We start from the raw sequence: 55829 nt of genomic DNA on the forward strand, positions 1-55829 counted from the left end.
TAGTCGCCAACCTGTTCGCAATAGGAAATGGCCTCCTTGTAGAAAGGATGCGCTCGCTGCTCGACCTTCAGGTCGCACTCCAGACATTCCCGCAGGTTTTCGCCGATATAGATCTTGGCGATGTCCTGGACATTGGGCAGACCCTCGAGAAACAGGATGCGCTCGATCAGGATGTCGGAATGCTTCATCTCGTCGATGGATTCTTCGTATTCCTGCTTGGCGATCTTGGCGAAACCCCAGTCCTTGAACATCCGCGCATGCAGGAAGTACTGGTTGACCGCTGCCAGCTCGAGCTTGAGGGCTCCGTTCAAAAACTCGATGACCTTGGCATCACCCTTCATGGCGTCTCTCCCGTGCGCAGCATGCCCGGGCAAACTACGCAATGCCGGACACTAGCCAAAACACTATTTTTGCGAGTGAAAGTGGGAATTAATCGCGCCTATTCGGCAGCGGTCGCCAGATCACCGGGCCGCAAACGGTTGGCCGCGATCATGTCGGCAACATCAGGCAGGCAACGGCCGCATTTCGGTTTCGCGTCACACCGCTTGAAAACACAGGCCGCCCCTTTGACAGAGGGGTCGGCCGCAGCGGCCTGAAGCTCGCGGTCACGCAGCGCGTTGCAGATACAGACGAACATGGCCGGTCACTGTTTCCCGATTGACTGGAATCAGTATTCCCGCGAATGCGAATGACTGTCAACTGCATAATAGGGGCCGGACGACTCCGATCGCCCGGCACACAAATTTTTTCAGCAGGTCAGTTTCCGCGCATGATCGATCCCAGCGGACCCAGCACGGACCCCTCGCCCTGGCCGGAGCCGGCGACCGGCACATTGGCCAGGATCCTCCCGGCCAGGCGGGAGAACGGCATGGACTGGATCCAGACTTTCCCGGGGCCGCGGAGACGGGCAAAGAAAACACCTTCGCCGCCAAAGATCATCGACTTGATATTGCCGGCCCGCTCGATCTCGAAATCAACTCCCGGGGTGTAGGCAACCACGCAACCGGTATCGACATGCAGTTCCTCACCGGGCGCCAGCTCACGTTCGATCAGGGTGCCGCCGGCATGAACGAAGACCCAGCCATCGCCCTCCAGGCGCTGCATGATGAAACCCTCGCCGCCGAACAGGCCTGTCATGATGCGCTTTTGCAGCGCGATGCCGACCGAAACACCTTTGGCGGCCGCCAGGAAGCTGTCCTTTTGACAGATCAACTCACCGCCGAGGTCCGGCAGGTGAACGGGAATGATGGTGCCCGGATAGGGGGCCGCGAACGCCACCTTGGCCTTGCCCTGGCCGCCATGGGTGAAGACCGTCATGAACAGGCTTTCACCGGTCAGAAGCCGCTTGCCGGCGCCGGCCAATGCGCCCCACACACCCTGGTTCTTCTGGGATCCGTCGCCGAACACCGCGTCCATGGTGATGCTGGGAGCCTTGAACATCATGGCACCGGCTTCGGACACCACGCTCTCGCCCGGATCGAGTTCGATCTCGACAAACTGGATGTCTTCGCCACCGATCTCGTAATCGATCTCGTCTGTATGAGCCATTGCGCTCTCCCTTTCGCCAGATGGTGCGGCGAGGGTAGCTGCGGTTCGGGCCGGAACAAGCCAAAAGTGTTCCAGATGCGCAAACGGCGTCCGCGATCAATCAGATGGTCTGGATATCAACGTCTTCCGCCGCTTCACGCAGCATGTGGGCGAGTTGGGTCGGCATCTCGCCCTTGTGATTCCGAAAACTGGAATTCTTGTCCATGCGGGCAATGGTATCCGGGAGGTGGTCCGCATCCACGGTCATCGAGCCCGACAGGATCATCAGCGGCGTTTCACCGGCACAGGACTGGGCGGTTTCCAGGGTTTCCGTCGGATGGACGGAATCAGGCAGGCGCAGATCCAGCAGGATCAGGTCGTACTGGGCACGGGCCAGGCAGCGCTTGGCATCTTTCAGCGTGCGGGCGACCTCGAAAGAGATGTCCAGATCACCGGCTTCGCACACCGCGTGCTGGACGAGCATGGCGTCCGCGAAATCGTCTTCGACGTGCAAAACCCGCAGTGCTTGATTGCTCATGGAACTCTCCCTGACTCATATTCTATGCAGGTTGCGTTATCGAACCGTTTACGAAAACTCGAAAATTGCCTCAAAAATCCGCGAAGGCAGGCTGATCCGCCCGCAGCGCCGCGGCGATCACGGTATTCTTGAGCAGCATGGCGATGGTCATCGGGCCAATCCCGCCCGGCACCGGCGTGATCCAGCCCGCATGACCGACGATCTCATCAAATGCGGCATCGCCCACAAGCCGGCTCTTGCCAGCGCCGCGCTCGGGCGCGGCGATGCGATTGATACCGACATCAAGGACGCAGGCCCCTGGCTTCACCCAGTCGCCGCGCACCATTTCGGGGCGCCCGACCGCCGGCACAAGGATATCCGCCGTACGACACAAGGCCGGCAGGTCCGCCGTCCGGGAATGCGCGATCGTGACCGTCGCATTCTTCTCGAGGAAAAGCAGCGCGGCCGGCTTGCCGACAAGGATCGAGCGTCCGACCACCACCACCGACTTGCCGGACAGGTCGCCGAGGGCTCGCTCGGCCAACAGGACACAGCCCGCAGGTGTACACGGACGCAGGCCCGGCTTGCCCAGCACCAGCCGGCCGGCGCTCACCTCGGTCAGCCCGTCGACATCCTTGTCCGGGTCAATGCGCCCGATCACGCGGTTGGTGTCGATATGCCCCGGCAAGGGCATCTGCACCAGGATGCCGTCAACGCCGTCATCGGCGTTCAGGCGTTCGACGATGGCGATAACCTCGTCCTCGGTGACATCGGCCGGTTTGCGGATTTCAATGGAGGTGAGGCCCGCCGCTTCCGTGCGTCGGACCTTGTTGCGGACATAGACGTCGCTGGCCGGGTCATCGCCGACCAAGACCACCGCGAGGCAGGGCGGTCGACCCAGTGATTTCGCAAGCTCGGCCCCTGCTTCACCGGCCAGGGCATCGATCTCGGCCGCAATGGCCTTGCCGTCAATCAGGTGTGCGCTCATCCGCGAAGGCCTCCAGCTGGGCGATAATCCGGTCCCGCTCCGCCCCTGCGGCCACGACCCGGACAGTCTTCATACGTGATGTCGCGCCGCGTATCACATCGACGTCGCGCTTGGGAATACCCAATTGCCGGGCCAGCAGCGCAATCAGCGCCGCATTGGCCTTGCCCTTTTCCGGCACCGCCCGGACGCGGGCCGCAAGATGGCGTCGCCCATCGGCGTCGACCTGCGAGCCCGCCAGACAATCGCGCGATGCGCCCGGGTTCAGCCGGACCTGAATGGTCACGGATTCAGGCGAGGCGCAGATCACGGCGGATCAAAAGATCCGCATCAACTCCATCAGCACATAGCCCTGGATAAATCCGATCAGCAAAAGCAGCACGATGGGCGAAAAATCCATGCCACCCAGCGGCGGCAGGACCCGCCGGATCGGACCGAGCAGCGGCTCGGTGATTGCGCTCGTCATGCGCCATACCAGGGACACGAACTGATTGGAGGTATTCACGACATTGAAGCTGATCAACCAGCTCAGGATGACGCCCGCCAGGACGACAAACCACAGCAGATTCAACAACGGATGAATGATGTAGATGATCAGGCCGTCGATCGGGGACATGGGTGTCCTTCCTCATGTTCTAGCGTTCCCTCCGCTTCTAGCCTGCAACGCGTATTACGGTCCAGACGCGGATGCTTGACAGCGCAGTTCCGTAAAAGTACCGATCGCCTCCTTGGTTCGGGGCCGTAGCTCAGTTGGGAGAGCGCGTCGTTCGCAATGACGAGGTCAGCGGTTCGATCCCGCTCGGCTCCACCATTCGCTTATCTCGCGGCAATCCGCTGGGCGGATGCCTCCGATGGGGCGGCCTGACCGGCCGACGCGCGGTCGCGCTTGCGAACCCTGCGGGCTCGAATTCAGCACCCTCGGTTCCACCATTCGCTTGATCTCGCGGCAATCCGCTTCGCGGATGCCTCCGATGGGGCGGCCTGACCGGCCGACGCGCGGTCGCGCTTGCGAACCCTGCGGGCTCGAATTCAGCACCCTCGGCTCCACCATTCGCTTGATCTCGCGGCAATCCGCTTCGCGGATGCCTCCGATGGGGCGGCCTGACCGGCCGACGCGCGGTCGCGCTTGCGATCCCTGCGGGCTCGACTCCGCCGCGAGCATCCGGCAACGCAGAAGCCCCAGCGCTGCCTCCCCGGATCGGGCGGTTTCCAGCCGCACAGCGCTGGAGTACCGGCGAAAGGCCACTTCAACCAGGCCGCTATCAACTTCGCAATCTTCAACCAGCAGGACAGTCTTCATCAAGGGGCCTGGAAGCGGCCGGGCCAACCGGCCGCCTGACCCGATCCTGTGCGTGGCGACGGGCCGCACGTAGACCGGCTGCAAAACTGCCATCGGTGACAACCGACCGCCCGTGTTCCAGCTCGCACTGTGCTGGTTTTTTGGCTTGCCTCCCTGCTCCCGGCATTTACACCTACTTTTTGTAGTGAATTTCCAGCCAGACGGGGGCGGCTTTGGATTGGGGCAAGGCGTTGCGCGATTACCGCGCCCGGACGGGGTTGAACCAACAGGGGCTGGCAAAGCAACTCGGCATCAGCCAACCGCAGATATCCCGCATCGAAGCCGGGACAGCCCGACCCCGCACGGATATCGCAAGCGCGGTTCGCGCCTTGATTCACAAGCCCGGCAATCGCAGCCTGTTTGACGGCCTGCTGACCACCATCCAGTTCAGCCCCCATGTCGCCTGCCTGGTTCAACCGGAGGGCGACGACATTCGCTATGTCGCCCTGTCACGAGGCTTTCGCGAACACCCGCAATTCCGCACGATCGAGGTCGGGCAGGTCGTGCGCAAGGCGGCGAGCCGCAATGGAGAAGCGTTGGTGCTGGCGACGATCGGAAGCGGTGTTTTCGACGGCGAAGTCACCCGGATCGACGCCATCTGGGAAGCCGAGATCGACAATCAGCTGAACCATTGGCACGGCGTAATGACACCGATCCGCTCGAATGGCGGTGGCTGGTATCTGCACTGCGCGATGCAGCCGCTGTCTGCCGGCGAATTTGCCGGGATGTCGTCAAACAGACCCGGACCGCTGGTGGTTCACAAGCTGAATTGACGACCCCACATACCGCGCGAACGCTTCCTTTACCGCAATCGGATATGACCGTCGGCATGAGACCTGTCGCCATCTTCCTCTGCACCGCCCTTGGCACCCTGCTCGCCGCCATGGGTCCGGTTGCGACGGCATCCGCCGGCGGGACGGCCAGCCCGCCCGCCCAGGAATCATCCGAGGACAGCCGTCACCGGACGATCACCTCGTCGGAAACCTATATGCCGCTGCCGCCGATGACCGCCACGGTCCAGGCCAATCACCGTGCCCAGGGCCTGTTGCAGATCGAGGCCGGGCTCGAGATCTCTGACAACCGGCTGCGTCGCCGGGTCGAGATGTACATGCCCCGGCTGCGCAATGCCTACCTGTCGGCCCTGACCATCTATACGGGCATGCAGTATCGCTATGGTGATGTGCCGGACGCCGACCGGATCGCCCAGATCCTGCAGGAGGCAACCGACATCACGCTCGGTCAGGAGGGCGCCGAAGTGCTGATCGGGATGATCATCATCCACGGCGACTGACGCCGGTCACCGACCCGCAATCGTGTCCATGAATCTGGCCAGCTCGACGTCCAGCCCGGTGACACCATCCGCGTCATGGGTCGCCAGCGTCACATCCACCTTGTTCCAGACATTGAACCATTCCGGATGATGATTCATCGCCTCGGCCTTCACGGCAACGCGACTCATGAAGCCCCAGGCTTCGTTGAAGTCGGCAAACTCGAAAACCTTGCGGATCGCATCACGGTCCTGCACCGCCTGCCATCCTGACAGGCGCTGAACCGCGGCTTCTGCACCAATCTTTTCCATGGTCAGCGAACTCCCGTTTCGATTTATTCCGCAGGCACCGTTCCGGTTTCACCCAGGCGCATTGGCTCGATGCCGAGCGACTTGAACAGGTCGAAATCCTCATTCTTTTCCGGATTCGGCGTGGTCAGAAGCTCCTCGCCAACAAAAATCGAGTTGGCACCGGCCAGGAAGCACAGCGCCTGCAGCTCACGGCTCATGCCCTCGCGACCGGCCGACAGACGGACCATCGAGCGCGGCATCAGGATGCGGGCGGTCGCGATGGTGCGGACAAAGTCGATGCCATCCAGCGGCTTGCTGTCGCCCAGCGGCGTGTTGGGAACGGCGACCAGATGGTTGATCGGCACGCTTTCCGGGTGGGGGTCCATCGACGCCAGCTCTGTCAAAAGGCCGATCCGCGCGGCTTCGTCCTCGCCCATGCCGACAATGCCACCCGTGCAAACATGAATGCCGGCCTCCCGGACACGTGACAGCGTATCGATGCGGTCCTGATAGGTCCGGGTCGAGATGACACGGCCATAGTCTTCCGGCGCGGTATCCAGATTGTGGTTGTAATAATCGAGGCCGGCTTCGCGCAGCTTGGTGGCCTGGCTGTCGGTCAGCATGCCGAGTGTGACACAGGTCTCCATGCCCATCGATTTGACGCCGGTGATCATGTCGCAGATCACATCTTCATCGCGGGTCTTCAGCTCGCGCCAGGCCGCACCCATGCAAAACCGTGTCGCGCCACCGTCTTTGGCCTTTTTCGCCGCATCAAGGACATCATCGAGCGGCATCAGCTTGGAGGCTTTCAGCCCGGTATCGAAATGGGCCGACTGATTGCAGTAGCCGCAGTCTTCGGCACAGCCGCCCGTCTTGATCGACAGGAGCTGCGAGGTCTGCACCTGATTGGCCGGGTGGCATTGCCTGTGCACGGACTGCGCCGCAAAGATGAGATCGCTGAACGGCGCACGGTAGATTTCTCCGGCCGTTTCGCGTGTCCAGTCTGTGCGGACCTGCGTCAGCTGGTCGATATCGTTGAGATGGCTCATGGAAGATCAGTCCCGAAAAATGACACCGGAAACTAGGAAGACCGGCGCTCCGCGTCCAGACATGACACTGCGCTGGGCTGCCAGGATTCTGCTGGTGGTCTCCATTGTGCTCATCACCGACCTCGCCCTGCAACCGGGAACCGCTCTGCCGCCGCGCCTGTTCGGCTCGGACAAGCTTGAGCATTTCGGGGCGTTCTGTGTGCTGGCCATTCTCGCCCGCATCGCCTGGCCCGGCTCGCCGCGCTGGATCGCCCTGCTGCTTTTGGTCGGTTATGGTGGCGGGATCGAATGGCTGCAGGCAGCCGGCGACGCCGGTCGGACCGCGTCCATCGGCGATATGGTCGCTGATGCGCTCGGAACAGTGACGGGCCTGGCACTGAGTGCATGGGTCGGATCACGCCGATCGCTTCAGGTCTGAAAAAAAGGCCCCGCCGAAGCGGGGCCTCTCTTCATTGCCCGGACATCAGTCCTTGGCGGGCGCGTCGTCCGCTGGCTGCGCCGGGCCTTTCGTGCCCCACTCGTCGCCATTGAAGTTCGGCGGCAGCTCTCCGGTCTTGTCGAACCGCTTGGTCATCGAGATGACAGCTCCGGACAACAGGATCAGTGAGATAACGTTCGGGATCAGCATCGCCGAATTGGCGATATCACCGAAACGCCACAATCCCTCGACGTTCAGGATCAGGGTGCCGACAAAGGCCACACCCACCCAGGCAAACCGGAACGGCTTGGCAATCCAGTCGCCAGCCAGATAGGTGATGCACTGCTCGGCATAGTAGGACCAGCCGATGATGGTGGTGAAGGCAAACAGGGCCTGTGCCGCCAGGATGACCCAGGCACCGGCAAACATGCCCTCGGCATAGGCCGCTGTGGTAACGGCTGAAGCCTCCAGTGAGGTCGACTGCCAGGCATAGGCGACGGTGGCGCCATCACCGGACGGGAAACTGCCCTCGACCACCAGGATCACCAATGCGGTCATGGTGCAGATCACCATGGTGTCGATGAAGACACCCAGCATGGCGATTTCACCCTGCTTGACCGGATTCTTGGTTTGCGCAGCCGCATGAGCGATCGGCGCAGAACCCTGACCGGCCTCGTTCGAGAACAGGCCGCGTGCAACACCCGCACGAATGGCCGCCAGGACACCATAGCCGGCGGCCCCGCCGACGGCCTGTTCCAGGCCGAACGCGTGGCTGAAGATCGTCCCGAATGCACCCGGGATGTGATCAAGATGCGTCGCCAGCACGAAGACGGCGGCCCCGACATAGGCCAGCGCCATGAACGGGATGATCTTGCCGGCAATCGAGCCGATCGACTTGATGCCGCCAATGATGACGATGAAGACAAGCGCCGAAAGAACCAGGCCGACGGCCCAGGTCGGGATCGTCACGCCCATCGAGGCGCCGGCTTCCACGGCACTTTGGGTAACCGAATTGGCCTGGATCATGCCGCCGGTGGCGATGGCCGACAACACGGTACCGGCGCAAAACAGGACAGCCAGCCAGCCCCAGCCCTTACCCAGACCATTGCGGATATAGTACATCGGGCCGCCATGATAATGGCCGTCCGGGTGTTTTTCGCGATAGCGCACCGCCAGACTGGATTCGGCATAGGCCGCGGCCATGCCGAAGACGGCCGTGACCCACATCCAGAAGATCGCGCCGGGACCACCCAGCGTCAGCGCCGTTGCGACACCGGCGAGATTACCGGTTCCGACCTGTCCGGACAGTGCCGTCGACAGCGCCTGCCAAGGCGTGATCTCACCTTCACCGGTGGATTTGCGGCCGGCCCAGAGCTCGCCAAACGCCGGGAATAGGCGGCGCAGCGGGCGAAAGCCCAGGCGGATCATGAAATAGAGGCCTGTGCCCAGAAGCATATAGGTAATGGGACCCGACACCGGGATAATCCGTGTCCCGTTCCATTGCCCGCCCCAGAGAAAGTCGCTGATCGTGAAGATCAGGTCGAATATGGCGTCCATGCCACTCCCCATTTGTTTGCTGCGCGCACATTAGGAAGTTGTTCCCGGGTGTGGAAAGGCTTTTCTGCGTCTCCTTTGCAGCCAATCCTCCTGTTGGAGTAAAGTTCGCGTCATTTCCGCCGATGCCCACCGGTTTACAGGTCAGCGCGACACGATGGGCTGCATCAGGACTTGGTTCGCAAGCTGGGCTGGTGGGCGGGCACACCGATTGGACGACGGCCCGTGGACGCGTGGATGGCTACAAATAGGTGCCGGCGAGCGTGACCACCTGGCCGCCGGTGCCGATCTTGAAACGGGCGATCCCGGCGCCGCTGGTCGTATTCACACCGCCCAGATCCAATTGCCGGACACCCCGCGCCCGCAACTGCTCGATACCCTGCCACAGCAGCAGGTTATGGGCGCCGCGCGGCGCATGCTCATGATCGAGCCAACCCATCTGATAGCTGGCGGCAGAGCCGTGAATGACGAACATCATCGCCGCCCGCTTCTGCTTGCCCTCGTCCAACCGCAAGACAAGCAGCGTATCGCGGTCACCCTTGGCCGTGACGTATTCGGGCACGAGGGCCGCCGGGGTCGAGCGGTATCCACGGGCGGCGCGCTGCCCTTCCTCGGTCTCCAGAAGCCATCGGTATTGCGCCGGCTTGGTGCCGCTGACCGTCACCTTCAGACCGGCTTTTTCCGCCGCGGTCAGATTGTTGCGCCATTTGGAGTCCAGCCCGGCGCGCAAGGCCTCGAGCGGCTGGTCAAGATCCAGCAGAACGGTCGAATAACCCGTCATGACCCGCTTCATGCGGCTCATGCCCGCCGGATCGGTTTCATCCGGCGAGAACAGGACGACCCTCGGTCTGGCCAGGCCCAGCCCGGCCTTGAGTGCACGGCAGGCGTCGGCCTTTGCCTCGGGTTCAACATCCTCCAACCAGACCGGTCCGCGGGTGCACAGCGCCATGCTGACCAGTCCGGCAATCTTGCGACTGGTGAACTGCGCCAGGCCGACCAGCACGCCGTCTGCGACCAATCCGGCCCGCAGGGCGGTTCCACCCAGGGCCTTCACGGCGTCGCCATAACTCCAGTCCTGTTGCAGGGCGGCCGGGTGGGCCATCAGGGCCAGGTCCCAGGTCGGCCGGCCAATGTCGAGATCAATCTGCATGGCAGGAAGCGTTAGGGAAATCCGGTTAATGAGAGTTAAGCATAACCAAAAGGACGCAGTCATGTTTGCCAAACGCCCGCAGTCCGTGATGGGTCATCGCATCGCCGAGCCGCGCCCGACCCTGATGGCCGTGTGGCTGGCCTTTCTTTATGTCGGGGTGCCGCTGCTGGTCCTGACAGGACTGCTGGATCTGGGCATGCAGGTCTTTTTCGGCGTGTGCACGGGACTTTGGTGCCTGAACTGACGCCCGGACACCCACAAAACAGACGACAATCGCGTCATGGCGTGCTTGTCTGCGGTCTGGCTATCGGGGGATTCCAGCATGAGACTGATGATTGTGGCCATCGCGGCCCTGGCTGTTACGGCCTGCTTTCCAAGTGACCGGACCACAGATGCGAGTGAGGCATCCACTGCAGTTGCCCAAGCGCTCTATGATGCGTTCGCAGTCGGCGATGTTCCGGCATTCACCGCCCTGCTGGATCCGGAAATCGTCTGGAACGAGGCCGAGAATTTCCCCTATGACGGCGGCAATCCCTATATCGGGCCGGACGCAGTGTTGGGTGGCGTGATCGGACCGATTGTTTCCGGCTGGGACGGATTCACTGTCACGCCGGAACACATGATCGCCCAAGGCAACCGGGTCGCGGTGATGGGCCGCTATACCGGCACGTTCAACGCGACCGGAACCCCCATGGATGCGCAATTCGTCCATGTCTGGACCATCGAGAACGGTCGCGCCGTCGCCTTCCAGCAATACGCCGACACCTGGCAGGCCCGAAACGCCATGGGCCTCGACTGATCGATGGTTTGACCGCCGGCTGACCAGCAAGGGTCAGCCGGTCGTCAACCGTGTCGGAGACATTCGCGAAGCGAACTGCCGCGAGATCCAGGAAATGGCGCACCTTGGCGGATCAGGTTCAAACCCCACAGCCCTGAGCGCGTTCCATGTGAGCATCGACCCCGGCACCGAAATTGGCATCAGGCTCGGGTCGAGCGGAACGGGAACAAAGGGAAAGATGGCGCACCTTGGCGGATCAGGTTCAAACCCCACAGCCTTGAGCGCGTTCCATGTGAGCATCGACCCCGGCACCGAAATTGGCATCAGGCTCGGGTCGAGCGGAACGGGAACAAAGAGAAAGATGGCGCACCTTGGCGGTTCAGGTTCAAACCCGCAGCCCTGAGCGCGTTCCATGTGAGCGTCGACCCCGGCACCGAAATTGGCATCAGGCTCGGGTCGAGCGGAACGGGAACAAAGAGAAAGATGTTGGACGTCACAAGTCGTTGGACGTTGCGCAAGTACATTCAATATCTTAGCCGAAGCGTGCGTCCAATTTGGCTAGACCAAACGTCAAATCAGTTTGGACAAAACGTCTCATTCAGCAGAACAAGTTGGATCTTCCTCTCATCGGGCAAAAAAGCGCCGCCCCAGTTGGGGGCGGCCCTTAGACGATTTGGCTGTATCGATTAGAGGTAGCGGTGAAGTTCGTGCGCACGACCCACAATTCGGTCGACGAGATGAGAGGTTTCAGACTCCGGCGAAACACCGAATCCAACACCATCAACGAGTACGAAGCCGCCACCAGGTTCCCGCCGCACTTCGGCTCCAGGCCAGATCTTCTCAGGCTCAACAGCAGCAGCGAGGATCTTCCGCAAACGGCCGCCCTCATTGACAGACCTGAACAATGCCACAAGGTCATAGCGATCAAGTGTCGGCTTGCGGGTAACTTTGAATGACCAATTCCGCGATGTCGCCTCCACTACAATCGCAGGATCAGTAATCACGCGAGCTGTTCCAGGCACCGATGCCGATGCGAACTTCTCGGTAAGTTCATCGCGCAGTACCTCAAGGGCTTGGAAGCCGGTGCGACTCTCTAGCCTAATGCCCACAAGACTGTGAACCTGTTCCCGAGAGACGAAACAAACTACACGTTTCCCATACTCGTTGATCGGCTCCACGCCTTTTTTTCTGAGCAACTTGAGCGCGCTCCGCGCAGAGCATCTCAACAACGGGGCATAATCAGCCGCCCTGGCGTAGGCGTCCTCGAATGCATCGAGAGACGCCTCGCAAATCCGTGATCGGCCAGATTCATCCTCGACAATCTTCAGGTAAGAAAGCTCAACCAGCTGGGCCAAACCGTCAGTTTCCGTTCCGAGACGTGCCTTTGCTTTCGCGAACGTGATTGCGTTCTTGATCTGGGCACCGGGCCGAAGGCGTGTCTTTTGGAAATAGGCGACCCTCGCACCATGGAAGAACGGCGCATCTTGATCATAATCGATCAGGCCAATGGTATTATTCCGAATGAGCTGTGAATAGGCTGCGGGGAGCGAGATGCCGACTTTAGCGGCAAACGACGCGAGAGGCATTCCCTTGGGGTCGAAGCCCTCGCGCCGCCCCTGGTGCGCCCGGGCGATAAAGGCTTTGATCGCGTCTTCCTGGAAATAGCGCTGCCCATCACACCGGAAGTCCATTTTGAGGGTCCCCCTGCTGACCAGCTCGTCGACCTCATCAATTGTGCAGCCCAGCTCCGCCGCGACGTGCTCCAAAGATAAAGCGGTGGCAATATAGCGCCTGACAGCATCGATGTTGTCACTACTGAGGCGATAAGCCCGTGTGTGAGCGCATCGCTGAGTCGGAACCGCCGCCGCCTCCAAAATCTTGCGCAGATATTTGCTTTCGAGCTTCAAGTCAGTAGCGACTGATTCCAAAGTCCAGGCCCCGTCCGCGCCGTCATGTTGAGACAGCCTGCCGGAGGGAGTAGCAAGACCACTACGAACCCGAACTTCGCCAAAGCAATCGCTGACCAGCGTACGCAAGCCTTCCGTTGGAATGGTGCGAGTGAGCTGCGGGGCGTAGTGGCAGCGCGAGTGATAGCGAGTCTGATCGGAATCAGGCTGCAGCCACTTAGCCTCCGCGAGAAATTTCACGATTGCGTCTCGGCCCGCAAGCAGTGACGGAAAACTGAACTGCGCCAAATTTCGGAGCTCACATGGTGTGTGCGAAGGCGATTCTATCCCTCGGTGGAGCTTGGTCAGGACGACCGCAGCCCGGAGAACGGAATGCAAGGACTGTCCAGCAAAGTGAGAAGGCTCTGCCGTCTCCACCCCCGTTACCTTGTTGAAGACGTGACGATCCAACGCGGTGGCGGGGTAGGGTATGGCGTGGTCTTGGCCAATCATTACACCCCGCTGGGTCCAGCCGGCCTCCGGGTACCGCCAATCAATCGGGTCGCCGTCGAGTCCCTCGATCAGCCTCACGTCATGGATGGGGCATGCGGCCACCGGCACGATGTCGAACCAAATCCGGATATAGCGCTCTTCCTCCAGGCAGAGCGGGCAGACCCGGCGTCGACCCTTCGAGAACGTCCGACTGGGGAGCAGATGACCGCAGATTTCATAGCCTTGAGTCGTGCGCCTGGGCGTGTTCCAGGCGAGTTCGTCGCTACCGTAGATGGGGAGTTGGTTCACAACCTCCAACTGCTCGTCGAAATCCCAGTCTAGTCCGTTCAGGCCTAGCGAGAGCAGAAAGGCCTCGGTACTGAACGCGTAGTTGGCGGTCGCTGCCCGCTGCAAAAATCCGTAAACGGGCTCGTGCGGATAGACCTCACCCGGCCAGTTCGACATGGGAAGCCTAGCGATATCCACTACGTCTTGATGGGCACTGACCATCTTATTTCCTTCCATTGCCGCGGTCATGAGAGCGACGGGTCGTTGCGGAATGGATTGAAAACCTCATTGGGGCGCTTGCGATCGTCGTATGCCTCCGCGAAATGGCAGAGTTCCAGCCTATCCGAACCGGCTTCGAGCGCGATTTCGCCCGCGGCGATCATGTAGACCTTGAGGATGCCGATACATCCTTTTGTCGCTTTGAAGAGTCGGCTCGAAAAATCCATTGAGGCAAAATCAGAGAGCTCGAACGGCATTTCCTCGTCGAACTTGTGACAAAGGACCCGAAAATGCTGGCAGTCTACGGGGTCCGTCCAGTCGTAGGGACGCAGCCGCTTGTAAGGCAGGCCGCCGCGCCCGATGAGCTGAGAATCCTCTGCGATGATCGAATAAGTCTCCGGCAGTCCGATGCAAAGGATGTTGAACTGATTGAGGTTGAGCATCTTGCGCAGCAGTTTGCGCGAAAAACTAAGCACCTTCCTGTTCTTCTCAGGGAAGAGCTCCTGAGCCTCATCAAAGATGACAAACTGAACTTCCGACCGTTGGAGTTCCCGCAGGATCGCCAGGATTAAGTTGGAGTTAGTCATCCGCAGCGAGACCTGCATGCCAAGTCCGCTGGCGATGCTGTCCAGCACTGCGCGAGCTCCGCCTTCGATGGGAGAATCGACCAGCAAAACGCTGCGCTTAATCCCATCTGCTCCGATCTCCGGCTTGTATTCCGCCAGAACTTCAGATGCGCCGTAAGTCTTACCGGTCCGGCTTTCGCCGATCAGCGCACAGATATTGCCCCGACCCGGCACTCCACCTTCGACGGGTTTGAAGAATCGCCTAATGGCCTTCGTTGCTTGCTGATGGTTGGCATGGTCAACGAAGATGTTTGTCATCTGCCTCTGGCGATCCGCCGGCAGCCGTTCCTTGAAGTCACGCATCACTTCTACTCCCTGAATTGACTTGCGCGGCGAGCATGAGGATCTCGTCCATGTCGTCGCTCCCGGCAGCCGAGTTGATTTCGATCTTGGAAATTTGGGTTTCGCCGGTAGAAGGCGATTCCAAACCGGTGGTCGGATCCGAGGTCACAAGCACAGGCTCTTCGTGGACTGCGGTCAGGGGTATGAGATCTGCTTCGCCTCCACACTGATCCTCGAATACGAGCTCGCTTACGCCCGGATGGGCACGGTTGCCGTAGAGATAGCGGGTGAGCTTGCGTTCGAGTTGCTTGCGGCGGCCCGACCGGAGGGCACCCATCCCTGCATTTATCAGGGCCGCCCTAGCCTTCCAGAGCGCTTCCGGGTCGCTGCGGTGTTCCTCCCGCATCAGCTCGTGCTCGCGGCAAAGCCGGTGCTGGAAAACAGAGAGCCCCTTGGTGTACTTCCGCCACTTGTCGACGACCGGAAGCTGGATGACCTCTTTGGCGTGATGGTTGTAGAGGTACACCTTAGAGACATCGTAGGGATCGCGGCGGACGTGGTACTTGGCTGAACAAGCCTTGGACGACTGACCTCTGTGATCGGGATGGGCGAGAATGCGATCCAGGTCAGGCGACCAGTACCTGATATGATCCCATTCAACGCCGTACTTCTGGACCGTACGCTCGGCGGTCTGCCCAGCGAGCGCGATGAAGAGCTCCTCGCTGGGAAGGCTCGGGCTGTCGAGAAGGTCCAGCTTGTCTCGCCACGCGTCGATCGGTGCCCTTGGAACCCCCGGCGCCCTGCCGAGTCCCCGGTTCGGCCGCCGATTGTAGTCCGTGACGATCCATTTGGTCGCGAGATCACGGAACTCTGACAGCGTCAAAACAGGCGCCTCCGGCTCCTCGTAATCGCGGTGCTGAACCGCGTTAGAGTGGGTCGTGCCGGGGAAGCGGTGGCTAAAGCGCGCCACTTCGCGCATGAAGCGTTCGACAAGGCCCTTGTGCCAGGGTTCACGCGGGGGAAGGCGAATGAGATTGAAGCCCAGGTCCGCAGCAGCGGCCAAGAGGTGACCGTTGGCAAACTCTCTTCCGTTGTCGATGTAGAGATTCTCAATCCGGCCCATACAAGGCCAGTCTTCGTCATTGAGGCCATCGATATGGTCAATGCGCTTCTGAAAGATTGCATTGCGCAGACCGTCTAGAACGGAAGCGTAGCCCGGGACGTCGAACGAGATCGAAAACCCGACAACCATGCGGGTGGCGCGGTCCAGAAACGCGATAAGGTAAGGACGTCCGAGAATGACGCGGTTGTCGTCGACGAGAATGAGATCCACAGGCGTAAAATCGACCTCAACCTCGCCGTAAGGGCGATCAGGCAACCCACGCGTCTGGTAGCTCTGGCAATTCTTACGCGCATAGTATGTGCCGATACGTCCCGCCTGTTTCACGAAAGGCGACACCTTCCTGCGAATCTCGCGCTCAAGCGTCGACAGGCTCGGCGGCGTCAGAAGTCCTTTCTCGTCGAGGTGTTTGAGCGGAGCGGACTCGCTATATTTCTTGCCTTCCGCCGAGCGGTTGACGTCAGAGATGTAGCTCAGTGCCTCGAGGTGAGCATCTTTTATCGAACCGCCCTGAAGGTACCGGTCGACAGCGCGATCAAGCGCGACCTTTTTCGCTTCGGGGAGCCTTGAGCCCCTTTTTCCCTTCAGGTCATGACGCGGAGCGTAAGCGGCGAGGCCGATTTCTTGGAAATGGGCGTCGTGCAAGCGCTTCCAGTTGAGCACCGAGGTAGGCGAGGGCGAGGTTTCCTCACCGCGTTCAAGGGCTTTCTCGGCGATCCGATCCTTGAGCCACTTCCGGCTTGTTCGAAATCCGGTCGGATGCTGCATCACATATTTCACGTAGTCATGTTTGAGCGCCGCGGCGGCTCGCGCGTGTGGGTCTTCCAGGTGCGGTGCCATCGGAGAAAGGGGTGGGCACATAGATGATCGGGATCGGTATTTAAGTTTCCCAGAGCCATAGAGGTCGACCAACCGAAGATCGGTTTCGATCAGCAATTCTTGTGTCTCGAGGTGAATAAGTATCCACTTGTCGCGTTGGCGCTTTTGGACAAAGTGCTCCTCACCGTTAATCCAAACACTATCGCCGACAACAAGTCTCAGCCGGGGATAGAGATTGCCATGTGGAACCTCGACTGATTTGAGGTGAGAACTGGTCATTCAGCGGCCTCATTGAACCGCACTTCAGTGTTGCGCCCATACTTTGCGCCTGAAGCGAGTACGACCTCGCCGGCAAGGCCCAAGCGCATTACCGAGCCAAAGGCCTCGGCCATCTGACAACGCGCTTCGATTGATGCTTCTTCGCAGAGTTGGCCGATGCTTGAGACGCCGCCGTGTGCTTCAAGCGTACGTCGCACCGTGTATTCACTCGACGGATCCTGCGGTGCATGCCGGTGGCGGTACATCGTCCGCGCGTTTGACAGCCTGGGCTCTGCGTAAAGGTCGCGCTCCGTCCAGACGAGCAATTCGACGCCGTGATCAAAACGATATGCTTGGCGAATAGCGGCTACTCGCGACACCCATTGGTCCGCTTCAGCGAAGTAGCTTGCCTTCGTGTCAATAGCAAAAAGGCATTCGTCTTTATTCAAAGCGATGAAATCAGGTGTGTATTCACGCCTAACTCGCCCGCTATCATTGCTTTCCATCCAATAGAGGAGCGGATTCGGCTGGCAGACATAGTATTGAATGCGAGGATCTACCGAAAGAAGGAGGTGGCCTAAGCTTTCGAGGTGGCTTTCAAACGGCGCGTATGAATTCAGGCATTTGGGAGTTTTGGCGAAAATCCCGTCGCGTGCGACCCAAACCTTTCCGGGCTTCCAAGTCCTCGTGGGCTCCGCGCCTTGATAGAGTCCGAGCTGGCGAAATTTTGAAGCGCGGCTTCCCCGCGGCGCGAATGTGGCTTTATCGGTCATGACCATAATTTGCGATGACGAGTAAAAATTGTCAATGTCAATTTAAGGAAGTTGACAAATTTTTTTAGTCTATGGTTAATGCTCGCGGCTGGGCAAGGACAAGAGCTGCAATGAAGTTCGAAATTGAAGAGACATTACACGGACCTAAGCGAGTTGCGGAAATGACGAGCTTGGCAATGGACGGTCAACGGAACTGGCGACACCGAGGGCACCTAGGTCCGAGCGATGGCACGCGTGGAAAAATGAGGACAAGGTCCGTCGCGGCTCTCGCGGTCCGCGCTTGGGCTTCGTCACTTGGCTTTCCGCCGCGCGAAAGTGAGCAGCTGGGCCAAGCAACAGCGGCGAGCGTATTATACGCTGCTATTATCAACTCGCCTTCGACACTGAAAGTAGAGGGGACACGCTCAGCAGTGGCCGAGTTTTTCGCGCAATATTCCGAGCACGACCATATCGCACGGGGCGTGAGCGGTCTCGGCGACACTCAGCAAGTTATCTCAATTACTTGGGCGGACAACGGCCCGCCAGAGCTCAACAAGAACGTGCCGGGAGCAAACGAGCTCGATGAAGTGATCGCGATGCGACAGTTAAATTTGATCGCACTCGGCGACTGGGTCGCTGATCAAGCTGATCATCCACTCTTTCTGATCAAAGCTCTCGACGCCTGATCTAATCCTATTGGGAGACTCATCTACTAGTGCGTTTTGGAGGGCAGGCACCTCGCCTGACGGGAAGACCACTTGGCGCTCTAAAAACTCCAACGAAATGGCTCAGAAACCTTCGATAGACGCTCAACCCTGCAAATCAATAAGCCTTCTAGGGCGGCCACCAGCTCGATGCGCCACGAGCCTCGCGCACAGCTGGTAGATCGCGCCCGCCAAATTTTACCCAGATTGAACAGGTGTCGGCTTAGGTGGGGCCGACTACGTAAAGCCCGCCCCACTTCAGCCGGGGCCCGAGAGAGCTGAAACCCTGCTATGCTTAGGCTAGGCTATCCAAAGGATTCCCATGCCTCGCGAGCTGGCTTCACTTCAAAAGCCGACCTCGGTCGCTCCGCAGTATAGCTCGTATGCTTCACGCGTAGCGAACCAGTTGGGAGATCACGGATCAAGTCAGTGTGACCGTAGGTAGGACGAAACCACTCGGAAAGCTCGAATGGGCGCAGGATCAAGGGAAACCATGGCGTCGCTCGACCAATGTCCGCCGGCGACTGAACGATACAAGGCCAGAACACCGGATCAGCATCATAGCTCCTGGCGCGGTACACCTCACCAGCGAGAAATAAGATAGATCCCTCTGCACTAGTGACATCCAGGTGACCGTCAAAATTAAAACTACGACAATCGCCCTCAATCGCCGCGATGGCTAGGACTGCCCGCTCCGTCGATTGCATGTACGGCTCGGACTGAGTGATGCGAACACTCTCGGCATCGTCTGGAAAGCGCTCGCAGCGGACCATGCGGCGGGAGATACTGCCAGGTTGCCCGAAGAAGCACGGGAAATGCTGATCCAGGGCCTGCCGCTTTCCACCGACCCATTCCGGAATGCGTCTGGGCGAGCCCGCGTGGCCAACCCACTCACTGAGCGACGCAATAGCCGTTTCTTCCGACGGCAGGCGGAGACAAAAGAGCCGCAACGGCGACCTCCATATTTTCTGAATAAGAGTTGTGATGACCATACCACAGAATTCCAATAATGCAAGAAAAACAATAAGTTCCAATTGGCAACGGCGCGGTGACAACAGGAAAGTTGAGCGAACCGCCGCCCCATAGTTGTCGCCTGACAAGAAGACGCCGGCTGAAGCGCGGGCGCCGATTTGGCAACGCGATCTCCCCACTGTCGGGTCAATTCATGTAGACATGGATGTCATTGCCCGGGACACCTTGCGTTTCACACGTTCAACCAACAGCGCATCTTCCCCGGCGCTACGGGAAGAACTCGAGCATCCCGCAAATTCCAAACCAACTAGATGCGGACTATTTCAAAATGCACCTTAAACCCGCAGCTGCCAAATTGCCCATGTGATGCGGCGCGCTTCCTCATAGGCCGGTGATATCTTGTTTTGCTGGGCTTACGCTCGGGGTAAAGTCGGCGCTGGCCAACGTGCTGGCGGCTTGCTTGCGTGAGGGGTGACGCCAGTTTGCGCGTAATGCTGAAGTCCCTTCATCAACCCAGAAATGAGACCCCATGATCACACTTATTGCCGCGTCTGCCCTGATCTTCACGACAGTCGACCACCATGATCAGCCTAGCCACGATGGAAACCATCACGGGCATACCGAGGCCAGCTCGACGGTCGCGGCGGAGGTGCGGACAGCCGACGCTGATGGGCGCACTGCTGTCGTCAGTCATGAAGCTCTTACCGAGCTGGGCATGTCGGCCATGACGATGCGCTTCTCTGTAGCTGAGACCGTGGATTTCGATCTCTTCCGGCCAGGTGCACACCTGATGATTACCGTCGTGAATACTGCGGACGGGTTCCAGATCGCTGACGCCGAATTATCACACCACTGACCATGCCGGCCTCAGGGGGATGGCCGCATCCCCTTGAAAGCCAGCTCCAACCAGCGGCCCAATCCAGCCTTGCCCGCCAAGCTGGGCTTCTCGATCCAGGACCAGGACGCGGCGGAAATCAAAAGCGTAACGGGAATTGAATAAATGGCGACCTCCAGCGGGTCCGCCGCTGGATACCAGTACAGCACCACCTGCATGACCGGATAATGCCAGATATAAATACCATAGGACCAGTCGGGCAGGCGGGCGCCGGTCGGCCAGCGCCCCAGCCCTGCAAAGGCGACCGCAAACAATATGGACGCCAGTGTGAGGTTGAGAAATACCTCTGCCAAGGGATGACTGCCCAACGCAATCCAGACCGGCAATACAATTAGGGTCGGCCAAGGAAGAACCGGAATCTTTTCACGCCAAACATGAACCAGCATGCCCAGAGTGAACGCCGACGCCAGACGCAGGCCGCTCTCGATCATGGCCGGCGCATCGGGCCAGAAGGACCGGACGACCAAATAAGCGGCGGTCACTCCGACAAAAAGGAAAAGTTTAGCGCCCCGCCCCCAAGGCAGCGGAGAGAAGAAAATCAGCGCAGCACCAGCATAGGCCAGCACCTCATAGCGCAAGGTCCAGAGAGTCGCCGAGAACTCGCCCGCCCAAGGATTGTCCGAGAAGATGCCTGCGGGGCCCTGGCTCGTATCAAGAAAGCCAAGTACTTGGACGGGAAAGCTCAACGTCTGCAATGAGCCGAAATAAGATGCGGCGCTCAGGTCTGTTACAACTGGACCAATGGCCAGGACGGCCAGAAGCGAAAGAGCGAGCAACGCTGGCCAGATCCGAAGCATGCGCGCCGCGGCGAACTGGAATGGATTGGATCGACGCTCGAGACTGTCGGCGATCAGAAAACCGCTCAGGACGAAAAAAGCATTTACCGCCGCATAACTGAGCGACCAGCCATTGATGACCAATGGGGGCGGCAGCATGGGCCCCTGCGTAACGATAATAGCATGTTCAGCAAGCACGGCAGCCGCCAACACCAGACGGATCGGCGTGAGCCGATTGTCGCGACCCGCGAAAGCCGTCCCGATCGTGATCAATCCTGCGATGTCAGTCCCTCCATCGGCCCTTGCCAGAATACGCGGAGGACGCGCGCATCCCTCAAGCCGACGATCTGCTTATCGGCGCTTTGCCAATTCCATTCGGACCAAGCGCTGCAAGCGCAAGACGAGCAAAAGCAAGCCGGCGAGCACCGTAACCAATGCAAACACCGACGCTGTGATCAGCAGGGGATTGTTGAAGTTTTCCCGCTCCTCATAGTCCATGATGTGGAGCATCCAGAAGAAGTCGAAGACGCGCCAGGTATCATTCCTGCGCGCAGTCACCATCCCTGTCTCCGGAGACACATAGATGCGCGTGCCCTCGCCATCCGCGAAATCGATCCGCCAGGCCGACCCGGAGCGACGGTATTCCCAACTCGGTTCATCGAAGAATCGAACGGCAGCGATTTCCGGTCGATCAGCATGATCGGCGCTGGCTATCTCAATCGCCATTTCACGGGAAATCGGTGTGAGGCGTTCCCCTGTCTCGGCGTCCACGAGTACGCTCGCCCCGCTCAGTTCGGTGACACGGTAAACGACACGGCCCTGCCATACGCGCAGATCGATAGCTTCAAGCGCCCCTCCGATCGCGAGGTCAGAGAGTGCGGCCTGCACTGGCAGGACCCCTGACACATCGAGCGCCGGTGCCGGGAGGTCCGCGATGTTGTGTTCCCCGCGAACCCGGTCCAGCGGCAAGGCGCTCATCACGACGCCGCCGGCAATCCACAGTACGATCTGAATCCCGACCACCAGGGCGAGCCATTTGTGAATGCGAAGGGTCCAGCGAAGCAGCACGGTCATGGGGGCCTCCGGGGCGGTCTGCGAGCAATCCGAACGTCCCGTACGCAGCCCATCAGGTTATCCCTCAGGCGGAAAACTGTCCCGCAGCCGCTTGCGCGCACGGTAGACACGCACTTCCGCAGCCTTTTCAGACAAGCCCATGACCGATCCGATTTCAGCGTGGCTCATCCCGTCGATTACCGAAAGCAGGAGCGGGGTCCGCAAGCCCTCGGGCATGGCTCGGATGGCAGCATTCACGCGCGCCAGCTCATCCCGGTCAGCAACGATCCGTTCAGGTGTGGTCGGATCGACTGGCGCGGGCACCGATGGTTCTTCCAGGCCTATCCAGTTGCGCACCGCGCGGCGGCGATGATGGTCCTTCGCCTTGTTCCGGGCGATCACAAACATCCAGGTTACGAAGGCGCGGGTCTCGTCGAAGCGGTGAAGGTTTCGGTGGATGGCGATAAAAGTGTTCTGCGCAACATCGTCTGCATCGGACCGGCTGCCGAGCTGCCGTTCGAGGAAATTCACCAGCCGGGGCGCGTGGCGTTGCATCAGGCGATTGAAGGCCATTCGATCTCCCGCCCGCGCCCGGCCAGCCAATTGTTCGTCGCTGGGCGTCAGACCGGGGGCGTCAGCGTTCGGCATCAAGGGCCGCCGCCAGGCGCGCATCGAATATTTCGCGCTGCTCGACGTCCATCACGGCGCGCATGGCGAGGATGTGATTGAGCGTGGACAGCTGCAATTCGCCCATCACATCATGAAGGGCCTCTGCAGCTTCGACGACTTCCGGTGACATTTCCCGACTTTCCATCAAGGACGTGCCGATCGCGTGCCGGGCTTCCGCCAGCCGTTGGTCGAAGGCAGATTTTTCGCGAGCAAAATCCGCTTCCAAGGCCTCGATTTCCGCTTCCTGATCGCGGGTCAAATGGAGCTGGTCGTGAATCACGGCGTGAAGGCTGACCGTCACGGTATCGGGACGATTGCCAAGCTGCGCGCCCAGCCACACGCCTGCCAGACCGCCCAGAAGCCCCAAGATTGCCGCTGTAACGCCTGCGCGCCAGATCACAGCTCAGTCCCCTCGCCCATTAGGGTTGTCAAAGGCAATTCGGCACGGGCGCCAAATACAGCGAGCAAGTCGGGTTCGCCAGACGGAGCCAGGTCAACCCCGACGACGCTACCAACCAGTAGCGCCAGAACGGCAGGTGCGGCACGGATCGCCAGGCCAGTTGACAGCCCCGAAATGTCCGGCACACGACGAGCCGGCGCTTCAAGACCGTCCCAAACATTCTTCTGGAAGCGCTCGAGGTCCAGACTTGTATGATCGGCAGCGATCCGCTCCAGGACATCATTCATGTGTTCATCGGACATCAAAGCCCTCCGTCAGGATGTGTGTAGATGGGCAAGCTTCCACCCATCTCCGGTGCGGACCAGAATAGCGGTGCCGTGGGCATCCCGTTCACGGGCCTCGCCCCGGACTTCATACTCCATCCGGATGTCGAAGGTCGCAAATGCCATTTCCTGATCAACTTGGACAGAATACCCTGACCAGTCGTACACATGGAATGTCACGTGCTCGGCGGCAAATTCGGGCACGAGATGGTGGTCGCGATATACGGCCCAGCCGATATCACTGCCACTTCCCTCGAAAATGGTGAAGTCTTCTCCGTCCGCCATCACCCAGCGTTCGGCCGCCACGACATCCTCGTCCGACAGGGCACCGGAATAGTTTTCCAGAACCTGTTCGATCTCGTCCACCTCGTTCGCGAGGGCGGCTGTCGAAAGGCTCGTAGCCAAAACCATCGTCAAAGCCAAAGTACGATGCATCATCAATCTCCTTTGCGGGTCTCGAATTCGTGTCAGCCACCGAACAGGTGGCGCAAGCCGCCATGGGCGAGCGCCCCGCCAAGAAAGCCGTTGAGCATGAGGGCTGCGGCAAGTGCGAACAGCGTCAGCGAGAAGAGAAGCGCCGGCGTCTGACTGCTAGTCTTGCGCGCCCATTCCCCCAGCAGTGCAAGCCCGGCCAAGCCGACCAAAAGGCCGGTGCCGATGACCCGGTGCGCTAACATCACCCCCGTCTCGCCGGCTGCCATTGGCCCCGAATGAGCCCAACCCAGCAGGGCAGCGAGCGCTCCTGCCGCCGCGCCTGTCCAAACGAGAAAGCGGACCGTTTCCGCTCCAGCGGGCAAACGCCCAGCCAATGTGAGTGCCTGTGCGAGGGCAGCGGCGAGGATCAGGCCAATCGGGAAATGTACGGCAACCGAGTGGAAAGCACCGAGTCGCGACATGGCCCGCTCGAAAGGCGTCGAAGCGCCCCGTTCACCCCAATGGGCGTGCCCGGCCGCCGTCGTGGACAACACGTCAGCGTGATCAAGCTCATCGATATGAAGAGCTTCTTCGCCATCATGCACATGACCAGACCCATCCATCTGCATCGCAGCCGGTTCGGACGCGGGTCGCACGCTTGGCTCAGCATCTCGTGACGTGGTCGCTGGCTCAACTTGTCCGGCAGCGGGCGGATCGTGTTCCGCAGGCGGATGGCTCCACCCCCCTGCGGAAAAGCTGACCGCTGCAACGATGGCACACACCGCCATCATGCCTATTCGAAATCCGGACACGCGTATCTCCACCTTGGTTTGATGGAGATACGCACGTCCACGAGTTTTCCCTCAGCCCAAGCGGACCGACCTCAAGCGCAGGGAGTTCGTGATGACCGAGACGGAAGACAGGCTCATCGCCGCAGCCGCTATCATCGGTGACAACATGATGCCGAAGACCGGGTAGAGAATGCCAGCCGCCACCGGGACGCCAGCAGCATTGTAGACCAGGGCAAAAAACAGGTTCTCGCGGATATTGCGCATAGTCGCGAGGGCAAGCTTGCGGGCCCTGACAATGCCGGTCAGATCGCCTTTCACAAGGGTCAGGCCGGCGCTCTCAATCGCCACATCAGCGCCAGTCCCCATGGCAATGCCAACATCGGCCTGCGCAAGAGCGGGCGCGTCATTGACGCCATCGCCGGCCATGGCGACCCTGCACCCGTCCGCCTGGAGCTCTTCCACGATCCGGGCCTTGTCGCGCGGCAGTACATCAGCCCGCACATCGTTCAGCCCGAGCCTGGCCGCAACCGATCTGGCCGTGCGCTCATTGTCGCCGGTTGCCATCACCAGCCGGAATCCCAGCTTTTGAAGATCTTCAAGCGCCTGGGCCGCGCTCGGTTTGATCGGATCAACCACGCAGACCATGCCGGCCAGTTGGCCTTCAATCGCAACAAACATCACGGTCTCACCTTCGTCCCGGCGAGCATTGGCGTCGGCGGTTGCGGTCTCGCTGACCGAAATGCCCGCGGCATCCATGAGCGCAGCATTGCCAAGAGCAATAGCCTTTCCGGAGACCCGGCCTGTCACGCCCTTGCCCGTGATGGCCTCGAACTGGTCGGCAACTTCCATCGTCGTCCCGCGACTCTTGGCGCCTTGTACTATGGCCTCCGCGAGTGGATGCTCGGACCCGCGCTCGAGGCTTGCGGCCATTTGCAGGACGTCATCCTCCAGATAACCCGCGAACGCGATCACGGCCGCGAGTTCGGGGCGCCCCATGGTCAGCGTACCGGTCTTGTCGACAATCAGGGTATCGACCTTGGCGAATCGTTCCAATGCCTCAGCATTCTTGATCAGAACTCCGGCCTGGGCGCCTCGCCCCGTTGCGGTCATCACGGACATCGGCGTGGCCAAGCCCAGGGCGCAGGGACAGGCAATGATCAAGACGGAAACGGCCGCGATAAGACCATAGGCCGAAGCCGGTTCAGGCCCCCAGACCGACCAGGAAATGAACGCGATCGCCGCGACGACGATCACGGCCGGCACAAAACGACCCGACGCCAAGTCAGCGAACTTTTGGATGGGCGCTCGGCTGCGCTGGGCATTGGCAACCATTTCCACGATCTGGCTCAACACCGTGTCTTTGCCGACCCGGCGAGCCGCAATCACAAGACTCCCATTGCCGTTGACCGTCGCCCCGGTGACCGCCTCGCCCTTGACCTTCTCGACCGGGACGGGCTCACCGGAAATCATCGATTCATCGACCGAGGACCGGCCGTCGACCACAACACCATCGGCCGGAATTTTTTCGCCCGGACGGACACGCAAGTGGTCGCCCTCACGGATATGCTCGAGAGGCACTTCCTCGTCGTCCCCATCCACATTGACCCGCAATGCCGTCTTGGGCGCCAGATCCAGAAGGGCCCGGATCGCCGAACCGGTCTGTTCCCGGGCCCGCAACTCCATCAACTGCCCGAGCAGCACCAGAACGATAATCACCGCCGCCGCTTCAAAATAGACGCCCACATGACCGTTCGCGTGGCGGAAGGCGTCCGGAAATAGTCCAGGCGCCAACACCGCCACCACACTGAAAAGATAGGCCGCACCGGTTCCCATCGCGATCAGGGTGAACATGTTGAGATGACGGTTAATGACTGACTTCACGCCACGCTCGAAAAAAGGCCAACCCGACCACAGGACGACAGGTGTTGCCAGAACCAGCTCAGCCCAAGCCGCGCGGGTCTCACCCAAGGCTTCGCGCAGGAAGCCGAGACCAAGCATCGGCCCCATCGCCAGAACCAGGACCGGAAGGGTCAGGGCGGCACCGAACCAGAAGCGACGTGTGAAGTCGATTAACTCAGGATTGGGTCCCTCTTGACCGGTTGGCACCCCCATCGGCTCGAGCGCCATGCCGCAGATCGGGCAATCACCCGGCTCGTCGCGAATGATCTCGGGATCCATTGGACAGGTGTATGTCGTACCTGCCGGCATGCCTTCATACGCGTCACGATGGGCTCCGCTTAAAAAATGCTCGGGATCCTCAGCGAAACGATCATGACAGCGCTGCGAGCAGAAATGGTATGCGTCTCCCGCATGCTCGTAGCTGGGCTTGCCGGCACCCAGCCGCACCTCCATGCCGCAGACCGGATCGGTCGCGACGGGCTGGTGATGCATATGTTCGTCGGCCTTATCTGATGTGCAATGCTGACAACTCATCGGGCAGTCCTCCTTTGGATTTCCCGGTTGTGAGGCTTCCAGTGGCTGGAAGGTCAAGCGGCACGTTTCTGATTAATCGCCGGCCAGCCCGTTCATGATCGGGCAGTCTGGCCGGTCATCGCCATGACACGCCAGAACGAGACGTTGCAGCTCTGACTTGATCATCGTCATCTCGGCCAATTTCCGATCAACCTGTGCAACATGATCCATCGCCAAAGCCTTCACATCGGCACTCGCCCTCGATCGGTCTTCGTACAGCGACAGCAGAGCGCGACAGTCGTCGAGCGAAAAGCCCAGACTTCGCGCCCGACCGACAAAAGCGAGCTTGTGAACATCTGTTTCTGAGTAGACGCGGTATCCATTGTCCGCCCGCGCCGGCGCGACCAGGCCCACCTCCTCGTAATACCGCAAGGTTTTCGAGGGCAGGCCGGTCGCACGGGAGACGTCTTTCACATTCACTGCACGCCTCCTGCCACTGCGGCGGATTGTGTCGGCCCGGCCAGCCCCACACGTTTCCAGATCAGGAACGCCGCTGGAATAACCAGAAGGGTCAGGATGGTGGCGCTGGTCATACCGCCGACCATGGGTGCCGCGATCCGTCGCATCACTTCAGACCCGGTTCCATCACCGAACATGATCGGCAATAGGCCGGCAATCGTAGCAATGACAGTCATCATGATCGGGCGCACCCGCAACAGGGCCCCCTCGATCACCGCCTCGTCAATATCCGATCTGTTCAGCGGCCGGCCGTCTTCATCTGCAAGAGACTGATGGCGGGTGAGCGCTTGCTCCAGATAGACGATCATCAACACCCCGATCTCGACAGCAACGCCTGCCAGGGCAATGAAACCCACACCGACAGCGACGGAGAGATTATACCCGAGCATGTCGAGCAGCCAGACCCCGCCGACCAAAGCCAGCGGCAGCGTCCCCATGATCATCAGGACCGGGGTCAGCCTCCGGAAATTCAGGAAGAGCAGCAGCAAGATGATGACCAGGGTCACCGGAACGACCACCGCCAGCTTTGCCTGTGCCCGCTCCATGTATTCGAACTGACCGGACCAACTGATCGAATATCCCGGCGGCAATTCCATATACTCGGCCAAAGCCTGCTGGGCTTCCTCAACATAGCTCCCGATATCGACCCCATTGATATCGACATAAACCCAGCCATTGGTACGGGCATTTTCGCTGCGGATCACACCAGGGCCATCGGCGATCGAGATATCAGCAACCCGCCCCAGCGGAATCTCGGCACCGGTCGGCGTGACCACCGGCAGATCCCGGATCGAGTCCACAGAATTACGATAGTCACGCGGGTAGCGAAGATTGATGGGATAACGCTCCCGGCCCTCGACACTCTCGCCAACAGTCATGCCACCGATCGCAGTCCGAACGACATCATGGACGTCGGCGACATTCAGCCCGAACCGGGCGGCTTCCAGCCGATTGACGTCGATATCAACGAACCGGCCTCCGGTAACCCGTTCGGCATAAACCGATGCGGTTCCGTCCAGTGTCCGGATAATGGCTTCCACCTCCTCGCCAATCTCGGCAATCACATCCAGGTCCGGGCCGGCAATCTTGATACCGACAGGCGTCTTGATTCCTGTCGCCAGCATGTCGATTCGACCGCGGATCGGCATGATCCAGGCATTGGTGAGGCTGGGCACATCCACAGCGGCATCCAGTTCGGCTCGAATGTCGTCAATTGTGATGCCCGGCCTCCACTCTTCGCGCGGTCGCAGCTGGATGGTGGTCTCAATCATGGTCAACGGAGCCGGGTCTGTGGCGGTCTCGGCTCGCCCCGCCTTTCCGTGCACTGTCAGGACCTCCGGCACGGTCATGATCAGGCGGTTGGTCTGCTGCAGCAATTCGGTGACTTTGCCCGCCGACACGCCGGGGAAAGCACTCGGCATGTAGAGGATGTCACCTTCATCGAGATCCGGCATGAACTCGCTTCCCATGCGGGACAACGGCACGGCGGCACTGGCGAGCACCAGGCCGGCCGCGAGCAGCACGGCAACAGGACGGCGGATCGCAAGACCGATGAAAGGCCGATAGCCCGCGATCAAAAGGCGATTGACCGGATTCTTGTGCTCCGGCGTGATCCGGCCCCGCACAAGATAACCCATCAGAACCGGCACCAGGGTAATGGCCAGGCCGGCAGCCGCCGCCATGGCGTAGGTCTTGGTAAAGGCGAGCGGATGAAAGAGCCGCCCCTCCTGGGCTTCCAGTGCGAAGATCGGAACGAAGCTGAAGGTCACAATCAGGAGCGAAAAGAAGAGCGCCGGCCCCACTTCGACAGAGGCCTTGGTGACGATCTCCCACCGGTTTTCGCGCGTGATCGGTTCACGCTCAGCATGCTTATGCATGTTCTCGATCATGACGATCGCGGCATCCACCATGGCGCCGATGGCGATCGCTATGCCGCCCAACGACATGATATTGGCATTAATGCCTTGGGCATTCATCACGATAATCGCGGTGAGAATACCCAGCGGCAAGCTCAGGAAGATCACGAGTGACGAGCGGAAATGGAAAAGGAAAAGCGCACAAATCAGCCCCACGACAAGGAATTCTTCGATCAACTTTTCCCGCAGGGAGGACACTGCCCGTTCAATCAGGCCCGCCCGGTTGTAGGTGGTGACGATCTCCACGCCCTCGGGCAGCGACGCGCCGAGTTCACTCAGACGCTCTTCGACGCGCTGGATGGTCGCGCGGGCATTCTCGCCATATCGCATGACGACAACGCCGCCGACCGCCTCGCCCTCGCCATTGAGCTCGCCGATGCCGCGCCGCAATTCCGGTCCAATTGTGATGTCGGCAATGTCCGCCATCAGGATAGGTGTGCCGGTTTCAGTCACCGCAATCGGGATCGCTTCCAGGTCCTCGACACCCTCGATATAGCCGGATGCCCGGACCATGTACTCGGCTTCCGCCATCTCGATGACCCGGCCGCCACTTTCCTGGTTGCCCCGCTCAATCGCGGTTCGGACCGCAGATAGCGGAATACCCAGGGCGCGCAGCCGGTCGGGATCGGCGACAACCTGGTACTGCCGCACCATGCCGCCGATCGTCGCCACCTCGGACACACCCTCGATTGTCTGGAGTTCGTATTTGAGGAACCAGTCCTGCAGTGAGCGGAGGTCGGCCAGATCGTGCTGCCCGGTCCGGTCGACCAGGGCATATTGATAGATCCAGCCAACGCCGGTGGCATCTGGTCCCAAAGCCGGACGGGCCGCGTCTGGCAGGGTTGGAGCCACCTGGGACAGGTATTCCAGAACCCGAGAACGAGCCCAGTAGAGATCGGTCCCATCCTCGAAAATGACATAGACATAGCTGTCGTTGAAAAAGGAATAGCCGCGAACTGTCACGGCGCCCGGGACCGCCAGCATGGCCGTTGTCAGTGGATAGGTGACTTGATCCTCAACAACCTGCGGAGCCTGCCCGGGGTAGGTTGTCTTGATGATGACCTGAACATCCGACAAGTCGGGAATGGCGTCCATTGGCATGCGGACGAGCGAATACACACCACTCCCTGCCAACAAGGTTGCCAGAATGAGGACGATCAGCCGATTGCCTATCGACCAGCGGATAATAGAGCCGATCATTCCTCGCCTCCAGCATCGCTCGGCCGCACGACCGTGATGCCAGAAAGCTGCCATTGGCCTGGCCGCGTTTCATCAATCGAAAAGCTGACATGGTCGCCTTCAGAGACCCCATCAAGCGTAACACCGTCGCCCAACTCGTAGACCATGCTCATGGCCGGCATATCGATCGCCTCGATGCGCTCATGATCGATCTCGATCATGTTGATATCGAACATAAGGGTAACGACACGGCCTTGCCCTTCGACCACGGGATCCGGCTGCGCCGCGTCCGATCTAGCGATCGAGGCGAGACGCCACTGCCCTTCATCGTTCTGACGCAGGGTGAAGCTCACCTCATCACCCTCCGACAAGGCGTCGAGCGAAACGGCATCCAACGCGAAGAACGACATGCTCATCACCGGCCATCCGAGTTCCGGGATCGGATCATGTGTCAGGTCGATCATGCCGTGCGACGCCATCACCCCGTCGACAACCCCTGTGCCTTGGACAGTCTCCGGGGGTGCGGCGGGCGCGTCAGCCCCCGCCATGCGCAAGGCGACACCCTGAAGACTGGCTTCGGAATCGATCAGGAACTGGCTGGACACGACCACGCGCTCATCTTCTGACAGGCCAGAGAGGATTTCGACGCGCCCACCAACCTCAGCCCCCGTGCGCACTTGCGCCAGCCGGTACCGCCCGTCACCCAGTGCCAGAACCACCCGCTCCGATTGACCGGTACGGATGACCGCCTCGAACGGAACTGACAGCACATTGTCGCGCGGCGACGCCTCGATGCGAACATTCACATAGGCTTCGGGGCGCAAGGCACCATCGCTGTTTGCAAAGCGCATGCGCACCGGAATGGAACGACTTCGCGGGTCCACAGTCGGGTAGAGATACTCCACCTGACCGTGCCACGTCCGGCCCGGCTGGGCGCGCGACTGCACGTGGACGCTTTGCCCTGGCTCGATCGCCGCAGCCTCATCTTCAAACAAATCCGCGACAACCCAGACCTCTCGCAGGTCCGCAATCGTCATCACCACCATGCTCGGATGAGCATGCGCGCCTTCGCGAACATTCATCTCCAGCACAACGCCTGTTCGTGGCGCGTAAACGTCAACCAATCTTTGTGGCGTGCCGCGTTGCGCGATTGAGTCAATCTGGGCCTGATTGACTCCAAGGGCTCGCAGACGCGAGCCCGCCGCCGCCACAAGGCCCGGACGGGACACATTGACGGCTTGCAGGAATTCACTTTGAGCCGTGACAATTTCCGGCGAGTACATGCGGAAAAGCAGGTCGCCCGCTTCCACCACATCGCCTACAGCGGCGATGCGCAGGTCCTCGATCCAGCCTTGCGCCCGCACATCAACCACAGAGGCCAGGTCATCAATGGGCCGCACATAGCCAACCGTGGCCAGGTCTTCCGCAAACCGACCCCGTGTCACATCTGCCGTCCGGACTCCGATGTTGTTTTCGACGGCCGAGGAGATGGTAATGGTGGAGTCGTCCGTAGGTTCACTACCGGCATAAACCGGGATCAAGTCCATACCCATGGGCGACCTGCCCGGCTCGTCCTGGCGAAAATTCGGGTCCATCGGAGCGACCCAGTAGAGAATTTCCCGCTCGTCGGGTGATGCGGCAGTATCGCTTCCGCCCACAAGGCTCATGCCGAGCGCGCCAAGAGCGATCCCGGCCAACAAAGTGCCGGTACCCAGAAGGATTGTACGCGGGGTCATTGGACGTCTCCCGTCAGGAACAGGATCCGGCTATGCGCCTGCAACGCATCAACGCGGGTCCGGATCAAGGTCAGCTCGATATCCAGCAAGGCGAGCTCGGAGCGCACGAGTTCGGCAAAGTCTGCCTGCTCGTTTTCGTAGGCTGCAAGGACGGCTGCCGTTGTTTCACGCGCGCGCTCCAGCACACCCGTTTCATAAATCATGGCCGTTTCGTTGAGGCGCTGGAAGCGTATCCAGTCTTCATCCAGTTGTCGGCGCAGATCGAGCAGCAACGCTCGACGGCCCAGCTCTTCGGCGGAACGCATCTGACGGGCTCCAGCCACGCTTTCATCCTGCCGCCGCTGACTGAAAATGGGCATTTGCACGCTCACACCGATGCTGGCGACGTCCGACCGGCTGCCTCGCACGCCATATCCGGCATCCACACTCCAGACCGGATTGTAGGCCTCCAGTGCCAGATCGATCTCGCGCTCGCTTGCCTCGATCCGGGCGTTTCGGGACATCACGGACGGATGTCTGGCCAAGGCATCCAAAGCCTCGTCGCCCCCGGGCAATGCCGGCAGGACAGGTAATCGCGGCAGCATGTCTCGTCCTGCTGCGGCAGCGCCGACATAACGCGCCAACTGCGCCCGGGCTGTTCCAATTTGCCGATCGATCTCAATTTGCCTGGCATCCAGCAATGCGGTTTCCAGGTCCACGCGGATGACGTCATGGGAATTGCCTCGCCCGCTGGCAAACAGGGCCGTAGCCACCTCGCTGAGCTGTCGGATCTCTTCGCGCCGGGCCCGCGTCAATTCACCTGCCTGTTCCCAGTAATAGGTTTCCAGCCAGGCCAGACGGACTGATCGTGTGATCAATCGCTGTTCCAACCCGCCAAGGGCCAGAACGCCCTGGGCCTGCGCCCGCTGCCGCTCTCGCTGCAGGTGACGGCTCGCGTTGCTGGGTATGACCTGCCGCACGCCGACCTGCATCTGGGTCATCGCTTCACTGTTGGGGTCTAGATTGCTGAGGGGGAGGTTGGCGAAGCCAACCCGCAACGTCGGATCCGGCAGAGCCATGGCCGCCTCGCCGGCACGCTCGAGCGCTACGGCACGCGATCTCAAACTCCCAATGGCCGGGTCTTCGGTTTGGCCGGCGATCAACACGGCCTCCGCCAAGCTGAGCGGAGAGGGTTCAGAAGCAGGTTGCGCAATCGCAGTTGAAAGCTGAAGCGCAGCCGCAAATGCGGCAATGGCGGGCATGGACATGAATGTCTCCGATGCGGGCAGAACGAAGGTGAAATGAGCCCATTAACAAGGCTCGGCTTCGTCACGCGCGCGGAGGACGATCCAGATGGTCCAGAATGGTGGAAACCGGCCGGAGCACGACCCTGCGGGTAGTTCGTTCGATATGGCCCGGTGCCGGGCGCGTCGTCGCACTATCTGGGATCAGGGTCGAAAAGGAACAAGCAAGGCCGCACGGATTACCGGAGCACGCATCCATGCCATTACAGGGCTGGCCACGCTCTGCGGCGCCGACATCTTCAATGCCGCTGCCTTGCGGGCAGCAATCATGGTCCAACATTTGGGTCATGTCGCTTGGGGCCGCGGCATCCGGGCCGACGTCGGAGGCATAGCCTGTCCCGCCCAGCGCGAGTGCGCCCAGCAAAACCAGGATCAGGCTGAACCGTCGCCAAACCAAAATCGTGTGCCTCCTTCGCGCGCCGATCATGACACCCTATACGATGAGTATTGGTATTTCCCTCACACGGAATGTCACAGGCGTGCCCCCTTTATGATCCGGGAGGCTCACGTTCCGCTCTGCTCGGCAGCTGCCGCCCGGACCCAATGAGACAGATAGATGCGTTCGAACGCGAAAACGGCAGCGATCGAAATCACAGCGATCAGAACAATCAACGGGTCCTGCTGCAGTTTGAGACCGGTAAACGCCATCAGAACCACAGCATCCAGCCCCAGAGCGGTCAGTAGAATGACACCGGACGCGCCAATTTCCCCACGGCGGAATTTCCACACACCGAAATGAACGGCCATGTCCATGACCAGATAGAAGAAGGCGCCGAGTGACGCGATCCGGCCCAGATCAAAGAACACCGCCAGCACGGACGCGATAACGACCGTGTATACCAAGGTGTGGCGCTGGATCGGCCCAGGCATTCCGAAATGCCTGTGTGGAATCATTTTCATATCGGTCAACATGGCCAGCATGCGAGAGACGGCAAATACACTGGCGAGCACGGCCGAAGCAGTCGCCACCGCCGCGAGCAATACCGTAAGATAAAACCCGAAACGCCCGAGCGCCGGCTCGGCGGCTTCTGCCAGCGCGAAATCCCGTGCGGCCACAATCCTATCCAGTGGCAAGCTGGACCCGACACCGAATGCCACGAGTAGGTAGAGCAGGACACACACCAGGATCGACGCCATGATGGCGCGTCCGACATTACGATGCGGATCGGTGATTTCCGCGCCGCTATTCGTGATGGTGGTGAACCCCTTGAAGGCGAGAATGGCTAGCGCTACTGACGCGACGAACCCGAGCAGTCCGCTCGCGCCCTCATCACCAGCTGCGCTAGCGGCAAACCCGATTCCACTGGACCAGAGCGCCGCGATCCCAAACGCGGCAATCCCGCCGATCTTGAGCAGGGCCATGAACATCGAGAACAGTCCGATGGACCGATTGCCCGAAATGTTGATCAGAAAGGCAAATCCGATGACGCTGACCGCCAGGACGGGCACCAGCGGACCTCCCGACACATCGAAACCTCGCAGGACGTAAGTCGCAAAAGTCCGCGCCACCAAGCTTTCCGCGATCACCATGCTCAACGCCATAAGGAGAGCCGCGCCGGCTGCAATCGCTCCCGACCCGTAGCACTTCTCCAAGATCATGGCGACGCCGCCAGAGGACGGCCACGCATTGGACATTTTGATATAGCTATAGGCACTGAATCCCGTGATCACAGCGCCGATGATGAACGCCAGCGGGAAAAGGCGGCCAGCCAGCTCTGCCACCTGACCAGTCAGCGCAAAAATGCCGGCGCCGATCATCACGCCCGTTCCCATCGCAACAGCACCGGGAAGCGAGATGGAGCCAGCGTTGTAATGCGTGTGTTTGTGCTCAGTCATAACACCCTCGCGGCAACAGCTTCAACCAAGCGGGCACGATCTCATCTGTGGGTCAAGCTGATGGCAATGAACCAACACCATGTGGCTGGAAATATCGGCGCGTACTGGCAGATAAAGCTCAGGGCTGCGGGAAGTGATCGTTTGGTTTTCCGTCGCCTTGTCCATCCCGCGCTCTCCGGTTCAGTCCACGTCAACGATTCAGGACGATAAAAGCCGAAGCCGCGAGGAGGGCGAGTACAGGGCCCCTACCGATGACACCACGGGCTACCGAGTAGTTCTGCAGCAACGCCTCGAGGTCTTTCGGGATCGCCATTGGCTTGATAGCGAGAACGCCTGCCCCTCCGGTGTTGCCCTTGGGGACCCATCCGAAGACGTAGCCCGGTATCACGGCCACGAGCCGCACAACCTGTCCGCGATTTTCCTGCCGGTTGGACCGGCGGATACCGAGCTTCAGCATCCACCAGTGCGCGGACAAGGGTTTGAGAAAATAGCGTTGGCCGAGAATGTGGACCCGCTCAAAATGGCAGAACGCCAGCTCGTCCTCAAGGAGAGCATAAGCAGCGCGCGCGGTTCATTTCTTCGGCCCAGGCCGATGTCAGACTACGGCTCATGATCACACTTCGGCCAAATCGAACAGGGAGCATGATGCCGAGACAGAGAATTTCGGCACCTGTGAAGCAACAGCGGAACAATTGAACTCATTCCATTCACCAACAGGTTCCACGAGGGCACGGTGAGGGAGGTAGATGCATCGTTCAAGCTTAATCTCAACGTTGCTCGTAACCTCTTTGGACTCATCGCTACCGTCGAATATAGTGGCATCAACCAGCACGCTGCGGCGGCGGCTCGCAGAATTGAGCCGCCGGGGCAACAATACGTGCACACATTGCAGATTGACCTGCGAGCGCCGTCTCTCGCAGGTGCCGCCTTGGCCGTCGTCACTCTCGCGCAGAGTTTCGTTGAACATCGTCGTCCTCCTTGACCGACAGATTGTGACGCCCCGCGCAGCTTCTCGGTAAAACTGTGAAACGCATCGGCGACCAGGACGCGGACAGCTGGCTAGAGGCTGCCCAGGCTTCGGGCCACGGTCAGCAGGCCTTTTCCCGATTGGCAGCAAACGCCCGACTCTCGCCGGACTGCATTTCGGCTCCAAGCTCGTCATGGTTCGGTGGCATCGGGCTACTCCTTGGCGAAATCTGGAACAACCTAATTCCTCTAGCGACTACAGGGCCAACACCGGCGTCGGCGCGGGGTGGGATTGGAACTGGTAGTGAGCCCCCGGACCGGGGCGGCGATCCGAGGGCCCGAACGCGAGTCCAAGCTAGGTCTGCTCCTCCTGTTCCGGCAGCACCGGCCGCGGCGCAAACCATTTGTAGACGGCCGGCAGGACCAGCAGCGTCAGGACGGTCGACGTCACCAGTCCGCCGATGACCACCGCCGCCAGGGGACGCTGCACCTCCGAACCGATCCCGCTGGCAAACAGGAGCGGCATCAGGCCGAGCCCGGTCGTCGTGGCAGTCATCAGCACCGGTTGGGCCCGCATCACGGCGGCCTCGACGCTGAAGGCGTCGACATCCCGCCGCGTCCGCGCAAAGCGGTCGAGGAAGGAGACCAGCACCATGCCATTGCCCAGGGCGATGCCGAACAGGGCAATGAAGCCGACCGAGGCCGGCACAGACAGGTTCTGGCCGGTCAGCCAGAGCGCTGCGATGCCGCCGACCAGGGCGAGCGGGATGTTGGCCACGATCAGCAGGGCGCTTTTCAGGCGGCCGAAGCTGAACAGGAGCAGTAGCATCACGATGCCCAGCGTGACCGGGATGACCACGGCGAAGCGGGCATTGGCCTGCTGCTGCAGTTCGAACTGACCGCCCCATTCGACGTAGTAGCCGGATGGCAGGTCAACTCCAGCGGCAACGGCTTGCTGCCCTTCGGTCACGAAGGAGCCGATGTCGCGGCCGCGGACATTGGTCTGGATGGTGATGAAGCGCCGCCCGTTCTCGCGGGTCACCTGGCGCGGCCCCTCGATCCGTTCCACGTTCGCCACCTGGCTCAGCGGGATCAGTTCGCCGCCCGGCCCGTTCAGGACGATACGGCCGATGCGCTCCGCATTGGCGCGATCGGCCTCGGGATAGCGCACGACGATATCGAACCGCCGAATGCCCTCGAAGACCTGCCCGGCGGTTTCACCACCGACTGCACTGCGCACGACCGACAGAACGTCCTCGACGTTGAGCCCGAAGCGGCTCATCGCGTCGCGATCGACCGTGATGCGCAATTGCGGCGCTCCGGTCACCTGGTCGGTCTGGACGTCCGCCGACCCGTCGATGCCGCGGATCACGCGGGCGATCTCCGCCGCTTCCCGTTCCAGCACCGCCATGTCCTCGCCGAACAGTTTGATCGCGAGGTCCGCCTTGGTGCCGGTGAGCAGTTCGTCCGTCGCGGCCGCGATCGGCTGGGTGATGTTGAACCGTGCTCCGGGGAAGTCCTCGAAGCGCTCGCTCATGCGAGCCAGGAGGTCCGCCTGCGTGCGCGCCGTCGTCCATTCCGATCTCGGCCTCAAGGCAACGAAGGCTTCGCCGCTGTTGACCGGATCGGCATGAGCGCCGACTTCGCCGCGGCCGACCCGTGTCACCACGCGCTCGACCTCCGGAAAATCGTCGAGCAGGGTCTGCTCGAACCGGGTGACCGTATTGCGGGCCTCCGGCAGGCTGATAGAAGGGGCCATCGTCAAGCGGATAAGCAGGTCGCCCTCGTTCATGCGCGGGGTGAATTCCGAGCCGAGGCGCGGAAAGATCAGCGCGCCCGCCGCCAGCATGACGCCGGCGAGCAGGACGGCCGCCCAGCGCCGCGCCACGAAGAAGCCGACCGCCGGACCAAACCAGCGGGCATAGAGTCCGCCGCCTTGCGCACGGGCCGACCTTGGCCGCAGACCGAGAAAGGCCGCGGCCGGCGCCAGAAGGACGGCGAAGACCAGCGAACCCGCCATGGCAAAGACAACGGCAAATGCAAGCGGCCGGAACGTTTTCCCCTCGACGCCATCGAGCGTGAGAATCGGCAGGAAGACGACCACGACGATGAGGATGGCAAAAACCAGCGGCTGCAGCACCTCGGCGCAGGCTTGTGCCACCACATTGCGCCGGTTTGCCTCAGCTTCGGCCTCACGCAGGCGGCGATTAGCGTTCTCCACCATGACCACCGCCCCGTCGACCATCATGCCGATAGCGATCGCGATCCCGCCCAGCGACATCAGATTCGCCGAAACGTTGAAGAGACGCATCGCGATCAGGGCAAAGCCGACCGAGAAGGGGATGGACGCCACCACAATCAGGCTCGGCCGCCAGCCGCGCAGGAAGGCGAACAGGATGACGGCAACCAGCAGGGCCCCCTGCCAGAGTGCCGTCGTCATGGTCGAGACGGCGGCACCGACCAGTTCGGACTGGTCGTAATAGGGCACGGCCTCGACACCTTCGGGCAGGGTTTCGTTGATGCGGTCCAGCCGGTCGTGAACGCGGCCGATCACTTCATTGGTATTGGCCCCGATCAGCTTGAGCACCAGCCCGGCGACAATCTCGCCCTGGCCGTTCATCGTAGCCAGGCCTTGGCGGGGTGCGCCGCCGATCCCGATCCCGGCGATATCCCGAACGCGCACCGGCACGCCATCGACGACCTTGACGACGATATCGCCCAAATCGTGCTCGCCTTCGGCCAGGCCGACCGCCCGTACCGTATATTGTTCGGAATTCTCGACCAGGAACTGCGCCCCGGCATTGGCATTATTGGCCCCGACGGCCGCCACCACGTCCGCAACGGTGAGGTCGTAGCGCAGGAGCGCGTCCGGCCGCACCTCGATCTGGTATTGCCGTTCGAACCCGCCCAGCGAGAGAACCTCCGTCACGCCGCGTACGGTTTGCAGGTCGAACTTCACCAGCCAGTCTTGGATGGTGCGCAGTTCGACACCGTTCAGGGCGCCATCGGTGCTGTCGAGGAAATAGAAGAGGATCTGTCCGAGCCCGGTGGTGATCGGCCCCATGGCCGGCTCGCCGAAGCCGTTCGGTATGTCCTCGCGTGCCAGCCGGAGACGTTCGCCGACAAGCTGGCGGGCCCAGTAAATATCGGTCCCGTCCTCGAAATAGATATTCACCACCGACAGGCCAAAATTCGAGGTGGAGCGGACCTCCGTCAGCCGCGGCAGCCCGTTCATGGCCGTCTCGACCGGGAAGGTGACGTAGCGCTCCACCTCTTCGGGGGCGAGGCCTTCGGTTTCGGTGAAGACCTGCACCAGGGCGGGCGTGACGTCGGGGAAAGCGTCAACCGGCATGGTCCGGAAGGTGACGCCGCCCGCTACGATGACCGCGATGAAGCCGAGCACCGCCAGGAGGCGTCCGCCGGCGAGGCGATGCAGGAGCCGCGTGGCCGCCCCTTGGTATTCCGGGGAGGTGTTGTCAGTGGGCGTGTCCATCTTCGAACTCCCCTTTTTGCAGTTCCGATTTCAGAGCGAAGGCGCCGGCGGTTGCGATACGTTCGCCCGGCTCGACCCCTGCGAGGATTTCCGCAAAGCGGTCAGAGCGCCGTCCGATGCGGACCGGACGAACTTCGAAACCGTGATCGGTACGTACGAAGACCGCATCGGCGCCGTCGATCGTCTGCAGCGCACTGGCCGGCACACGGGTGCTGGCTCGGGCGGCGAGCGCCTCGGCGTGAACCGTGACGAACATGCCCGGACGCAAGCGCTCGCCGGCATTGTCGAGCACGATCCGTGCCCGGCCCGTGCGAGTGCTTTCGCCGAGCTGGGGGCTGACGAAGGCGATCTCGCTGACGATTTCGGGGCCGCCGTCGCCCGGATCGATCCGGACGGGACTTCCGGCCCGCAGCTGGTCGAGATCGGCACCGTAGATGGCCGCATCGACCCAGACCGTGGACGTATCGGCAATGATAAAGGCCGGCGGCTGCGCGCCTTCCTCGATCACCTCGCCCAGCACGGCGTGGCGCTCGATGACGATTCCGGAGATCGGTGCCGCGAGCGCGTAGCGTGTCAGGGGCTGATCGGTTCCCGAGGCAAGGGTGGCGCGCGCCGCCTCGTCAACGCCCAGCGCCTCCAATTGCTGGCGGGCGCTGCGCACCTCGATGCGCGATTCCTCCAACGCCTGGCGGGCGTCGAGGAAATCCTGTTCCGCCGAAATCTGCTGCTCCCACAGCCGCCTCTCGCGCTCGAACCGCGATTGGTTGAGGTCGAGGCGGGCCAGGGCGGACAGGTATCCGGCCTTGGCGTCCGCCAGGGCGCGACTGTCGAGCACGGCGAGGAGCTGGCCGGTTTCGACCGCGTCACCCTCGGTGACATGGACGGCATGAACGATACCGGATACCCGCGGCGAGACATGGGCCAGACGCGTTTGGTCAAACCTGACCTCGGCGGGCAATTCCACCTCGCCATCCACGGGGCCAGAATCGACCGCGTCAACCGTAATGCCGAGCGCGGCGATATCGTCGTCGGACAGCTCTATGATTCCGACTTCATCGGCGTGATTGTCCTCTGCATGCCCGGTGTCAGTCGCGTTGTCATGGGCATCTGCGCCTACTGGAGCCTCGTGCGCGGACACTTGAGCGGGCGGGCCCGAACAAGCAGCCAGGAGGGAAAATGCCGCCGTGCCGGCGAGCAGTGTTCTGGTCATTGTCATGGGTTTGCCTCCGCGCCGGCAACGCCGGCGAGCTGTTTCAGGCGAGGTGCTCCGAAGAGCACGTCAAGTTCGATGGCCGAGCGAGCGAGTTCTGCCCGGGCCTCAATCGCCTGGATGCGTGTGTCGAAGTAAGTGCGCTGGACGTCCAGCAGATCGAGAAGCTGCAGCGCGCCCTCGCGATAGGCGAGACTGGTACGGGAGAAGGCGTTCTCAGCGGCAGGCAGCACGTGTCCGCTCAATGCTGCATAACGCTGCTGCGCGTCGCTCCACCGACGGTAGGCGGCTGCATGTCGCGCCAGCAATTGCCGCCGCAGAGCCTCCTCGTCCAGTCGGGCCCCGGTCTCGCGCGCCGCGGCTGCGGCGATCGCGCCCTGATTCCGGTCGATCACCGGGATCGGCATTTCGACCATGGCGAGATACGCCGTCTCGCTATCGCTGCCATAGCGCCTAATCCCGGCACCGACCGTGATATCCGGGATGGCTTCGGCCCGTTCCCTGGCAATCTCTTCGCTTCGTGCCCGGGATGTCTGCTGGGCCACCGCCAGATCCGGATTGCGCCGCATCATCGCCTCCGGCGTCAGTGCCGACAGTTCCGGGTTGTTCACAAGCACGGACGGGGGCGCGACCTCGCCCGCCGCCGCGCCGCCCCACATCGCGGCCAGCGCAAGACCTGCACGCCGCGCCTCGGTCAACGCCGATGCCGCCTCGATGCCGGCCGTGGCGGCCAGAATATCGGCCCGGTCGAGATTGATCGGCGAGGACCGCCCCGCCTCGACGCGCTGGCGTATGGCCGAAGCGGCAGCTTCCGCGAGATCCTGGAGCTCCGCCCTGACGCGGGCGGTTTCCTGGGCGGCACGGGCGTCTACGAATGCCGTGGCCGCTTCGCCCAGAAGGCCGGCAATCTCGGCGTTCAGCCTTGCTGTCTCGACACCGGCCCAGGCCTCGGCCGCCTCACGGGCGCGGCGACGGTCGCCGCCCAGCGGGATGGTCTGGCGCACGGCGACGGTGAGGTCGCCATCTCCTATACCGCCGCGATCACCGCCAAAGCCTTCGAGTTCTGCCTCGAAGGAGGGATTGTCCCACAGCCCAGCTTGAAGGGCGTCGCCGTGTCGGGCGGTCACCTCAGCGCGCAACGAAGCGATATGCGGGTTGGAATGTACGGCGCGTTGCAGGGCCGAGGAGAGTTCAAGCGGACCATTCTGCGAGACCGGCTGTGCCAGCACCGCGGACGCGATGAGAGCGCTGCAAGCCATGCCTGCAACCCCTCGACCCGGCCAATTCGGCCGGGGAGATTTGTCTGAATACATTCAGTTTTTCCAGTTGTCTGAAGAGAACGAAGGGTTCGAACGCTCTCGTCAGGCAATCGGCGGCTGGTATGGCGGCGCCTGCGCTCGGCCCGTACCGGATTCGTGGGAAAGGCGATAGGAGACCCGACCGGCCGGCGCACTCAGGTGCGGCGCGCCCGTTTTGGCCGGCATCGCATGATGGCAAACCCCACAGGCATGGACGGGGTGCTGCGCATGACGGTGATTGCTCTCACCGGAATCGTCCTCGGCGCGGTCCTCATGGCCCTGATGGTGGTCGTACCCTGGCACAGCGGCTTCCACCACCTCTCCCGAGAAGGATAGGACAGTCAGGAGAGCCAACAATGTGCGCAGCAAGTTTAGCACCAACACCTCCGGTTCGACAGTTCCTACAGAGAAGCGCCGTGTCGATCAACTCTCAAGCAATTGGAACAGTCTAATCCATCTAGCGGCTGGAGGTTCAACCTAATCGTCTGTGCCTTGTCAAACGAGCCGAAGGGCTCAGATCAGATGATCGACTGCCATTTTCGGTAGTGATGCAAACGACCGATGGGCGCCGATCTAGTCTCTCGACCTGATGGCGTGACTAGCTGGCTGAAGACAAATGTGGAAATGTCGGGCTATTCGGCATGACACTTCCACCGCCGTGTAACCCGCCAAGATTGCTGTCTTCATGTCAATTTTTAAGTCGAAATTTCTTGATCGCACCGCGTCCAGCCTAAGCCAAATTCGCGGCGACCAACTGGTAATGTTGCCAATTCTGATCGCGTCCGATCTTCTTGTGAAATTCAAAGTTGAACAAATTCTCACCGAGGTTGGCGCGTCGATCCCGATCTTCCCTGGGTTCAACTTTACCTTAGGCCGCAATCGGGGGGTTAGCTTCGGAATCCTGGATAGTTCGCATTGGATTGCGCCCTATCTGCTTTCAAGTTTCGCCATCGTCTTGGTTGTTTTTGCATTGAGCTGGGCCGCACGGCAAAGCTCCAAACTCATCAACTTCGCCGGCATTCTGTTTGCGGCGGGCGGGTTGGCAAATGCGATCGATAGGCTTGGCGATGGAGCCGTAACAGATTATTTGGATTTTGGATGGCAGGCGCTCCGCTGGCCCACATTCAATTTGGCCGACATTCTTATCTTCATTGGCGTAGTTCTGTTACTGATCGCATGGAGGAATGGGTCTCAGAATTTGGAAGACGGCGAGCAATAGTCAACTATTGCTCTTTGAGAGCCTTTGATTTGTGATCCGACAGGCATTTGGAGTGATCGAAGAGGCTTGTGACGATTTCACAAGAGCCGACTTTGCCACCGGCGCAGCCGTCGATCATGCGCATAAGTTCGCTTTCGAGCACACGAAGCTGCTCGATGCGTTTTTGCGTTTCAACTAGATGATGCCGCGCAAGTTCGTCCGCCTTGGCACAATCTGTGCCAGGGTTCTCCTGAAGATCGATCAGGTCTCGAATGGCTTCGACGGTAAAACCTAGATCACGCGCATGTCGGATAAAGCCGAGCAAGTCCACCGAGGCTTGCCCGTAGACGCGCCGTCCGCTTTCAACCCGCCTCGGTTCTGGCATTAGGCCGACGCTCTCGTAATACCGGATCGTCGTCACTTTGACGCCTGACGTTTCTGCCGCTTGGCCGATGGTGAATTCTTTTTGCATTTTTCTCTTGCTTCTACAGTCGCTGTAGAAATTAGACTCCATCTTAAACGTAGGAGTCAAGAAAATGAGTTGTTGCCCAAGCGACCAAAAATTCGATGGATCATCGGTCGCGTACAGACGCGCCCTGTGGGCCGTCATTTTTATCAATCTTGTGATGTTCGTCGTCGAAATCTCGGCAGGCTTCGCTTCAGGTTCGCAATCGCTGAAAGCCGATGCCCTGGATTTCGCAGGCGATACGATGACCTACACAATCAGCCTTCTGGTCATTGGCTCCGCTCTCGCGGTTCGAGCCAAAGCCGCTCTCTTCAAAGGTGGCCTTTTGTTCGCGATCGCGATTGCCGTGCTGAGCATGACACTGCTCCGCGCATTCTCTGGCGAGCCGCCAGTCGCAGAGACCATGGGCATTGTCGGGTTCGCGGCACTACTCGCCAACGCTATCAGCGTGCTGATCCTTCTCAAATGGAGAGACGGTGACGCAAACGTCCGTTCGGTTTGGCTTTGCTCTCGTAATGACGCTATCGGCAATGTCGGCGTCATGATCGCCGGTGGCCTCGTTGCCCTGACAGGGTCAGCCTGGCCGGATCTCATTCTCGCGTTTGTGCTCGCCGGCATATTCACCCGCTCGGCTTGGTCCATCTGCTCGCAGGCTCTCTCAGAGCTTCGCGACCACGCAGCAGTCGCCAACACAGGAGAAGCGTAATGTCCCCTTTGCTCACCGGTGTCGTCGCTTATGTTCTCATAACGGCCGCTCTCTCGATCCCATTCATGTTTCGAGCGCGGTCTGAGTTTCGACAGCAAGGTAAATGGTCGCCGCTGACCGCTGCCTTCTCGGGCCTCATCATGCACGGGCACTTCCTCGCCACGATCGCTCTCGCCTGGCTCGATCGTGGCAGTTTGTTCGCGTCGAACATGATCTCGCTGGCGATCGGGGGAGGGCTCTTCCTTGGTGGCGCTTACGTCATTTTCCTTGGCCGCTACGCCTATGGTTCACAGAAGCGGGTTTACGGCTTGCTCGAAGATGAGTTGATCCAACACGGTATCTATAAGCGCACACGCAATCCCCAGTATGTCGGCTACAGCGGCATGTTTCTCGGTGCTGCCATCGCGGCCGGATCCGGACTCGCCCTGTTTTCCGCATTGGCCTTCATCGCGATCATCCACGTGTTCATCACTTGGGTAGAGGAGCCGCACATTCGCAGAACCTTCGGAGATACGTTTGATCAGTATGCGCGCAAGGTCGGTCGGTATTGGTAGCGGAGCGTAGATCCTCGAATCCTGATCGCGAATTCTACATCAGGCGTTAGTTTAGAGTCTTGCTCGGTGCCTTTAGTGACAGGACGAGCGCACAGTCCGGCGTGTCTGTGCGCTGGCACTGGCTCGTGATCTCTTCCAGAGACGCTGCGAGCTGCCTGAGATCGGCGACCTTGCGATGGATTTGGGACAGATGCATCTCGGCCATCCCTGCAACCTGTTTGCAGGAAAAGGTCTGCTTCTCCGTCATGGTAAGAAGTTCCCTGACTTCCGCGAGAGCAAATCCCAACTGTCTTAGCCGAAGTGCAAACCGCAGGCGCTCGATGTCCGCCTGCGAAAACAGCCTGTGGCCAGCGTCGGAGCGCGCCGATGCGGCGACCAGATCGATGCTCTCATAGTATCGGATCGTCTCGATGTTGCAGTCCAACAGCTTCGCGACGGTGCCTCGTTTAAGCGGTCCCTTCATCGGGTCAACCTGTCCCCATGCAAATTTCTCTTGATCCTGCAGTTACTACAGGGACTACCATTCTGCAGTTATGAGATCGACCCAGAAAAACCTTATCCCTTCATCCTTCGTATCTGGCAGCGGGGCAGTCAGCGGCTTTCTCGCTTTTGTCGGCGCGTCCTGCTGCGTGGTTCCGATCTTACTAGTTCAACTTGGTGTCGCCTCCGGCTTGGTTGCAAAGCTCGGTTTCTTTGCACGCTGGCAGGATTGGTTCGCTTGGGGGGCGACCGGCATGCTCGCGTTCTCGCTGACGCTGGCGTTGTGGCGCGGAAGCCCGGGCCGGATATTCTGGATATGGTGGATTGTTGGCGCGGTATTTCTCGCCGTGTCGCTCATCCTGCCGAACTACGAGATGCGATTGCAAAGCTGGTTATTGGACTGGCTCCGAGCTTGATATGGCCAAACCTTCGCCGACCTATCAGTTTCGCGACGGAGGAACTATACCGCCGCCCGGGCCTATCGGTCGTCTCTCACGCCTGATTTTCGGCGCAGGCGCAATCTATTGGGCGGCCCAATTGTTTCGCTTCGGCGAGATGGATGCCTTGACCAATGCATGGGTGATCGGGTTCACGGCGTTTGCTGTCCACTTGGCCCCATACACGCTGAACATTGGACTGGGTTTTCGGCTAGGGCTTTGGCCTCGACTGCTGGCTACGGGCTTGTTGATCGGCGCCGCGGCTATCGGATGGCAATCTTCCGGCGAGTGGATCAATTCACAGCTTTGGTCGACCACCTATTGGCTCAATACCTATGTCTATCTCCACCTTGGTGGTTCATTTTTCCTGGCTGCTCTCTTCGGAACGCCCGGCTGCGAAATGCGCGCAATACCGATATTGATTGGCCGGATAGCAGGGCGTGAAACCCGCGATCACGAATGTCCCGGGCCGATTGGTGCAATTGATCAATGGGAGCGTTCCTTAAAGTCCGATGGTTGATATCCAACTCAAATCAACACTCACCTGTCCCCATTGTGGCAGCATACACGCCAATTTGGAGATGCCGACGAACGCCTGCCAGTACTTCTGGGACTGTCCGTCATGCAGCACGCTGCTGAAACCGAAGCCGGGCGATTGCTGCGTCTTCTGCTCCTTTGGAACCGTACCGTGCCCGCCTATTCAGGAGGGCGATGCGTGCTGTGCAGCAGGGTGGCCTCCCCGCGCTCGTCGGCTTGGGTGTTAGAGTACGGCACATCATGCGCTTTGTGCGGTGAACCGGACAATTCAGACATCCGCCGAATACAGAACTCAGCCGACAGGTTATGACCCCTCCTAAGCCAAAGCGGATGCTAGGTGTTGGCAAGAAGTCAATGCGGCCAAATGATCGTACAGCAGATCAGGGCTGTCGACCTTGTCGTGGCCCTTTTGAACACACAAACGATCCACTTGGATCATGAACCCCGACGCTTTCCAGCTTGGTTTGTCCAAGCTTCTTGGACTTTGTCCAACGACTTGTGACGTCCAACAAAAGATGGCGCACCCAAGAGGATTCGAACCTCTGACCTCTGCCTTCGGAGGGCAGCGCTCTATCCAGCTGAGCTATGGGTGCGTTGAACGCGAACCCATAGCCGATGCCGCTGAGGTGCGCAACGCGGCTGTACTCTCGCGTTTCAGTGTATTGGCGGCGTCCGGCTCTCAGCCCTGGTCGGTTGATTGCTGCTGTCGGCGCACGGCATAGGCGACGCGGCCCAGCCCGGCGACCAGTGCGGCAACCACCGCCACCATCGAGACGGTATTGGCGAGGTCCAGCGGGGCGAGCAACCAGGCGCCGGCATGAACCAGGCCGCCGAGCACCAGGGCCAGTCCGAAAAAGCGCCGCGCCGCCATCAGGGCCGGCTTGCCATCGGTGGACGGGTCTGCGTCCCGCTCCCGCTTGCCGGTGGCATTGCCGAACAGCACGAGGACAAGACCGATCAGGACCTGGGTCACCCGATCGGGCATGTCCGGACCGACCCAGTTGAAGTCGGCCAGCAAGGACAAGCCATACGCGGAGCCCAGCAGGATGGCGGCCAGCGCAATGGAGCCGCGGAGGGAACGGGTAATCATGGCTATTCCTTTCGTTCAGACGGTGCGTCGGGCGCCGGACGGGTGCCGAAGCCGAACGCTCCGGCAAAACCGAGCAGGGCTTCCTCGAGCACCGAGACATTGAGATGATAGATGACCGACTTGCCGGCCTTTTCGGTCGAGACCAGACCGGCCGCTTTCAGCGCGTTGAAGTGCGCCGACATGGTCGGTCGCGACACCGGGAAGGCGTCGGCCAGCTCACCGGCGCTGCGCGGCCCTGACTTCAGCATGTGCAGGACTTCACGACGGGTCGGATCGGACAGGGCTTTGAAAACATCACTCATGAAGAGATAATTAGCTAATTATCTAATTGATGTCAACAGGGCCGGACAGGAAAGCGCCCCGGAACCGGTCCGGGGCGTCAGCGATCAGGATGGTGTCGTAGCGCAGCGCAGCACAGCTCAGCCCAGCCCCACCACGCCGTCATCGTCCATGTCGTCGGCATTTCGCCGCCCGCCCAGGTCATCGCCGTCTGAGTCGTCGCGTCGGCGGCGACCCTCCTTGTGAGTGGAGTAACCGGTCATGCCGACGCCCCAGTCACGGTCAAAGCCGTCAACGCCGCGATTGCGGAAGCGGACCTTCTTGCCCGGGCGCATCAGCCACGCATACAGCCAGATCGACACGACCGCGCTGACCAGGATCAGAACCAGGGCAAATCCGGCGCCGGTCTCGCCTTGCGGCTGCAGGAAAACCCCGAAAAACCAGGCCAGGGCCACAAAAAGCGGTGCACTCACGGCGATGGCGAAAAACTGGCGGATGATGTGCGTACGCATGCTGGCCTCCCTGATATCCGACCATTCGGGCTGGCGGCCTGTCCGGTCTGCTGTCTTTCGGCCCTCCTTTGGCCACGAACAGAATGCGCGGCAATCATGCCGAAAAAGGGGCAGGCCTTGCGGGACCGGTCACGCCGGTGTCCCAGCTGACAGGCCACGCCGGCTCAGCCATCCTGGCGGTTATAGGTAAGCGCAAGGAAGACATCCTCCAGGTCGGCTTCCTCGGTCCGCAAATCCTCAATCCGTCCACCGGCGACGCGAAACTTCTCGATCATCTCGGCGACCGATTGCTGGCCATAGCGATAGGTGATCGCCAGCGCACCGTCCGACCGGATTTCTGCATCATACTCGGCCAGCTCGGCGGGGACGGCGGTCAGGGGTTCGGCCGGCTCGATCACCAGCGTCTTCGAGTCCATCCGCTTGAGCAGGGTTTCCTTGGGCTCACAGGCAATGACCTGGCCGTGATCAATGATGGCAATCTGGTCGCACAACTCCTGCGCTTCTTCCAGATAATGCGTGGTCAACACGATGGTGGTGCCGCGGGCATGCAGCTCGCGGACATACTCCCAGAGCTGGCGGCGCAGCTCGATATCCACGCCGGCGGTCGGCTCGTCGAGGACCAGGATGGGCGGGGTGTGCACCATGGCCTTGGCGACCAGGAGGCGCCGCTTCATGCCACCGGAGAGCTGGCGCACATAGGCATTGCGCTTGTCCGACAGGCCCACCGCTTCAAGCAATTCGTCGGTCTTCCGGTCCGCCTTGGGCACACCATAGAAGCCGGCCATCAGCTCCAGCGTCTCGTGGGGCGTGAAGAAGACGTCCATATTGATTTCCTGGGGCACGACCCCGATCGCGGCGCGCGCGGCACGACTGTCCTGGTCGATATCGATGCCCCAGGTCTTCGCGGTCCCGCCTGTCTTCTTCACCAGTCCTGCGAAAATATTGATGAAGGTGGACTTGCCGGCCCCATTGGGTCCCAGCAGACCGAATATGGAGCCGCGTGGCACCTTCAGGTCGACGCCTTTGAGGGCCTCCTTCGGTTCGGACAGCTTGGAGCCGCGATAGGTTTTCTTCAGGCCTGTGGCTTCGAGCGCGAAATCGGGAAGGGGGGAGCTGTCGGACATGTCGCCTCGGAATTGACGGATGAGGGCCAAAGGCCATAACTAGTCTCCACACTTAGGGATCGTCATTCCTCCTGTCCATGAGGGCTTGTCCATGGCCGACGCCGCCAATTCCGTACCGCCGTCCGAAATCATCGTCACCGACCAGCACCGCATGGCCTGCGACGGCGGCGGTGGGGCGCTGGGACATCCTCGCGTCTATCTGGAAATGGGCCAGGACGATTTCGTCGAATGCCCCTATTGCGACCGCCGCTTCGTGAAAGCCGGCTCCGCCGAAGACCCCAAGACCTGACGCCCGAGTACAGACTGACGGGTCCGCAACAGACGGCTGGGGAGGCGTTCTGTGCCTGACACTGACACGACGCCCGCCAAGCGCGGAAAATCCACATCGCAAATCATCGGCCTGTTCGCCGGCATCGTCATTGCGGCCGGTCTGCAGTTCCTGCCGCTTCCCGAGGGTGTCAGCCGCGAAGCCTGGATGCTGGCATCGCTAACGCTCCTTATGGCCTGCTGGTGGGCAACCGAAGCGATCCCGATTGCCGCCACCGCGCTGATCCCGATGGCGCTCTTCCCCTTTCTCGGCATCACCTCGACCGGGGCGGCGACAGCCCCCTATGCCAGCCCGATCGTGATGCTCTTGCTGGGCGGCTTCATCGTCGCCCTGTCGATCGAGCGCTGGAACCTGCACACCCGCATCGCCCTCAACATTGTCAGCGGCTTTGGCGGGCGGCCGGCGGCGCTCATTCTCGGCTTCATGCTGGCCTCGGCGCTGTTGTCCATGTGGATCTCCAATACGGCGACCACGCTGATGATGATCCCGATTGCCCTGCGCGTGGCCCAAGAAGTTGAACGTGAAGGCGTGTCGTCGAAATTCTTCGCCCCGGCGCTGGCCCTCGGCGTCGCCTACGCTGCCTCCATCGGTGGAATGGCGACCCCGGTCGGCACCCCGACCAACCTCATCGGCATCGGCTATCTGCAAAACGAGTTCGACATCGCGATCGATTTCGCCACCTGGATGGGCATCGGCCTGCCGGTGGTGATCGTCCTGATCCCGGTTGCCTGGTTCATCCTGACCCGCCTCGCTTTCAACCTGAAGACCAGCGGCAACAGCTCCGCAGCGCAAAACCTGGTTCGCGCCGAGCTGGCCAAACTGGGCCGAATGACCCGCCCGGAATGGCGCGTCGCTGCACTCTTCGGGACAGTTGCCATCCTGTGGATGGGCCGCGTCCTGCCGGGCGAGCTGATCGGGCGGCCTGACACGCAATGGGGCTGGAATCCGTTGCTGACCTGGATCGGCTCGACGCTCGACTTGCCGGTGACCCTGTCGCTCGGCAACACCCAGATCGCTGTGCTCGGCGCCCTCGCGACCTTCCTGGTCCCAGCTGGCGACCGCGGCGCGCGCAAGGGCGAGATGCTGATGGATTGGGAAGGCCTGGCCCGCCTGCCCTGGAATGTCGTCATCCTGTTCGGCGGCGGGCTGTCGCTGGCGGCGGCCCTTTCTTCGACCGGACTGGCTGACTGGCTGGGCGGACAGATGGGCTTCCTGGCCGATCTGCCGGTCCCGGTCCTGCTGCTGATCTTCGTCGCCCTGGTCGTCTTCCTGACCGAGTTGACCTCGAATGTCGCCACCACGACCGCCTTCCTGCCCGTGCTTGGCGTGATCGCGGTGGAGGCCGGCGTGCCGCCGCAGGACCTCGTCGTCCCGGTCGCGATTGCCGCCTCGACGGCCTTCATGTTGCCCGTCGCCACGGCGCCCAATGCCATCGTCTATGCCTCCGGCGCCGTGACCCAGTTGCAGATGATGAAAGCCGGCGTCCGCATCAATTTCGCCGCCATCGCCATCATCGCCGGCCTCTCCGTCCTGCTCGGCTGACACAGGTCGAAAGGCGCCACGGCGTCACCGCCTGGCGTTTCGAGTGAAAGAGGGAACGGGATGTCGGACAATGCCGACATCGGGTTGATTTGTATAACGTGACATCGCCGACATCCCGTTCGCGAAGATTTCCCGGGCTGTCTCCACCCCGATTCCAATGCGTCAGGTAGATGGGGTCGGTCGTTTAGTGCCCCGCGACCTGGTCGCACGCCCTGCCAGTGCATATCGGCTGTCACACCGCTGCCCGGACAGGCTCCGCTCGTTTCCGGGCACAAGTGACTGAGCTCGTGCCTCCCGTCCCGAAAACCGAAGCGATTATGGTGCTGGGTGGAGGGGGTGGGGATAGGTTTGTCTCTGTCCCCACCCCACACACCGTCATCCCGATGACAATCGGGACCCAGACTGCGACGCGAAGCCATTGCCACAATTGGTGAAAGCGCGCCTGCGAGACTGGGTCCTGACTTTCGTCAGGATGACGGTGTGTGGGGAACAAGGCGGGGATAAAGGTGCAAAACTTTGTCATCCCGGACGGATGCCCGGCCTCGAGCCGGGCGGAGATCCGGGACCTATTATCACCAAAGCTGGCCGCACCGGGCTTGTGGGTCCCGGGTCTGCGGCCTGCCTTCGCAGGCCATCCGCCCGAGATTACAAGGCAATACAAACCACCGTTCCCATTGAACCAAACCATCCCCGCTATACACCTTGTCTCCATGACCGAGCTTGCCACCGACCTCTCCCGCCTGATCGTCCAGCTGTTTGCGCTGTGGCTGATCGCCGTTGCCGGGCTTTGCCTGTTGCGGCCGCGCCTGGCCCTCGAGGGATTGGGCGCGATGGGATCAACGCCGCTGATCCATTTTGGCGAGCACACGCTGCGCGCCCTGGTCGGTCTGGCCCTGATCGGCGTGTCCGACGCCACGCCCTGGCCGCAGTATTTCCTCTGGGCTGGCGTCTTCATCGTCGGCAGTTCGGCGCTCATCACCCTCGCACCACGCCGCTGGCACCACGCCTATGCAATGTTCTGGGCCGAACGCCTGCCACCCTGGTCGTTACAAGTGTTGGCGCCGTTTACCGCGGTAGCGGGTGGCGCATTGTTTTGGGTGGTAAGTTGATGGCCGTCCCCACCGCACTCCCCCCATGACCCCGCGCCGTCCCCGCGCTAGTCTCCGGCACAACTGATTTGCCCGCCTGCGCATCCGCCCGGAGAGACACGCCATGGCCACGACCAGACCCGTCGACGAGACCAGCCACGTCTATCTGATCGACGGGTCGGGCTATATCTTCCGGGCCTATCATGCGCTGCCGCCGCTGACCCGGACCGACGGGACGCCGGTGGGGGCGGTGCAGGGCTTTTGCAACATGTTGTGGAAGCTGCTGGAAGACCTGAAGGGTGACGATCAGCCGTCGCACCTGGCGGTGATTTTCGACCATTCCGGCAAGACCTTCCGCAATGATCTCTATGACCTCTACAAGGCCAACCGGCCGCCGGCGCCGGAAGACCTGATCCCGCAATTCTCCATTATCCGCGACGCCACCCGCGCTTTCGGTACACCCTGTATCGAGCTGGAAAATTACGAGGCCGATGACATCATCGCCACCTATGCGCGCCAGGCCGAGGCCCTGGGTGCTGATGTCACCATCGTCTCCTCGGACAAGGATCTGATGCAATTGGTGACAGACAAGGTCTCCATGTTCGACGCCATGAAGAACAAGCGCATCCAGGCGCCCGAAGTGATGGAGAAATTCGGGGTCGGACCGGACAAGGTGATCGATATCCAGTCACTCGCCGGTGACAGTGTCGACAATGTGCCGGGCGTGCCCGGGATCGGGGTGAAGACGGCGGCGCTGTTGATCAATGAATATGGCGATCTCGACACGCTCCTGGAGCGCGCCGGCGAGATCAAGCAGAAGGGTCGGCGCGAAAAACTGCTCGCCCATGCTGAGGATGCCCGCATCTCGCGTGACCTGGTGACCCTCAAGCTCGACGCGCCGATGCCGGAAAAGCTCGAGGCGTTCGGCCTTGGCGAGCCCGATCCTGAGGTGCTGGTCCCCTTCCTGCGCGAGATGGAGTTCCGCTCCTTCACCCGCAAGGTCGAAGAGGCGCTGGGCGGACCGCCCGCTGACGAAACCGGCGATGCCACGGCGCCCATCAATCGCGACGCCTATGAGTGCGTGACCACGATGGACGCGCTGGAGCGGTGGATCGCCAAATGCTTCGAGGCCGGGCAGATCGCGGTCGATACCGAGACCGATGCCCTGTCCTCGACCGCGTCTGGCCTGGTCGGCATCTCGCTGGCCACCGCGCCGGGCGAGGCCTGCTATATCCCGCTCGCCCATGTCGACCCGCAGGGCACCGGCGACATGTTCGACACGGGTGAAGCACCCGAGCAGATCCCGATGGATCAGGCGCTCAAGGCCCTGAAACCACTGCTGGAAGACCCGGCCGTGCTGAAGATCGGCCAGAATTTCAAATATGATCTCGGTGTGCTGTCGCGCTATGGCATCGACGTCGCGCCCTATGACGACACCATGCTGATCTCCTACGTCATGGATGCCGGGCTGCACGGGCATGGCATGGACGCGCTGGCCGAGCTGCATCTCGGCCACACCTGCATCCCCTTCAAGGAGATCTGCGGCACCGGCAAGAACCAGATCACTTTCGACAAGGTGCCGCTGGACAAGGCGACGCTCTACGCCGCCGAAGATGCCGACATCACCCTGCGCCTGTGGGAGATTTTGAAACCCGCGCTGGTCGCCAAGAAGATGGCCTCCGTCTACGAGACGCTGGAACGGCCGATGGCGGATGTACTCTCCAAGATGGAACGCGTCGGCATCAAGGTCGATCCGGACCAGCTCAACCGTCTCTCCTCCGATTTCGGCCAGAAGATGATGGCCGCCGAAGCCGATGCGCACGAGGCGGCAGGCCGCGATTTCAACGTTGCGTCACCGAAACAAATTGGCGAAATCCTGTTTGGAGAGATGGGCTTACCCGATGGCAAGAAGACCAAGACCGGGGCCTGGTCGACTGACGCCGCCGTGCTCGACCAGCTCGCGGCCGAGGGTCACGCCCTGCCCGTGGCACTGTTGGAGTACCGTCAGTTTGCCAAGCTGAAATCGACTTATTCCGACAGTCTTTTCGCTCATATCAACCGCGACACCAAGCGGGTCCACACCTCCTTCTCGCTGGCCGCAACGACGACCGGGCGCCTGTCCTCGACCGAGCCGAACCTGCAAAACATCCCGATCCGAACCGAGGCCGGCAGGCAGATCCGCGAAGTCTTCATCGCCGAGCCGGGCCATGTGCTGGTGGCCGCCGACTATTCCCAGGTCGAGCTGCGCCTTCTGGCCCATATCGCTGATGTCGAGAGCCTGAAACAAGCCTTCCGCGACGGAACCGACATCCACGCCATGACCGCGTCCGAAGTCTTTGGCGTGCCGATCGAGGGCATGGACCCGATGGTGCGCCGCAAGGCCAAGGCGATCAATTTCGGCGTGATCTACGGCATTTCCGCCTTCGGTCTCGCCAACCAGATCGGCGTCAAGCGCGACGAGGCCAAGGCCTTCATCGACGCCTATTTCGAGAAATTCCCCGGCATTCGCGCCTATATGGACCGGACCAAGGCCGAGACCGCCGAAAAGGGCTATGTCGAGACGATCTTCGGCCGACGCTGTCATTTCCCCGGCATTCGCGACAAGAACCCCAATATGCGCATGTTCGCCGAACGCCAGGCCATCAACGCCCCGATCCAGGGCTCGGCCGCCGACGTCATCCGCCGCGCCATGATCCGCATGGACGACGCGCTGCGCGCCGCCAATCTCGACGCCAGAATGCTGCTCCAGGTCCACGACGAACTGGTCTTCGAGGTTCCGGAGACCCAGGCCGACGAGCTGATTGGTCTGGCCGCAAAGGTGATGGGCGAGGCCTGCTCGCCGGCGCTGGAGTTGAGTGTGCCACTGGTGGTGGACGCGAAGGCGGGGATGACGTGGGGTGAGGCTCACTAAGGGGCGATTGCCAGCTGAGCCTCGATCCTCTGTCTCGCTCATTTGTCATCCCGGCCGGATAGCCCGCGAAGGCGGGCTGCAGAGCCGGGACCTATCTCTCGGCGAGCATATGGGT

Annotated in this window: 57 protein-coding genes, 2 tRNA genes and 2 pseudogenes (1 of these 61 running past the window's edge); 20 read left to right on the forward strand and 41 right to left on the reverse strand. The window is 61.0% G+C overall.

Features of this window, described 5'->3' with window-relative positions:
- The 7 genes from bfr to VOI18_RS01360 all read right to left on the reverse strand — a co-directional run.
- Nucleotides 1-341, reverse strand: partial view of a bacterioferritin gene (gene bfr, locus VOI18_RS01330; protein ID WP_323760625.1) — the 5' portion only. Its footprint begins 139 nt before the window's first position; only the first 341 of its 480 coding nucleotides appear in the window; it begins with the start codon at nt 339-341; the stop codon falls past the left edge of the window.
- A gap of 98 nt (nt 342-439) precedes the next feature.
- On the reverse strand, nt 440-637 hold the full coding sequence (locus tag VOI18_RS01335; protein ID WP_323760626.1) for a (2Fe-2S)-binding protein: 198 nt from the start codon (nt 635-637) through the stop codon (nt 440-442).
- 119 nt (nt 638-756) lie between these two features.
- Complete coding sequence (locus VOI18_RS01340) at nt 757-1548, reverse strand: TIGR00266 family protein (RefSeq protein WP_323760627.1); 792 nt, start codon at nt 1546-1548, stop codon at nt 757-759.
- 100 nt (nt 1549-1648) lie between these two features.
- Nucleotides 1649-2065, reverse strand: coding sequence for a response regulator (locus tag VOI18_RS01345; RefSeq protein WP_323760628.1), 417 nt, complete (start codon nt 2063-2065; stop codon nt 1649-1651).
- A 70-nt stretch (nt 2066-2135) separates the two neighbouring features.
- Complete coding sequence (gene folD / locus VOI18_RS01350; RefSeq protein ID WP_323760629.1) at nt 2136-3032, reverse strand: bifunctional methylenetetrahydrofolate dehydrogenase/methenyltetrahydrofolate cyclohydrolase FolD; 897 nt, start codon at nt 3030-3032, stop codon at nt 2136-2138.
- Nucleotides 3013-3315, reverse strand: a complete 303-nt coding sequence (locus VOI18_RS01355) for a DUF167 family protein (RefSeq protein WP_323760630.1) — start codon at nt 3313-3315, stop codon at nt 3013-3015. Before VOI18_RS01355 ends, folD begins: the two co-directional genes overlap by 20 nt.
- A gap of 30 nt (nt 3316-3345) precedes the next feature.
- On the reverse strand, nt 3346-3645 hold the full coding sequence (locus tag VOI18_RS01360) for a YggT family protein (protein ID WP_323760631.1): 300 nt from the start codon (nt 3643-3645) through the stop codon (nt 3346-3348).
- A 119-nt stretch (nt 3646-3764) separates the two neighbouring features.
- Here VOI18_RS01360 and VOI18_RS01365 point away from each other — a divergent pair.
- The 4 genes and pseudogenes from VOI18_RS01365 to VOI18_RS01375 all read left to right on the forward strand — a co-directional run bounded on the left by VOI18_RS01365 (nt 3765) and on the right by VOI18_RS01375 (nt 5659).
- Nucleotides 3765-3840: transfer RNA gene (locus VOI18_RS01365), tRNA-Ala, on the forward strand.
- A gap of 719 nt (nt 3841-4559) precedes the next feature.
- Nucleotides 4560-4688, forward strand: a pseudogene (locus VOI18_RS15030) (helix-turn-helix transcriptional regulator); the annotation flags it as partial.
- A 9-nt stretch (nt 4689-4697) separates the two neighbouring features.
- The gene (locus VOI18_RS01370; protein ID WP_323760632.1) at nt 4698-5141 is read left to right on the forward strand and encodes a hypothetical protein; all 444 of its coding nucleotides are present in this window, start codon (nt 4698-4700) and stop codon (nt 5139-5141) included.
- A gap of 56 nt (nt 5142-5197) precedes the next feature.
- Nucleotides 5198-5659 (forward strand): hypothetical protein, encoded by a 462-nt coding sequence (locus VOI18_RS01375; protein ID WP_323760633.1) that lies wholly within the window; start codon nt 5198-5200, stop codon nt 5657-5659.
- A gap of 6 nt (nt 5660-5665) precedes the next feature.
- Here VOI18_RS01375 and VOI18_RS01380 read toward each other — a convergent pair whose 3' ends face one another.
- Nucleotides 5666-5947, reverse strand: a complete 282-nt coding sequence (locus VOI18_RS01380; RefSeq protein WP_323760634.1) for a 4a-hydroxytetrahydrobiopterin dehydratase — start codon at nt 5945-5947, stop codon at nt 5666-5668.
- 23 nt (nt 5948-5970) lie between these two features.
- Nucleotides 5971-6975 (reverse strand): biotin synthase BioB, encoded by a 1005-nt coding sequence (gene bioB / locus VOI18_RS01385; RefSeq protein ID WP_323760635.1) that lies wholly within the window; start codon nt 6973-6975, stop codon nt 5971-5973.
- Here bioB and VOI18_RS01390 point away from each other — a divergent pair.
- Nucleotides 6974-7393 (forward strand): VanZ family protein, encoded by a 420-nt coding sequence (locus tag VOI18_RS01390; protein WP_323760636.1) that lies wholly within the window; start codon nt 6974-6976, stop codon nt 7391-7393. The two genes, bioB and VOI18_RS01390, sit on opposite strands and share 2 nt — an antisense overlap.
- Nucleotides 7394-7438: 45 nt before the next feature.
- On the opposite strand, the gene VOI18_RS01395 is transcribed toward VOI18_RS01390, so the two are convergent.
- On the reverse strand, nt 7439-8950 hold the full coding sequence (locus VOI18_RS01395; protein WP_323760637.1) for a sodium:alanine symporter family protein: 1512 nt from the start codon (nt 8948-8950) through the stop codon (nt 7439-7441).
- Nucleotides 8951-9188: 238 nt separating this feature from the next.
- A complete protein-coding gene (locus VOI18_RS01400) occupies nt 9189-10097 on the reverse strand; it encodes a lipid II:glycine glycyltransferase FemX (protein WP_323760638.1) in 909 nt (302 codons plus the stop codon).
- A gap of 61 nt (nt 10098-10158) precedes the next feature.
- Between VOI18_RS01400 and VOI18_RS01405 the strand changes: the two genes are divergently transcribed.
- Together VOI18_RS01405 and VOI18_RS01410 are read left to right on the forward strand one after the other, a co-directional pair.
- On the forward strand, nt 10159-10341 hold the full coding sequence (locus VOI18_RS01405; protein WP_323760639.1) for a hypothetical protein: 183 nt from the start codon (nt 10159-10161) through the stop codon (nt 10339-10341).
- A gap of 78 nt (nt 10342-10419) precedes the next feature.
- On the forward strand, nt 10420-10896 hold the full coding sequence (locus VOI18_RS01410) for a nuclear transport factor 2 family protein (RefSeq protein WP_323760640.1): 477 nt from the start codon (nt 10420-10422) through the stop codon (nt 10894-10896).
- Nucleotides 10897-11561: 665 nt separating this feature from the next.
- Here the strand turns inward: VOI18_RS01410 and VOI18_RS01415 are convergent.
- Genes VOI18_RS01415 through VOI18_RS01430 form a run of 4 tightly spaced genes read right to left on the reverse strand, consistent with a single transcriptional unit; the run spans nt 11562 to nt 17638 of the window.
- On the reverse strand, nt 11562-13763 hold the full coding sequence (locus VOI18_RS01415; RefSeq protein WP_233350754.1) for a TniQ family protein: 2202 nt from the start codon (nt 13761-13763) through the stop codon (nt 11562-11564).
- 23 nt (nt 13764-13786) lie between these two features.
- Complete coding sequence (locus VOI18_RS01420) at nt 13787-14689, reverse strand: ATP-binding protein (RefSeq protein WP_121211494.1); 903 nt, start codon at nt 14687-14689, stop codon at nt 13787-13789.
- Complete coding sequence (locus VOI18_RS01425; protein WP_323760641.1) at nt 14682-16886, reverse strand: Mu transposase C-terminal domain-containing protein; 2205 nt, start codon at nt 16884-16886, stop codon at nt 14682-14684. The genes VOI18_RS01420 and VOI18_RS01425 overlap by 8 nt, the downstream gene beginning before the upstream one ends.
- A complete protein-coding gene (locus VOI18_RS01430) occupies nt 16883-17638 on the reverse strand; it encodes a hypothetical protein (RefSeq protein WP_323760642.1) in 756 nt (251 codons plus the stop codon). Before VOI18_RS01430 ends, VOI18_RS01425 begins: the two co-directional genes overlap by 4 nt.
- A gap of 410 nt (nt 17639-18048) precedes the next feature.
- Here VOI18_RS01430 and VOI18_RS01435 point away from each other — a divergent pair, with 410 nt between their 5' ends.
- Nucleotides 18049-18303, forward strand: coding sequence for a hypothetical protein (locus tag VOI18_RS01435; protein ID WP_047158062.1), 255 nt, complete (start codon nt 18049-18051; stop codon nt 18301-18303).
- Nucleotides 18304-18626: 323 nt separating this feature from the next.
- Here VOI18_RS01435 and VOI18_RS01440 read toward each other — a convergent pair whose 3' ends face one another.
- Entirely contained in the window at nt 18627-19421 is a 795-nt protein-coding gene (locus VOI18_RS01440; protein ID WP_143742904.1) for a hypothetical protein, read from the reverse strand.
- 401 nt (nt 19422-19822) lie between these two features.
- Here VOI18_RS01440 and VOI18_RS01445 point away from each other — a divergent pair, with 401 nt between their 5' ends.
- Nucleotides 19823-20149, forward strand: coding sequence for a copper-binding protein (locus VOI18_RS01445; protein WP_121211487.1), 327 nt, complete (start codon nt 19823-19825; stop codon nt 20147-20149).
- A gap of 11 nt (nt 20150-20160) precedes the next feature.
- Here VOI18_RS01445 and VOI18_RS01450 read toward each other — a convergent pair whose 3' ends face one another.
- The 18 genes and pseudogenes from VOI18_RS01450 to VOI18_RS01535 all read right to left on the reverse strand — a co-directional run bounded on the left by VOI18_RS01450 (nt 20161) and on the right by VOI18_RS01535 (nt 42423).
- Nucleotides 20161-21237, reverse strand: a complete 1077-nt coding sequence (locus VOI18_RS01450) for an acyltransferase (RefSeq protein ID WP_323760643.1) — start codon at nt 21235-21237, stop codon at nt 20161-20163.
- Nucleotides 21238-21315: 78 nt separating this feature from the next.
- Nucleotides 21316-22038 (reverse strand): PepSY domain-containing protein, encoded by a 723-nt coding sequence (locus tag VOI18_RS01455; protein ID WP_075189171.1) that lies wholly within the window; start codon nt 22036-22038, stop codon nt 21316-21318.
- A gap of 57 nt (nt 22039-22095) precedes the next feature.
- Nucleotides 22096-22590: an RNA polymerase sigma factor gene (locus VOI18_RS01460; protein WP_158025551.1), complete on the reverse strand. Its 495-nt coding sequence runs from the start codon at nt 22588-22590 to the stop codon at nt 22096-22098.
- A gap of 61 nt (nt 22591-22651) precedes the next feature.
- Complete coding sequence (locus VOI18_RS01465; RefSeq protein ID WP_075189172.1) at nt 22652-23086, reverse strand: periplasmic heavy metal sensor; 435 nt, start codon at nt 23084-23086, stop codon at nt 22652-22654.
- Nucleotides 23083-23388: a hypothetical protein gene (locus VOI18_RS01470; RefSeq protein WP_075189173.1), complete on the reverse strand. Its 306-nt coding sequence runs from the start codon at nt 23386-23388 to the stop codon at nt 23083-23085. The genes VOI18_RS01465 and VOI18_RS01470 overlap by 4 nt, the downstream gene beginning before the upstream one ends.
- 12 nt (nt 23389-23400) lie before the next feature.
- The gene (locus tag VOI18_RS01475) at nt 23401-23844 is read right to left on the reverse strand and encodes a nuclear transport factor 2 family protein (RefSeq protein ID WP_158025552.1); all 444 of its coding nucleotides are present in this window, start codon (nt 23842-23844) and stop codon (nt 23401-23403) included.
- A gap of 32 nt (nt 23845-23876) precedes the next feature.
- Nucleotides 23877-24479: a DUF2231 domain-containing protein gene (locus tag VOI18_RS01480; protein WP_143742905.1), complete on the reverse strand. Its 603-nt coding sequence runs from the start codon at nt 24477-24479 to the stop codon at nt 23877-23879.
- 207 nt (nt 24480-24686) lie between these two features.
- A complete protein-coding gene (locus VOI18_RS01485; RefSeq protein WP_323760644.1) occupies nt 24687-27005 on the reverse strand; it encodes a heavy metal translocating P-type ATPase in 2319 nt (772 codons plus the stop codon).
- A 114-nt stretch (nt 27006-27119) separates the two neighbouring features.
- Entirely contained in the window at nt 27120-27506 is a 387-nt protein-coding gene (gene cueR, locus VOI18_RS01490) for a Cu(I)-responsive transcriptional regulator (protein ID WP_075189177.1), read from the reverse strand.
- Nucleotides 27503-30661, reverse strand: coding sequence for a CusA/CzcA family heavy metal efflux RND transporter (locus VOI18_RS01495; protein ID WP_323760645.1), 3159 nt, complete (start codon nt 30659-30661; stop codon nt 27503-27505). The genes cueR and VOI18_RS01495 overlap by 4 nt, the downstream gene beginning before the upstream one ends.
- Entirely contained in the window at nt 30658-32376 is a 1719-nt protein-coding gene (locus tag VOI18_RS01500) for an efflux RND transporter periplasmic adaptor subunit (RefSeq protein WP_323760646.1), read from the reverse strand. The genes VOI18_RS01495 and VOI18_RS01500 overlap by 4 nt, the downstream gene beginning before the upstream one ends.
- Entirely contained in the window at nt 32373-33623 is a 1251-nt protein-coding gene (locus VOI18_RS01505; protein ID WP_323760647.1) for a TolC family protein, read from the reverse strand. Before VOI18_RS01505 ends, VOI18_RS01500 begins: the two co-directional genes overlap by 4 nt.
- A 540-nt stretch (nt 33624-34163) precedes the next feature.
- A complete protein-coding gene (locus tag VOI18_RS01510; RefSeq protein ID WP_323760648.1) occupies nt 34164-35495 on the reverse strand; it encodes an APC family permease in 1332 nt (443 codons plus the stop codon).
- Nucleotides 35496-35685: 190 nt separating this feature from the next.
- Nucleotides 35686-36051: pseudogene (locus VOI18_RS01515) on the reverse strand (DUF3703 domain-containing protein); the annotation flags it as partial.
- A gap of 57 nt (nt 36052-36108) precedes the next feature.
- Entirely contained in the window at nt 36109-36462 is a 354-nt protein-coding gene (locus VOI18_RS01520; protein WP_323760649.1) for a hypothetical protein, read from the reverse strand.
- Nucleotides 36463-36816: 354 nt separating this feature from the next.
- The gene (locus tag VOI18_RS01525; RefSeq protein ID WP_323760650.1) at nt 36817-39954 is read right to left on the reverse strand and encodes a CusA/CzcA family heavy metal efflux RND transporter; all 3138 of its coding nucleotides are present in this window, start codon (nt 39952-39954) and stop codon (nt 36817-36819) included.
- On the reverse strand, nt 39938-41170 hold the full coding sequence (locus VOI18_RS01530; protein WP_323760651.1) for an efflux RND transporter periplasmic adaptor subunit: 1233 nt from the start codon (nt 41168-41170) through the stop codon (nt 39938-39940). The genes VOI18_RS01525 and VOI18_RS01530 overlap by 17 nt, the downstream gene beginning before the upstream one ends.
- The gene (locus tag VOI18_RS01535; RefSeq protein ID WP_170150439.1) at nt 41167-42423 is read right to left on the reverse strand and encodes a TolC family protein; all 1257 of its coding nucleotides are present in this window, start codon (nt 42421-42423) and stop codon (nt 41167-41169) included. Before VOI18_RS01535 ends, VOI18_RS01530 begins: the two co-directional genes overlap by 4 nt.
- Before the next feature lie 231 nt (nt 42424-42654).
- Between VOI18_RS01535 and VOI18_RS01540 the strand changes: the two genes are divergently transcribed.
- Together VOI18_RS01540 and lspA are read left to right on the forward strand one after the other, a co-directional pair.
- On the forward strand, nt 42655-42798 hold the full coding sequence (locus tag VOI18_RS01540) for a hypothetical protein (protein ID WP_297736229.1): 144 nt from the start codon (nt 42655-42657) through the stop codon (nt 42796-42798).
- Nucleotides 42799-43147: 349 nt separating this feature from the next.
- The gene (gene lspA / locus VOI18_RS01545; protein ID WP_121211454.1) at nt 43148-43681 is read left to right on the forward strand and encodes a signal peptidase II; all 534 of its coding nucleotides are present in this window, start codon (nt 43148-43150) and stop codon (nt 43679-43681) included.
- Nucleotides 43682-43685: 4 nt separating this feature from the next.
- On the opposite strand, the gene VOI18_RS01550 is transcribed toward lspA, so the two are convergent.
- Nucleotides 43686-44132 carry a MerR family transcriptional regulator gene (locus tag VOI18_RS01550; RefSeq protein ID WP_297736234.1) on the reverse strand — a complete coding sequence of 149 codons (447 nt, stop codon included), beginning with the start codon at nt 44130-44132 and terminating at the stop codon, nt 43686-43688.
- A 64-nt stretch (nt 44133-44196) separates the two neighbouring features.
- On the opposite strand from VOI18_RS01550, the gene VOI18_RS01555 reads away from it, so the two are divergent.
- Together VOI18_RS01555 and VOI18_RS01560 are read left to right on the forward strand one after the other, a co-directional pair.
- Nucleotides 44197-44832 carry a cation transporter gene (locus tag VOI18_RS01555; RefSeq protein WP_297736237.1) on the forward strand — a complete coding sequence of 212 codons (636 nt, stop codon included), beginning with the start codon at nt 44197-44199 and terminating at the stop codon, nt 44830-44832.
- Nucleotides 44832-45386, forward strand: a complete 555-nt coding sequence (locus VOI18_RS01560) for a methyltransferase family protein (RefSeq protein WP_121212537.1) — start codon at nt 44832-44834, stop codon at nt 45384-45386. Before VOI18_RS01555 ends, VOI18_RS01560 begins: the two co-directional genes overlap by 1 nt.
- Nucleotides 45387-45432: 46 nt before the next feature.
- On the opposite strand, the gene VOI18_RS01565 is transcribed toward VOI18_RS01560, so the two are convergent.
- Nucleotides 45433-45849, reverse strand: a complete 417-nt coding sequence (locus VOI18_RS01565; RefSeq protein ID WP_121212536.1) for a MerR family transcriptional regulator — start codon at nt 45847-45849, stop codon at nt 45433-45435.
- Between the two features lie 70 nt (nt 45850-45919).
- On the opposite strand from VOI18_RS01565, the gene VOI18_RS01570 reads away from it, so the two are divergent.
- From VOI18_RS01570 to VOI18_RS01580, 3 genes are read left to right on the forward strand one after another with little or no spacing between them, the layout of a single operon-like run.
- Nucleotides 45920-46282 (forward strand): hypothetical protein, encoded by a 363-nt coding sequence (locus VOI18_RS01570; RefSeq protein ID WP_121212535.1) that lies wholly within the window; start codon nt 45920-45922, stop codon nt 46280-46282.
- 1 nt (nt 46283) lies between these two features.
- Nucleotides 46284-46823, forward strand: a complete 540-nt coding sequence (locus VOI18_RS01575; protein WP_121212534.1) for a hypothetical protein — start codon at nt 46284-46286, stop codon at nt 46821-46823.
- On the forward strand, nt 46816-47067 hold the full coding sequence (locus VOI18_RS01580) for a GDCCVxC domain-containing (seleno)protein (RefSeq protein ID WP_121212533.1): 252 nt from the start codon (nt 46816-46818) through the stop codon (nt 47065-47067). The genes VOI18_RS01575 and VOI18_RS01580 overlap by 8 nt, the downstream gene beginning before the upstream one ends.
- A gap of 289 nt (nt 47068-47356) precedes the next feature.
- Here VOI18_RS01580 and VOI18_RS01585 read toward each other — a convergent pair.
- From VOI18_RS01585 to VOI18_RS01605, 5 genes are all read right to left on the reverse strand, one after another.
- Nucleotides 47357-47433: transfer RNA gene (locus VOI18_RS01585), tRNA-Arg, on the reverse strand.
- 86 nt (nt 47434-47519) lie between these two features.
- Entirely contained in the window at nt 47520-47930 is a 411-nt protein-coding gene (locus tag VOI18_RS01590; protein ID WP_323760652.1) for a hypothetical protein, read from the reverse strand.
- Nucleotides 47931-47932: 2 nt separating this feature from the next.
- Nucleotides 47933-48232 (reverse strand): autorepressor SdpR family transcription factor, encoded by a 300-nt coding sequence (locus tag VOI18_RS01595; RefSeq protein WP_323760653.1) that lies wholly within the window; start codon nt 48230-48232, stop codon nt 47933-47935.
- Nucleotides 48233-48349: 117 nt separating this feature from the next.
- Entirely contained in the window at nt 48350-48721 is a 372-nt protein-coding gene (locus VOI18_RS01600; protein ID WP_323760654.1) for a hypothetical protein, read from the reverse strand.
- 164 nt (nt 48722-48885) lie between these two features.
- A complete protein-coding gene (locus tag VOI18_RS01605) occupies nt 48886-49845 on the reverse strand; it encodes an ABC transporter ATP-binding protein (protein WP_323760655.1) in 960 nt (319 codons plus the stop codon).
- Between the two features lie 91 nt (nt 49846-49936).
- Between VOI18_RS01605 and VOI18_RS01610 the strand changes: the two genes are divergently transcribed.
- The 4 genes from VOI18_RS01610 (at nt 49937) to polA (ending at nt 55714) form a co-directional block, all read left to right on the forward strand.
- On the forward strand, nt 49937-50134 hold the full coding sequence (locus tag VOI18_RS01610; RefSeq protein ID WP_323760656.1) for a zinc-finger domain-containing protein: 198 nt from the start codon (nt 49937-49939) through the stop codon (nt 50132-50134).
- Between the two features lie 51 nt (nt 50135-50185).
- A complete protein-coding gene (locus tag VOI18_RS01615; protein WP_323760657.1) occupies nt 50186-51715 on the forward strand; it encodes an SLC13 family permease in 1530 nt (509 codons plus the stop codon).
- A 710-nt stretch (nt 51716-52425) separates the two neighbouring features.
- Nucleotides 52426-52824 (forward strand): hypothetical protein, encoded by a 399-nt coding sequence (locus VOI18_RS01620; RefSeq protein ID WP_323760658.1) that lies wholly within the window; start codon nt 52426-52428, stop codon nt 52822-52824.
- Between the two features lie 103 nt (nt 52825-52927).
- Nucleotides 52928-55714 carry a DNA polymerase I gene (gene polA, locus VOI18_RS01625; RefSeq protein ID WP_323760659.1) on the forward strand — a complete coding sequence of 929 codons (2787 nt, stop codon included), beginning with the start codon at nt 52928-52930 and terminating at the stop codon, nt 55712-55714.
- Nucleotides 55715-55829: the final 115 nt, after the last annotated feature.

Source organism: Maricaulis sp. (assembly GCF_034670125.1).
Taxonomy (GTDB): Bacteria; Pseudomonadota; Alphaproteobacteria; order Caulobacterales; family Maricaulaceae; genus Maricaulis.

What these genes read in the sequence shown, in the direction of transcription:
- VOI18_RS01335 (WP_323760626.1), bottom strand. Translation starts at nt 637, where the DNA reads ATGTTCGTCTGTATCTGCAACGCGCTGCGTGACCGCGAGCTTCAGGCC.
- VOI18_RS01340 (WP_323760627.1), bottom strand. Translation starts at nt 1,548, where the DNA reads ATGGCTCATACAGACGAGATCGATTACGAGATCGGTGGCGAAGACATC.
- VOI18_RS01345 (WP_323760628.1), bottom strand. Translation starts at nt 2,065, where the DNA reads ATGAGCAATCAAGCACTGCGGGTTTTGCACGTCGAAGACGATTTCGCG.
- folD (WP_323760629.1), bottom strand. Translation starts at nt 3,032, where the DNA reads ATGAGCGCACACCTGATTGACGGCAAGGCCATTGCGGCCGAGATCGAT.
- VOI18_RS01360 (WP_323760631.1), bottom strand. Translation starts at nt 3,645, where the DNA reads ATGTCCCCGATCGACGGCCTGATCATCTACATCATTCATCCGTTGTTG.
- VOI18_RS01375 (WP_323760633.1), top strand. Translation starts at nt 5,198, where the DNA reads ATGAGACCTGTCGCCATCTTCCTCTGCACCGCCCTTGGCACCCTGCTC.
- VOI18_RS01380 (WP_323760634.1), bottom strand. Translation starts at nt 5,947, where the DNA reads ATGGAAAAGATTGGTGCAGAAGCCGCGGTTCAGCGCCTGTCAGGATGG.
- VOI18_RS01390 (WP_323760636.1), top strand. Translation starts at nt 6,974, where the DNA reads ATGGAAGATCAGTCCCGAAAAATGACACCGGAAACTAGGAAGACCGGC.
- bioB (WP_323760635.1), bottom strand. Translation starts at nt 6,975, where the DNA reads ATGAGCCATCTCAACGATATCGACCAGCTGACGCAGGTCCGCACAGAC.
- VOI18_RS01395 (WP_323760637.1), bottom strand. Translation starts at nt 8,950, where the DNA reads ATGGACGCCATATTCGACCTGATCTTCACGATCAGCGACTTTCTCTGG.
- VOI18_RS01400 (WP_323760638.1), bottom strand. Translation starts at nt 10,097, where the DNA reads ATGCAGATTGATCTCGACATTGGCCGGCCGACCTGGGACCTGGCCCTG.
- VOI18_RS01405 (WP_323760639.1), top strand. Translation starts at nt 10,159, where the DNA reads ATGTTTGCCAAACGCCCGCAGTCCGTGATGGGTCATCGCATCGCCGAG.
- VOI18_RS01410 (WP_323760640.1), top strand. Translation starts at nt 10,420, where the DNA reads ATGAGACTGATGATTGTGGCCATCGCGGCCCTGGCTGTTACGGCCTGC.
- VOI18_RS01415 (WP_233350754.1), bottom strand. Translation starts at nt 13,763, where the DNA reads ATGGTCAGTGCCCATCAAGACGTAGTGGATATCGCTAGGCTTCCCATG.
- VOI18_RS01420 (WP_121211494.1), bottom strand. Translation starts at nt 14,689, where the DNA reads ATGCGTGACTTCAAGGAACGGCTGCCGGCGGATCGCCAGAGGCAGATG.
- VOI18_RS01425 (WP_323760641.1), bottom strand. Translation starts at nt 16,886, where the DNA reads ATGACCAGTTCTCACCTCAAATCAGTCGAGGTTCCACATGGCAATCTC.
- VOI18_RS01430 (WP_323760642.1), bottom strand. Translation starts at nt 17,638, where the DNA reads ATGACCGATAAAGCCACATTCGCGCCGCGGGGAAGCCGCGCTTCAAAA.
- VOI18_RS01445 (WP_121211487.1), top strand. Translation starts at nt 19,823, where the DNA reads ATGATCACACTTATTGCCGCGTCTGCCCTGATCTTCACGACAGTCGAC.
- VOI18_RS01455 (WP_075189171.1), bottom strand. Translation starts at nt 22,038, where the DNA reads ATGACCGTGCTGCTTCGCTGGACCCTTCGCATTCACAAATGGCTCGCC.
- VOI18_RS01460 (WP_158025551.1), bottom strand. Translation starts at nt 22,590, where the DNA reads ATGGCCTTCAATCGCCTGATGCAACGCCACGCGCCCCGGCTGGTGAAT.
- VOI18_RS01470 (WP_075189173.1), bottom strand. Translation starts at nt 23,388, where the DNA reads ATGTCCGATGAACACATGAATGATGTCCTGGAGCGGATCGCTGCCGAT.
- VOI18_RS01475 (WP_158025552.1), bottom strand. Translation starts at nt 23,844, where the DNA reads ATGCATCGTACTTTGGCTTTGACGATGGTTTTGGCTACGAGCCTTTCG.
- VOI18_RS01485 (WP_323760644.1), bottom strand. Translation starts at nt 27,005, where the DNA reads ATGCATCACCAGCCCGTCGCGACCGATCCGGTCTGCGGCATGGAGGTG.
- VOI18_RS01495 (WP_323760645.1), bottom strand. Translation starts at nt 30,661, where the DNA reads ATGATCGGCTCTATTATCCGCTGGTCGATAGGCAATCGGCTGATCGTC.
- VOI18_RS01500 (WP_323760646.1), bottom strand. Translation starts at nt 32,376, where the DNA reads ATGACCCCGCGTACAATCCTTCTGGGTACCGGCACTTTGTTGGCCGGG.
- VOI18_RS01505 (WP_323760647.1), bottom strand. Translation starts at nt 33,623, where the DNA reads ATGTCCATGCCCGCCATTGCCGCATTTGCGGCTGCGCTTCAGCTTTCA.
- VOI18_RS01510 (WP_323760648.1), bottom strand. Translation starts at nt 35,495, where the DNA reads ATGACTGAGCACAAACACACGCATTACAACGCTGGCTCCATCTCGCTT.
- VOI18_RS01520 (WP_323760649.1), bottom strand. Translation starts at nt 36,462, where the DNA reads ATGTTCAACGAAACTCTGCGCGAGAGTGACGACGGCCAAGGCGGCACC.
- VOI18_RS01525 (WP_323760650.1), bottom strand. Translation starts at nt 39,954, where the DNA reads ATGGACACGCCCACTGACAACACCTCCCCGGAATACCAAGGGGCGGCC.
- VOI18_RS01530 (WP_323760651.1), bottom strand. Translation starts at nt 41,170, where the DNA reads ATGACAATGACCAGAACACTGCTCGCCGGCACGGCGGCATTTTCCCTC.
- VOI18_RS01535 (WP_170150439.1), bottom strand. Translation starts at nt 42,423, where the DNA reads ATGGCTTGCAGCGCTCTCATCGCGTCCGCGGTGCTGGCACAGCCGGTC.
- VOI18_RS01540 (WP_297736229.1), top strand. Translation starts at nt 42,655, where the DNA reads ATGGCAAACCCCACAGGCATGGACGGGGTGCTGCGCATGACGGTGATT.
- lspA (WP_121211454.1), top strand. Translation starts at nt 43,148, where the DNA reads ATGTCAATTTTTAAGTCGAAATTTCTTGATCGCACCGCGTCCAGCCTA.
- VOI18_RS01550 (WP_297736234.1), bottom strand. Translation starts at nt 44,132, where the DNA reads ATGCAAAAAGAATTCACCATCGGCCAAGCGGCAGAAACGTCAGGCGTC.
- VOI18_RS01555 (WP_297736237.1), top strand. Translation starts at nt 44,197, where the DNA reads ATGAGTTGTTGCCCAAGCGACCAAAAATTCGATGGATCATCGGTCGCG.
- VOI18_RS01560 (WP_121212537.1), top strand. Translation starts at nt 44,832, where the DNA reads ATGTCCCCTTTGCTCACCGGTGTCGTCGCTTATGTTCTCATAACGGCC.
- VOI18_RS01565 (WP_121212536.1), bottom strand. Translation starts at nt 45,849, where the DNA reads ATGAAGGGACCGCTTAAACGAGGCACCGTCGCGAAGCTGTTGGACTGC.
- VOI18_RS01570 (WP_121212535.1), top strand. Translation starts at nt 45,920, where the DNA reads ATGAGATCGACCCAGAAAAACCTTATCCCTTCATCCTTCGTATCTGGC.
- VOI18_RS01575 (WP_121212534.1), top strand. Translation starts at nt 46,284, where the DNA reads ATGGCCAAACCTTCGCCGACCTATCAGTTTCGCGACGGAGGAACTATA.
- VOI18_RS01580 (WP_121212533.1), top strand. Translation starts at nt 46,816, where the DNA reads ATGGTTGATATCCAACTCAAATCAACACTCACCTGTCCCCATTGTGGC.
- VOI18_RS01590 (WP_323760652.1), bottom strand. Translation starts at nt 47,930, where the DNA reads ATGATTACCCGTTCCCTCCGCGGCTCCATTGCGCTGGCCGCCATCCTG.
- VOI18_RS01595 (WP_323760653.1), bottom strand. Translation starts at nt 48,232, where the DNA reads ATGAGTGATGTTTTCAAAGCCCTGTCCGATCCGACCCGTCGTGAAGTC.
- VOI18_RS01600 (WP_323760654.1), bottom strand. Translation starts at nt 48,721, where the DNA reads ATGCGTACGCACATCATCCGCCAGTTTTTCGCCATCGCCGTGAGTGCA.
- VOI18_RS01605 (WP_323760655.1), bottom strand. Translation starts at nt 49,845, where the DNA reads ATGTCCGACAGCTCCCCCCTTCCCGATTTCGCGCTCGAAGCCACAGGC.
- VOI18_RS01610 (WP_323760656.1), top strand. Translation starts at nt 49,937, where the DNA reads ATGGCCGACGCCGCCAATTCCGTACCGCCGTCCGAAATCATCGTCACC.
- VOI18_RS01620 (WP_323760658.1), top strand. Translation starts at nt 52,426, where the DNA reads ATGACCGAGCTTGCCACCGACCTCTCCCGCCTGATCGTCCAGCTGTTT.
- polA (WP_323760659.1), top strand. Translation starts at nt 52,928, where the DNA reads ATGGCCACGACCAGACCCGTCGACGAGACCAGCCACGTCTATCTGATC.